General features: G+C 41.5%; 43 protein-coding genes, 1 tRNA gene, 3 pseudogenes and 1 riboswitch. Of the genes and pseudogenes, 34 read left to right on the top strand and 13 right to left on the bottom strand.

Annotated features, from left to right (window positions below):
* The first annotated feature begins 46 nt into the window (after positions 1-46).
* Entirely contained in the window at positions 47-1,969 is a 1,923-nt protein-coding gene (mutL, locus tag BFI01S_RS10725) for a DNA mismatch repair endonuclease MutL (protein WP_061792620.1), read from the top strand.
* Between the two features lie 193 nt (positions 1,970-2,162).
* Here mutL and mreBH read toward each other — a convergent pair whose 3' ends face one another.
* Positions 2,163-3,170, bottom strand: a complete 1,008-nt coding sequence (gene mreBH, locus BFI01S_RS10720) for a rod-share determining protein MreBH (RefSeq protein ID WP_061792619.1) — start codon at positions 3,168-3,170, stop codon at positions 2,163-2,165.
* Positions 3,171-3,445: 275 nt separating this feature from the next.
* Between mreBH and miaA the strand changes: the two genes are divergently transcribed.
* The 4 genes from miaA to BFI01S_RS10700 all read left to right on the top strand — a co-directional run bounded on the left by miaA (position 3,446) and on the right by BFI01S_RS10700 (position 6,307).
* Positions 3,446-4,408: a tRNA (adenosine(37)-N6)-dimethylallyltransferase MiaA gene (gene miaA / locus BFI01S_RS10715; RefSeq protein WP_061792618.1), complete on the top strand. Its 963-nt coding sequence runs from the start codon at positions 3,446-3,448 to the stop codon at positions 4,406-4,408.
* A 27-nt stretch (positions 4,409-4,435) separates the two neighbouring features.
* The gene (gene hfq, locus BFI01S_RS10710) at positions 4,436-4,669 is read left to right on the top strand and encodes an RNA chaperone Hfq (RefSeq protein ID WP_009330585.1); all 234 of its coding nucleotides are present in this window, start codon (positions 4,436-4,438) and stop codon (positions 4,667-4,669) included.
* A gap of 381 nt (positions 4,670-5,050) precedes the next feature.
* Positions 5,051-6,001, top strand: a complete 951-nt coding sequence (gene spoVK / locus BFI01S_RS10705; RefSeq protein WP_061792617.1) for a stage V sporulation protein K — start codon at positions 5,051-5,053, stop codon at positions 5,999-6,001.
* Positions 6,002-6,073: 72 nt separating this feature from the next.
* Complete coding sequence (locus BFI01S_RS10700) at positions 6,074-6,307, top strand: glutaredoxin family protein (protein WP_061792616.1); 234 nt, start codon at positions 6,074-6,076, stop codon at positions 6,305-6,307.
* 20 nt (positions 6,308-6,327) lie between these two features.
* On the opposite strand, the gene BFI01S_RS10695 is transcribed toward BFI01S_RS10700, so the two are convergent.
* Positions 6,328-6,942, bottom strand: coding sequence for a trimeric intracellular cation channel family protein (locus BFI01S_RS10695; protein WP_061792615.1), 615 nt, complete (start codon positions 6,940-6,942; stop codon positions 6,328-6,330).
* Between the two features lie 238 nt (positions 6,943-7,180).
* On the opposite strand from BFI01S_RS10695, the gene hflX reads away from it, so the two are divergent.
* The 4 genes from hflX to glnA all read left to right on the top strand — a co-directional run bounded on the left by hflX (position 7,181) and on the right by glnA (position 11,754).
* Positions 7,181-8,437, top strand: a complete 1,257-nt coding sequence (gene hflX / locus BFI01S_RS10690) for a GTPase HflX (RefSeq protein WP_061792614.1) — start codon at positions 7,181-7,183, stop codon at positions 8,435-8,437.
* Positions 8,438-8,450: 13 nt separating this feature from the next.
* Positions 8,451-9,722: a methionine gamma-lyase family protein gene (locus BFI01S_RS10685; protein ID WP_061792613.1), complete on the top strand. Its 1,272-nt coding sequence runs from the start codon at positions 8,451-8,453 to the stop codon at positions 9,720-9,722.
* Between the two features lie 187 nt (positions 9,723-9,909).
* Positions 9,910-10,317 carry a MerR family transcriptional regulator gene (locus BFI01S_RS10680; RefSeq protein WP_061792612.1) on the top strand — a complete coding sequence of 136 codons (408 nt, stop codon included), beginning with the start codon at positions 9,910-9,912 and terminating at the stop codon, positions 10,315-10,317.
* A gap of 102 nt (positions 10,318-10,419) precedes the next feature.
* The gene (gene glnA, locus BFI01S_RS10675) at positions 10,420-11,754 is read left to right on the top strand and encodes a type I glutamate--ammonia ligase (RefSeq protein ID WP_061792611.1); all 1,335 of its coding nucleotides are present in this window, start codon (positions 10,420-10,422) and stop codon (positions 11,752-11,754) included.
* Positions 11,755-11,869: 115 nt separating this feature from the next.
* On the opposite strand, the gene BFI01S_RS10670 is transcribed toward glnA, so the two are convergent.
* Together BFI01S_RS10670 and lexA are read right to left on the bottom strand one after the other, a co-directional pair.
* Positions 11,870-12,154, bottom strand: a complete 285-nt coding sequence (locus tag BFI01S_RS10670; protein WP_061792610.1) for a DUF4257 domain-containing protein — start codon at positions 12,152-12,154, stop codon at positions 11,870-11,872.
* Between the two features lie 283 nt (positions 12,155-12,437).
* Positions 12,438-13,061, bottom strand: coding sequence for a transcriptional repressor LexA (gene lexA / locus BFI01S_RS10665; protein WP_061792609.1), 624 nt, complete (start codon positions 13,059-13,061; stop codon positions 12,438-12,440).
* A 157-nt stretch (positions 13,062-13,218) separates the two neighbouring features.
* Between lexA and yneA the strand changes: the two genes are divergently transcribed.
* The 9 genes and pseudogenes from yneA (at position 13,219) to BFI01S_RS10620 (ending at position 21,823) form a co-directional block, all read left to right on the top strand.
* A complete protein-coding gene (gene yneA / locus BFI01S_RS10660; RefSeq protein WP_061792608.1) occupies positions 13,219-13,545 on the top strand; it encodes a cell division suppressor protein YneA in 327 nt (108 codons plus the stop codon).
* Positions 13,546-13,554: 9 nt separating this feature from the next.
* Positions 13,555-14,202, top strand: coding sequence for a YneB family resolvase-like protein (locus tag BFI01S_RS10655; RefSeq protein ID WP_061792607.1), 648 nt, complete (start codon positions 13,555-13,557; stop codon positions 14,200-14,202).
* A 144-nt stretch (positions 14,203-14,346) separates the two neighbouring features.
* Positions 14,347-14,580, top strand: coding sequence for a DUF896 domain-containing protein (locus tag BFI01S_RS10650; RefSeq protein WP_035330672.1), 234 nt, complete (start codon positions 14,347-14,349; stop codon positions 14,578-14,580).
* 223 nt (positions 14,581-14,803) lie between these two features.
* Positions 14,804-16,810, top strand: coding sequence for a transketolase (tkt, locus tag BFI01S_RS10645; RefSeq protein WP_061792606.1), 2,007 nt, complete (start codon positions 14,804-14,806; stop codon positions 16,808-16,810).
* Positions 16,811-17,107: 297 nt separating this feature from the next.
* Positions 17,108-17,545 carry a sporulation inhibitor of replication protein SirA gene (gene sirA / locus BFI01S_RS10640; protein WP_061792605.1) on the top strand — a complete coding sequence of 146 codons (438 nt, stop codon included), beginning with the start codon at positions 17,108-17,110 and terminating at the stop codon, positions 17,543-17,545.
* An 86-nt stretch (positions 17,546-17,631) separates the two neighbouring features.
* Positions 17,632-17,847 carry a YneF family protein gene (locus BFI01S_RS10635; RefSeq protein WP_009330559.1) on the top strand — a complete coding sequence of 72 codons (216 nt, stop codon included), beginning with the start codon at positions 17,632-17,634 and terminating at the stop codon, positions 17,845-17,847.
* Between the two features lie 97 nt (positions 17,848-17,944).
* Positions 17,945-18,280 (top strand): annotated as a pseudogene (locus BFI01S_RS10630) (DUF6376 family protein); the annotation flags it as partial.
* The gene (locus BFI01S_RS10625; protein ID WP_061792604.1) at positions 18,277-20,025 is read left to right on the top strand and encodes an ABC transporter transmembrane domain-containing protein; all 1,749 of its coding nucleotides are present in this window, start codon (positions 18,277-18,279) and stop codon (positions 20,023-20,025) included. The pseudogene BFI01S_RS10630 and the gene BFI01S_RS10625, both read left to right, overlap by 4 nt.
* Before the next feature lie 4 nt (positions 20,026-20,029).
* On the top strand, positions 20,030-21,823 hold the full coding sequence (locus BFI01S_RS10620) for an ABC transporter ATP-binding protein (protein WP_061792603.1): 1,794 nt from the start codon (positions 20,030-20,032) through the stop codon (positions 21,821-21,823).
* A 43-nt stretch (positions 21,824-21,866) separates the two neighbouring features.
* Here the strand turns inward: BFI01S_RS10620 and BFI01S_RS10615 are convergent, their stop codons facing one another.
* Complete coding sequence (locus tag BFI01S_RS10615; RefSeq protein WP_048009069.1) at positions 21,867-22,037, bottom strand: aspartyl-phosphate phosphatase Spo0E family protein; 171 nt, start codon at positions 22,035-22,037, stop codon at positions 21,867-21,869.
* Positions 22,038-22,354: 317 nt separating this feature from the next.
* Between BFI01S_RS10615 and BFI01S_RS10610 the strand changes: the two genes are divergently transcribed.
* The 3 genes from BFI01S_RS10610 (at position 22,355) to BFI01S_RS10600 (ending at position 24,344) form a co-directional block, all read left to right on the top strand.
* A complete protein-coding gene (locus BFI01S_RS10610) occupies positions 22,355-23,062 on the top strand; it encodes a cytochrome c biogenesis CcdA family protein (protein ID WP_061792602.1) in 708 nt (235 codons plus the stop codon).
* Between the two features lie 278 nt (positions 23,063-23,340).
* Positions 23,341-23,700 carry a response regulator gene (locus tag BFI01S_RS10605; RefSeq protein WP_061792601.1) on the top strand — a complete coding sequence of 120 codons (360 nt, stop codon included), beginning with the start codon at positions 23,341-23,343 and terminating at the stop codon, positions 23,698-23,700.
* Positions 23,701-23,855: 155 nt separating this feature from the next.
* Positions 23,856-24,344, top strand: coding sequence for a CcdC family protein (locus tag BFI01S_RS10600; RefSeq protein WP_061792600.1), 489 nt, complete (start codon positions 23,856-23,858; stop codon positions 24,342-24,344).
* Positions 24,345-24,393: 49 nt separating this feature from the next.
* Here the strand turns inward: BFI01S_RS10600 and BFI01S_RS10595 are convergent, their stop codons facing one another.
* Positions 24,394-24,888, bottom strand: coding sequence for a DinB family protein (locus tag BFI01S_RS10595; protein ID WP_061792599.1), 495 nt, complete (start codon positions 24,886-24,888; stop codon positions 24,394-24,396).
* A 112-nt stretch (positions 24,889-25,000) separates the two neighbouring features.
* Positions 25,001-25,426: a DUF2621 domain-containing protein gene (locus BFI01S_RS10590; protein ID WP_061792598.1), complete on the bottom strand. Its 426-nt coding sequence runs from the start codon at positions 25,424-25,426 to the stop codon at positions 25,001-25,003.
* Positions 25,427-25,550: 124 nt separating this feature from the next.
* Between BFI01S_RS10590 and BFI01S_RS23025 the strand changes: the two genes are divergently transcribed.
* A tRNA-Sec gene (locus BFI01S_RS23025) sits at positions 25,551-25,647 on the top strand.
* Positions 25,648-25,825: 178 nt separating this feature from the next.
* Positions 25,826-26,320, top strand: a complete 495-nt coding sequence (locus BFI01S_RS10585; protein ID WP_061792597.1) for a YehS family protein — start codon at positions 25,826-25,828, stop codon at positions 26,318-26,320.
* A gap of 194 nt (positions 26,321-26,514) precedes the next feature.
* Here BFI01S_RS10585 and BFI01S_RS10580 read toward each other — a convergent pair whose 3' ends face one another.
* The gene (locus BFI01S_RS10580) at positions 26,515-26,844 is read right to left on the bottom strand and encodes a hypothetical protein (protein ID WP_061792596.1); all 330 of its coding nucleotides are present in this window, start codon (positions 26,842-26,844) and stop codon (positions 26,515-26,517) included.
* 649 nt (positions 26,845-27,493) lie between these two features.
* Complete coding sequence (locus BFI01S_RS10575; RefSeq protein WP_061792595.1) at positions 27,494-28,462, bottom strand: helix-turn-helix transcriptional regulator; 969 nt, start codon at positions 28,460-28,462, stop codon at positions 27,494-27,496.
* A gap of 95 nt (positions 28,463-28,557) precedes the next feature.
* On the opposite strand from BFI01S_RS10575, the gene BFI01S_RS10570 reads away from it, so the two are divergent.
* Both BFI01S_RS10570 and BFI01S_RS10565 read left to right on the top strand, forming a co-directional pair.
* On the top strand, positions 28,558-29,469 hold the full coding sequence (locus BFI01S_RS10570; protein ID WP_061792594.1) for an SDR family oxidoreductase: 912 nt from the start codon (positions 28,558-28,560) through the stop codon (positions 29,467-29,469).
* 164 nt (positions 29,470-29,633) lie between these two features.
* Positions 29,634-31,682 carry a DUF4179 domain-containing protein gene (locus BFI01S_RS10565; RefSeq protein WP_061792593.1) on the top strand — a complete coding sequence of 683 codons (2,049 nt, stop codon included), beginning with the start codon at positions 29,634-29,636 and terminating at the stop codon, positions 31,680-31,682.
* Between the two features lie 23 nt (positions 31,683-31,705).
* Here the strand turns inward: BFI01S_RS10565 and BFI01S_RS10560 are convergent, their stop codons facing one another.
* On the bottom strand, positions 31,706-32,401 hold the full coding sequence (locus BFI01S_RS10560; protein WP_061792592.1) for a FadR/GntR family transcriptional regulator: 696 nt from the start codon (positions 32,399-32,401) through the stop codon (positions 31,706-31,708).
* Positions 32,402-32,599: 198 nt separating this feature from the next.
* Here BFI01S_RS10560 and BFI01S_RS10555 point away from each other — a divergent pair, with 198 nt between their 5' ends.
* The 6 genes from BFI01S_RS10555 (at position 32,600) to add (ending at position 38,925) form a co-directional block, all read left to right on the top strand.
* Entirely contained in the window at positions 32,600-33,991 is a 1,392-nt protein-coding gene (locus tag BFI01S_RS10555) for an FAD-binding oxidoreductase (RefSeq protein ID WP_061792591.1), read from the top strand.
* A gap of 4 nt (positions 33,992-33,995) precedes the next feature.
* Complete coding sequence (locus BFI01S_RS10550; protein ID WP_061792590.1) at positions 33,996-34,970, top strand: bile acid:sodium symporter family protein; 975 nt, start codon at positions 33,996-33,998, stop codon at positions 34,968-34,970.
* Positions 34,971-35,209: 239 nt separating this feature from the next.
* Complete coding sequence (locus BFI01S_RS10545) at positions 35,210-35,974, top strand: NUDIX domain-containing protein (protein ID WP_061792589.1); 765 nt, start codon at positions 35,210-35,212, stop codon at positions 35,972-35,974.
* A gap of 30 nt (positions 35,975-36,004) precedes the next feature.
* A complete protein-coding gene (gene pnuC / locus BFI01S_RS10540; protein ID WP_061792588.1) occupies positions 36,005-36,700 on the top strand; it encodes a nicotinamide riboside transporter PnuC in 696 nt (231 codons plus the stop codon).
* Positions 36,701-37,723, top strand: a complete 1,023-nt coding sequence (gene nadR / locus BFI01S_RS10535; RefSeq protein WP_061792587.1) for a multifunctional transcriptional regulator/nicotinamide-nucleotide adenylyltransferase/ribosylnicotinamide kinase NadR — start codon at positions 36,701-36,703, stop codon at positions 37,721-37,723.
* A gap of 45 nt (positions 37,724-37,768) precedes the next feature.
* A riboswitch (purine riboswitch) is annotated at positions 37,769-37,868 on the top strand.
* 55 nt (positions 37,869-37,923) lie between these two features.
* A complete protein-coding gene (gene add / locus BFI01S_RS10530) occupies positions 37,924-38,925 on the top strand; it encodes an adenosine deaminase (protein WP_061792586.1) in 1,002 nt (333 codons plus the stop codon).
* A 98-nt stretch (positions 38,926-39,023) separates the two neighbouring features.
* Here add and BFI01S_RS22460 read toward each other — a convergent pair.
* A pseudogene (locus BFI01S_RS22460) lies at positions 39,024-39,167 on the bottom strand (GNAT family N-acetyltransferase); the annotation flags it as partial.
* Between the two features lie 228 nt (positions 39,168-39,395).
* On the opposite strand from BFI01S_RS22460, the gene BFI01S_RS10520 reads away from it, so the two are divergent.
* The 3 genes from BFI01S_RS10520 (at position 39,396) to BFI01S_RS10510 (ending at position 40,966) form a co-directional block, all read left to right on the top strand.
* On the top strand, positions 39,396-39,926 hold the full coding sequence (locus BFI01S_RS10520) for a cell wall hydrolase (protein ID WP_061792584.1): 531 nt from the start codon (positions 39,396-39,398) through the stop codon (positions 39,924-39,926).
* 123 nt (positions 39,927-40,049) lie between these two features.
* Positions 40,050-40,541: an AraC family transcriptional regulator gene (locus tag BFI01S_RS10515; RefSeq protein ID WP_061792583.1), complete on the top strand. Its 492-nt coding sequence runs from the start codon at positions 40,050-40,052 to the stop codon at positions 40,539-40,541.
* Positions 40,542-40,696: 155 nt separating this feature from the next.
* Complete coding sequence (locus BFI01S_RS10510; protein ID WP_235831156.1) at positions 40,697-40,966, top strand: DUF3986 family protein; 270 nt, start codon at positions 40,697-40,699, stop codon at positions 40,964-40,966.
* An 89-nt stretch (positions 40,967-41,055) separates the two neighbouring features.
* Here BFI01S_RS10510 and BFI01S_RS10505 read toward each other — a convergent pair whose 3' ends face one another.
* Positions 41,056-41,343 carry a hypothetical protein gene (locus BFI01S_RS10505; protein WP_061792582.1) on the bottom strand — a complete coding sequence of 96 codons (288 nt, stop codon included), beginning with the start codon at positions 41,341-41,343 and terminating at the stop codon, positions 41,056-41,058.
* A gap of 13 nt (positions 41,344-41,356) precedes the next feature.
* Positions 41,357-42,133 (bottom strand): annotated as a pseudogene (locus BFI01S_RS10500) (hypothetical protein); the annotation flags it as partial.

Raw genomic sequence — 42,133 nt, 5'->3', positions numbered from 1 at the left:
GGAACTGCACAGAAAATTAAAGAATTAATAAACAGGGGGTGACGAGATGGGGAAAATCATTCAGCTTGATGATACGCTTTCTAATAAAATTGCTGCCGGCGAGGTGGTGGAGCGGCCAGCATCGGTGGTAAAAGAATTGATGGAGAATTCGATTGATGCCGGAAGCACGATTATTGAAATTGAAGCGGAAGAAGCCGGCCTGGCCAAAATCCGCATTATCGATAATGGCGATGGCATTGAGGAAGATGATGTCCTGAATGCCTTTCATCGCCATGCCACCAGTAAAATTAAAGACGAAAATGACCTTTTCCGCATCCGCACGCTCGGATTCCGCGGCGAGGCATTGCCAAGTATTGCGTCGGTATCGAGGATTGAAATGAAAACCTCAACTGGGGATTACGGCACACGTGTTGTCATAGAAGGCGGAAAAGTGGAAGTGATGGAAAAGGCACCCGGCAGAAAAGGGACTGACCTGACCGTGACGGATTTATTTTTCAACACGCCGGCAAGGCTTAAGTATATGAAGACGATTCACACAGAACTTGGCAATATTACAGATGTGGTTAACAGGCTGGCGCTCGCCCATCCGGAGGTCGCCATCCGCCTGATCCATAATGAGCGAAAGCTCCTGCAGACGAACGGAAACGGGGATGTCCGGCAGGTGCTTGCAGCTATTTATGGGCTCAATATTGTGAAGAAGATGGTTCGGATTGAAGCAAGCTCACTTGATTTTAAAATCAGCGGATATGCAGCAATGCCGGAGATTACAAGAGCATCAAGAAACTACATTTCTACCATGATCAACGGCCGCTTCATCAAGAATTATTCTTTGGCCAAAGCCATTCAGGAGGGGTATCATACTCTGCTGCCAATCGGCCGCTACCCGATTGTGCTCCTGAACATTGAAATGGATCCGCTCCTTGTCGATGTGAACGTCCATCCGTCGAAAATTGAGGTACGCTTAAGCAAGGAACATGAATTGAATGAGCTTGTATCAGGTGCTTTGAAGGCTGCATTTAAAAAAGAGGAACTGATCCCATCCGGATTTACACAGCCGAAGACCATGAAGCCTAAGTCAGAACAGACGGCTCTTGAACTGGATCATTTGCCTGAGCATCGGGAGCATGTGCCTTCTTTTGTTCGTGAAGCGAGGGAGGATGCTATCCGGCAGTACCCGAATGGGGCAGTTCTGCAATGCTCGCAAAGTTTTCCTGCTGAACCGCAAGCAGCAAAAGCTCCCGACTTGCAGGATACACCTTCCTTGGATTTTAGCCCTTCATCAAAGGAATTGCCTCAAGGGGATCAGCACATATTCCAGCCCGAAGAGCCGAGAGCTGCAGGACTGGAACAATTTTTCGCTGAGACTGCCACAGTTGAGGAGCCATCACGGGTGCCCCCCCTTTATCCGATCGGGCAAATGCATGGGACGTATATTTTTGCCCAGAATGACCGGGGCCTTTACATCATTGATCAGCACGCCGCACAGGAGCGGATTAAGTATGAGTATTTCAGGGAGAAGGTCGGCCAGGTTGAAAGCGAATTGCAGGAGATGCTCATTCCGCTCACCTTTGAATACTCAACAGATGACTATATCAAAATCGATGAATACAAAGTCGAGCTTGAAAAAGTGGGGGTATTTCTTGAGCCGTTCGGACATAACAGCTTTATCGTCCGTTCCCACCCGCAATGGTTGCCAAAAGGCGAAGAACAGGAAATTATTGAGGATATGATTGAACAGCTCTTAGCCATGAAGAGAGTTGATATTAAAAAACTGCGTGAGGAAGCTGCCATTATGATGAGCTGTAAAGCTTCCATTAAAGCGAATCACCATCTCCGCAATGATGAAATCCAGGCGCTGCTTGATGAATTGCGGAGGTCTTCCGATCCGTTCACATGCCCGCATGGACGGCCGATCATCATACATTACTCCACTTATGAGATGGAGAAAATGTTTAAGAGGGTAATGTAGAAAAGAACGACGCTGAACCAGAGTGGTTCGGCGTTTTTTTATTCATAGACGGCGATAATTTTATTATGTAAACTAAGTGGTGTTTGGCCCATAATTTTTTCTTTTTTCGCTCATAAAACTTTATTTCGCTCAAAATGTCAATATACAAAACAAAAAAGCATCCATTTCGCAGAATGGATGCTTTTCTTATAGCTTATCTCACTGCCGTATGCAGCTTATCAATAAATTGCAGGGCTTTTCCTGTTCCAACCGCTACAGATTCAAGCGGGCTAGGTGCAAGGTGTACAGGGACTACAATTTCCTGTGAAAGCCATTCCTGCATGCCGTTTAAAAGGGCACCTCCGCCGGAAAGAATCACACCTCGGTCTACGATGTCTCCGCTGAGTTCAGCCGGGCTGTCCTCTAATGTTGCGCGGATTGCTTCAAGAATGTGAAGCAATGATTCTTTGATTGCATCACGGATTTCATAGGAAGTTAGAGTAATCGTCTTGGGCAGGCCGGTAACAAGGTCGCGGCCGCGCACTTCCATTGTCAGTTCTTCATGGTCAACCAGCGCGTAGCCGATTTCCATTTTAATATGTTCGGCTGTTCTCTCTCCGATCAGAACGTTGTATTCTTTACGTACATATTGAATAATATCATCGTCAAGTCTGTCGCCGCCAATCCGGATGGAATTGCAGGCTACCACTCCGCCGAAAGAGATTATGGCTACTTCTGTTGAGCCGCCGCCAATGTCAACAACCACGTTCGCGACAGGCTCATCGACAGGCATTCCTGAACCAATTGCTGCTGCCACAGGCTCTTCGATCAGATGTACTTTCTTCGCCCCCGCATTGCGGACAGCATCATGGATAGCTCTTCTTTCAACACTTGTCGAACCAGATGGCGTACAAACAACGACATTCGGCTTTCTGATCGCGAATCCGACTTTTTTCGATGCTTTTCGCATAACCTGGCGAAGCATTTCAGTGGTCGTGTCATAATCCGCGATAACCCCGTCTTTTAGTGGACGGATGGCAACGATGCGGCCTGGTGTTTTCCCAATCATTTCTTTTGCTTCTTTACCAACAGCTAACACTTTTTTCGTTTCTGTATCAATTGCTACTACAGACGGTTCGTTTAAGATAATGCCTTTTGTTTTGCTGTATACAAGTATATTAGCAGTCCCTAAGTCAATTCCAATTTCAGATGTATTTATCATCAATCATTCACCCAATTTCAAATTTATATTGTCACGATATAACCTTCTAATAAATTAACATGATTTTGGGGGTTAGCCTTGATTTGTTATGGAATCGTTAATAAAATGTAATTTTATAAGAAAATTTTAGGGGAATTGTCGAATAGAATGGGCAAAACTTGTTCATAATGCATAAATGTTCTGTTTTTGTAAAAAGAATGGTAAGATGATACCTGAAAAATTTTCCTGCTTTATGTTAGGATAATAAATAGAATGGCAGTAAAGGCAGTGAACAGATGATTGAAAAAGAAAAGCTGGCAGTGCTGATTGGCCCTACAGCTGTTGGAAAAACGAAATTAAGCATTCTGCTGGCGAAAAGATTTAATGCCGAGATTATCAGCGGAGATTCTATGCAAATATATAAAAGCATGGATATCGGCACTGCAAAAATCAAAGAGGAAGAGATGGAAGGGATACCGCATCATCTAATTGACATCAAAAATCCTGAAGATCCCTTTTCGGCAGCTGAATTTCAGGAACTGGTCCGAAGCAAAATCACAGAAATAACTTCAAGAGGCAAACTTCCAATGATAGTTGGAGGCACGGGATTGTATATTCAATCCGTTATTTATGATTATCAATTCTCTGATGCGCCTTCAAATGAAGAATTCAGAAAAACATTGGAGGAACGCGCCGAAAGGGAAGGCAACGATGCCCTTTTTAAGGAGCTTTTGGCCATAGACCCTGAAAGTGCAGAAAAAATTCACCCCAATAACATTCGAAGAGTGGTCAGGGCATTGGAAATTTACCATTGCACAGGGAAACCGATGTCTCAGTATCAGGAGAATCAGGATCCAGAACTTCTTTATGATACGGCACTGATTGGGTTGACCATGGATCGGGATACCTTATATGAACGCATCAATTTCCGAGTTGAGATCATGATGAAGGAAGGCTTGCTTGAAGAGGTGAGATCCCTGTATGATCAGGGATTAAAGGATTGCCAGTCCATACAGGCCATCGGGTATAAAGAGCTGTATGAATACTTTAATGGGCGTGTTTCATTGGAGGATGCTGTAGAAAATCTGAAACAAAATTCAAGAAGATATGCAAAAAGGCAGCTGACATGGTTTCGAAACAAGATGAATGTGGAATGGTTTGATATGTCCGATTCAGTCGATCCTCATGAGTTTGAAAAAAAATTCGCTGAAATTTCTGCTCATATTGAAGGAAAGCTGAAAATAAAATCGAATACATAATGATAGAGATAAAAGAGGAGGATTATAATGAAATCAGCAATCAATATTCAAGATCAGGTACTTAACCAGTTACGTAAGGACAATATTAATTGTACTGTATTTTTGTTGAATGGATTCCAGATAAGAGGCCAAATCAAAGGCTTTGATAATTTTACAGTATTATTCGAATCAGAAGGGAAACAGCAGCTTGTTTATAAGCATGCCATTTCTACCTTCGTTCCACAGCGCAATGTTCAGCTGGATATGGAAAACCAGCAATAATATAAAACCCGAAGAAAAGCCCGCTTTGACTGAAGCGGGCTATTTTCTTATGCAAAGACAAATATTTTTAATGAAATGGATAATGGGTGAATACATATAGATATGAGAATTTATTGTGGATATGAAGGGAAGTTGATTGGTGGGCTTTTTCCCCGTGAACTGGTAGAATGCAGCCAGTTATCCGCACCCTCTTAAGCGGAGAAAAACCCGTTATTTCTCGGGAAACCGCATGAACCGACACTCCCGCATTGATTCTTGTTGAAAAGAGCGGGACATTGTCGCATTTTAGCCTAGTAACCGTATTCTCGGGAATCATATAGGCTTTTGTCACAACGATTACTTCTATGCGTATACTGTGCTAAGAATGTGAGGTGATAGCTTTTGGACCAGCCGATTCGCCTGAAAAATAACGGACAGATCAGCATTGTGCTCAATTCACAAAAGCGTAAAACATACACAAAAGAGCTTCCCGAATCCCAAGCGGCTCCAAAAGTCATTCCGGCTGAGCATACAGCTCTCAAAGAAATTGAAGAAGAACTTGGCGCTCTTGTGGGAATGGAAGAAATGAAGAAAATGATCAAGGAGATTTATGCCTGGATTTATGTGAATAAAAAACGGGAAGAAGCCGGTCTCAAAGCTGGGAAGCAAGCATTGCATATGATGTTTAAAGGCAATCCCGGCACAGGTAAAACAACGGTTGCCCGATTAATAGGCAAGCTTTTTCAAAAAATGAATGTGCTGTCAAAAGGACATCTGATTGAAGCAGAGCGGGCCGACCTTGTCGGTGAATACATTGGCCATACCGCACAAAAGACGAGGGATTTGGTCAAAAAAGCGATTGGCGGGATTCTTTTTATCGACGAAGCGTACTCATTAGGGAGAGGTGGAGAAAAAGACTTTGGCAAGGAAGCCATTGACACCCTCGTCAAGCATATGGAAGACCGGCAGCATGACTTTATCCTGATTCTGGCAGGCTATTCCAGAGAAATGAATCATTTCCTGACGCTGAACCCGGGTCTTCATTCCCGTTTTCCCCTTGTTGTGGACTTCCCTGATTACTCGATAGAGCAGCTGATGGAAATTGGGCAGAGGATGCTTAAGGAAAGGGAGTATACTTTAAGTCACGAATCCGAAAAGAAGCTGAGGGAGCACTTGCACTTCGTAAAAACCAATCTCAGCCCCAATAGCTTTTCAAACGGGCGCTACATCAGAAACATCCTTGAAAAATCAATCAGAGCTCAGGCCATGCGCCTGTTAATGCAAAACAGCTATGATAAACATGATCTGATGACTATCAGGAGCAATGATTTGGTGTTTGAAGAAGCTGATTAAGGGGATATTGAAATAAAATAGGCAGTGTCAATGAACATTGGCATTGTCTTTTTACTCGAGGAGGAATGTATAATGAATGAAATTACAGTTTATACTACGAATACTTGTCCGTATTGTACGATGGTGAAGAACTTCCTTGAACAGCAGGGGCTGGAGTATAAAGAGGTTAATGTCCAGAATGATCAGAGAGAGGCACAAAAACTGGTTGAAACCACAGGCCAAATGGGAGTGCCTCAAATTAATGTGAATGGAAAATGGGTCATTGGTTTTGATCCAAATACAATCATGGCGAATGTAAAGCAATAATATAGAGAGGCCTGACCGGCTTAAGCCGATGCTTTTGTCCCCAGCCTCTTAACGGGAAGCTTCCAATTATATGTGTAAGATAAAACCCTCAGAGCGGTAATGATGATAAACAAAGTGTAAAGTTCAAACGGTGCTTCGGCGATTCCAAGTCCGACTCCAAAACCGCAAAGGATAGCCCAGACCGCATAGATTTCAGACCGCAATACAAGCGGTTTTCTCCTTGCAAGCAGGTCACGGATTATGCCGCCTCCGCTTCCTGTCAGTACAGCAGCCACAATCACAGCGCTTAATGGATGGTTCATTTCCGTTGCGTACAGTGCTCCTTGGATGGCAAACGCGGATAATCCGATTGCGTCTGTGAAATTGCCCCATTTTTGCCAGTGTTTGAGCAGGTTGTTCGGGAACAGCATTACTGCTGTGATGGATAAAAGGGCAATCTGAAAAAATAAACCCTGTTCCCAAAGGGCAGAGACAGGAACACCTATCAGCAGGTTTCGGATGGCCCCGCCGCCAAAAGCGGTAACAATCCCAAGAATGTATACACCTAAAATATCATATTCTTCTTCCATCGCCACAATTGCTCCGCTGACAGCGAAAGCAACAGTGCCGATCATACTTAAAACTTCCCATGTCATATGCCATTTCTCCTCATGATGCAGATCTATAAATCTTTTTTTATTTAATTTAATTAAAATCGTAAATTCTTTCCAAACAATATGATTTTAACACGGGAAAAAAGAAATACAACCATTTTTTTATTCAATTCATATGGACGGTGCAAAAGCCTATGAATAGCTGTGAAAATTAGTATTTGAATATGATTTTTGTTATGATGTTATCAATTAAAATAAGCAAATGAAAGAGGGATGCTGGTTGGAACATAAACCAGATTATGAAAAAGTCATTCTTGTCGGCTGCCATACTGATGAAGATGACCAGCGGTTTGAATATTCAATGGAAGAATTGGAATCGCTGACTGAAACGGCAAACGGAAAAGTTTTAGCTTCGATTACTCAAAAAAGGGAACGGGTTCATCCGTCTACATATATAGGAAAAGGGAAAGTGGAGGAACTGGGTGCACTTCAGGAAGAAATGGAAGCAGATATTATCATTTTTAACGATGAGCTCTCACCAAGCCAGGTTCGAAACCTATCTGCAGATTTGGATGCACGAATCATTGACCGCACACAGCTGATTTTAGATATCTTTGCGCAGAGGGCGCGCTCTAAAGAAGGGAAGCTGCAGGTCGAATTGGCACAGCTGCAGTATCTGCTGCCGCGCCTGTCAGGCCAGGGTGTCCAGCTTTCAAGACTGGGCGGAGGAATCGGCACGAGGGGGCCGGGTGAGACCAAGCTAGAATCAGACCGCCGCCATATCCGCCGCCGCATTGATGATATTAAGACCCAGCTTTCTGTCATTGTGCAGCACCGTGACAGATACCGTGAACGGAGGAAGAAAAACAAAGCATTCCAAATAGCGCTTGTCGGCTATACAAATGCAGGGAAATCCACGATTTTTAACAGATTGTCGGAAGCGGATTCCTATGAAGAAAACCAGCTGTTTGCCACACTTGACCCGATGACCCGCAAGCTGATTTTGCCAAGCGGATTTATCACACTTGTGACAGATACAGTCGGATTTATTCAGGATTTGCCGACTACGCTCATTGCAGCCTTCCGTTCCACTCTGGAAGAAGTAAAGGAAGCAGATCTTCTTCTTCATGTGGTCGATATGTCCAATCCGGATTATTACCAGCATGAGCAGACAGTCAATAAACTGATAGAAGATTTGGAAAATGATAAAATACCGCAGCTGACAGTATATAATAAGAGAGATTTAAGGCATCCTGATTTTGTCCCGACTGCCAGGACAGAAACGATTCAGATCAGTGCCTTTGAAGAAGATGACCGTAATGAGCTGAAACGCAAAATTGAGCAGATGATCCTGGGAATGATGAAGCATTACCATGTGGAGGTGCCTTCGACAGAAGGGAAACTGCTGTCACAGCTCAAGAATGAAACCATCCTGAGGGAATTGACTTTTAATGAAGACAAAGAACTCTACGTTTGCAAGGGCTATTACCTCGAAGACCATCAGATTTCAGGGCCTTTAATGAAATATACCGTATAGTTAGGAGAACATCATGTTTCAACAGTTATCACAAGGGGAAAAGCTCCAGCCAATTGTAAAAGAAGTGGAGCAGCAAATTTCAGAAGTATTAAAGAACATTGATGAGCGGATTGATGAGAATCAATTCCGTGTATTAAAGAGCTTTCAAAATTTCAAAGTCAGCGATTCTCATTTCATTCCATCAACCGGTTACGGTTACGATGATATCGGCAGGGATACACTGGAGGAAATATATGCAGAAGTATTCGGCGGGGAAGCCGGATTGGTGCGTCCTCAGATTATTTCGGGCACCCATGCCATTTCCATTGCACTCTTTGGCGTATTGCGGCCGGGTGATGAATTGATGTACATAACAGGCAAGCCCTATGACACATTGGAAGAAATCGTTGGAATCCGGGGAACAGGCAGCGGCTCGCTTAAAGAGTTCGGCATTGGATACAATAGCATCCCGCTGAATGAAGATGGAAGCATCAATTACCCTGAGGTTGAAAAAGCCATCAGGCCGAACACAAAAATGATTGGCATTCAGCGTTCTAAAGGATACGCAACAAGACCATCTTTTACAATTGAACAAATTGAAGAAATGATTCAGTTTGTAAAAAAAGTTAAACCGGATGCGATTGTTTTTGTTGACAATTGTTATGGGGAGTTTGTAGAGGACTTGGAGCCTTGTCATGTTGGGGCAGATTTGATGGCCGGGTCGCTGATCAAGAACCCTGGTGGGGGGATCGCCAAGACTGGCGGTTATATTGTCGGGAAAAAAGAATGGGTGGAAGCCTGTTCCTACCGAATGACTTCCCCGGGAATTGGTGCAGAAGCGGGTGCGTCCCTTTACAGCCTCCAGGAAATGTATCAGGGCTTTTTCCTTGCTCCACACGTTGTCGGCCAGGCGGTGAAAGGGGCAGTTTTTACAGCAGCATTGCTTGAGCGGCTTGGAATGAACTCCAATCCACAATGGGACAGTAAAAGAACTGATTTAATCCAATCTGTCCAATTCGATGAAAAAGAAAAAATGGTGGCATTTTGCCAGGCGATTCAATTTGCATCTCCTGTTAATTCCCATGTAACTGCCTATCCTGCTTATATGCCAGGATATGAAGACGATGTTATCATGGCAGCGGGTACTTTTATTCAGGGTGCAAGCATTGAATTGACCGCAGACGGACCAATCAGGCCTCCATACGTTGCCTATGTGCAGGGCGGCCTTACCTATTCACATGTGAAAATGGCTGTATGCATCGCATTGAACCATTTGCTGGAAAAGGGTTTAATCCAAATAAATTAGGTAAATATAAGAGGGACAGCTAAATAGTTAGTTGTCTCTTTCTTTTGCTTTACAGAGAATTATATGAAAATATGAAAGGCAAATTTTTTTTGAAAAAATTATGTTATAAAATCTAACATAGTGTTGACAGATTATCTGACATTACATATAATAAATTCAAGAAGTAATCGAAAAGGGGGAGAAATAGTTGACTGGAAGCGAAATTCGACGTTCCATGCCGCTTTTCCCAATTGGTACTGTCATGCAGCTGACTGATCTTACTGCCAGGCAGATTCGTTACTATGAAGAACACCAATTGATTTCTCCAGCTAGAACTGACGGAAATAGAAGGCTTTTTTCCTTAAACGACATCGATGTCCTTCTGGAAATTAAAGATTTAATTGATCAAGGCGTGAATATGGCCGGGATCAAGCAGCTCTTTTTCGTTAAAGAACAGCAAGCGCTAACTGAAACCATGAATAAACAAGCAGAAAAAGCGAGACGCGATCTATCGGATGAAGAAATCCGGAAACTTCTTCGCAAAGAAATTGTGCAGGCAGGGCGTTTTAATCGATCTTCATCCCGGCAGGGCAACATCCACCGCTTTTTCCATTAAGAAAGCTGTTTTTAAGCTCGTTGATAATGTCTTGGATTTCCGAGCGCGCATTAACAGAGCAAAAAATAAAACACTCATGAAAATTTAAGGGAGGAACTACCAGTGGCAAAGTTTACTAAAGAAGATATTAAACGTATTGCAGAAGAGGAAAATGTGAAATTTGTACGTTTGCAGTTTACGGATATCCTGGGGACAATTAAGAATGTGGAAATTCCAATCAGCCAGCTTGAAAAAGCGCTTGATAACAAAATGATGTTTGATGGATCTTCAATCGAAGGTTTCGTTCGCATTGAAGAGTCAGACATGAATTTATATCCAGACCTTGATACTTGGGTAGTATTTCCTTGGACTGCGGAAAAAGGCAAAGTGGCACGTCTGATTTGTGATATCTATAATCCGGATGGAACTCCATTCCTTGGCGATCCGCGCAGCAATCTAAAACGCATCCTTAAGGAAATGGAAGATCTTGGTTACACTGATTTTAACTTAGGACCTGAACCGGAATTCTTCCTTTTTAAGCTTGACCATGCAGGAGAACCGACTCTGGAACTGAACGACAATGGCGGATACTTCGACCTTGCTCCAACTGATCTTGGCGAAAACTGCCGACGTGATATTGTACTTGAGCTTGAAGAAATGGGCTTTGAAATTGAAGCTTCCCACCATGAGGTTGCACCTGGACAGCACGAAATCGATTTCAAATATGCGGATGCATTAACAGCTTGTGACCAAATCCAGACGTTCAAGCTGGTTGTTAAAACAATTGCCCGCAAGCACGGCTTGCATGCGACATTCATGCCGAAGCCATTATTCGGTGTCAGCGGATCCGGAATGCATTGCAATGTTTCACTATTCAAAGATGGCAAAAATGCATTCTTCAATGAAACCGGCGATCTTCAACTAAGTGATGATGCCCGCCACTTTATTGCTGGTATCGTGAACCATGCAACTGCATTTACAGCTGTGACAAACCCTATAGTTAACTCATACAAGCGTCTGGTTCCTGGCTATGAAGCACCTTGCTATGTTGCCTGGTCTGCTCAAAACCGTTCACCCCTCATCCGTATCCCTGCTTCCCGCGGAATAAGTACACGTGTTGAGGTGCGGAGCGTTGACCCTGCTGCAAACCCATACCTTGCTATGGCCGTATTATTAAAAGCTGGCCTGGACGGAATCAAAAATAAAATGACTCCTCTTGCTCCAGTGGACCGCAATATCTATGTCATGACAAAAGAAGAGCGTGAGGAAGAGGGAATCAAGGATCTGCCTCCTACATTGGCAGCAGCGCTTGAAGAGCTAAAGAGAGATGAGGTAATTGTATCTGCTCTTGGCGACCACATTTTCGAACATTTCATTGAAGCGAAAGAAATCGAGTGGGATATGTTCCGTACGCAAGTGCATCCATGGGAGCGCGAGCAGTACCTGAGCATGTACTAAGAAAATATGACAAACCCCTGGCCGATAGAGCCAGGGGTTTTTATCATAAAAAATACAAAAACCCCGTTCTTCAAATGAACGAGGTTTTAACTAATTTCTATCTCTCTGCATCTCTCTATTCTTTGTGCCTTATTTTTAAGAAATCGAGACATGTCAGCAGTGCATCTCCTCCAAATCCTGCAATCACCGCCAGGAGAACTACCTTTAAGGCAGAGTCAGGATCTGAAGATACGACCAAAAAAACAGCCGCTATAGCCCCCATGATTACCTCTTCAAAGACCCCCAGATAGATGAATTTTTTTGTCCTTCTGGGTTTAACCATTTTGCCTTCTTTCCGAATATGTCCAACGACACCAACCAGTCCACCAATCAACAAAGCGAAGGTAATGTTCAAAAACATTTTTTCTTCACACTCCTAAAGTCGAGATTTTGGACAAGCGACCTTAGGTTGATTCTCGGTGTATTACCATTATATAGAAAGCGGCTATAAAATAATATGCATAAAAATACCGAATTTTCTGAATAATAATTTAGTCATACATGACTGTAACCTTATGCTAAAAGAAAAGTATCAGTTACTTTCGTAGGATTTAACTGATAGTATCAGGTAATAGGAACTGAAAACTTTCTTAAAATTGGAAAAAACAAAAAGCAGGCAGAGACGCCTGCTTTTTACCAATCTATTAATGCATGTGACGATATACGCCTATAACCTTGCCAAGAATAGAAACATTTCGGAGGATAATCGGTTCCATTGTTGAGTTTTCCGGCTGCAGACGGATAAAGTCTTTTTCTTTAAAGAATCTCTTGACCGTTGCTTCATCTTCCTCTGTCATGGCAACCACGATATCCCCATTATTGGCAGTGCTCTGCTGTTTGACGATTACATAATCTCCATCAAGGATTCCTGCTTCAATCATACTTTCGCCCATGATCTCAAGCATGAATACATGCTCGTCAGCAGGTGCCATTCTTTCCGGAAGAGGGAAATATTCTTCAACATTTTCAATTGCCGTTATCGGCTGCCCTGCTGTTACTTTACCGACGATCGGAACATTGACTGCATTGACCTTGGGAATGTTAGAAGCCTCGTCCAAATCTAAAATTTCAATGGCACGTGGTTTAGTAGGATCTCTGCGAATCAGCCCTTTGCTTTCAAGCCTGGCGAGATGACCATGAACGGTCGAGCTTGAAGCCAGGCCGACTGCTTCCCCGATTTCCCTTACAGAAGGGGGATAACCCCTCAATTTAACTTCTTCTTTTATAAACTCCAATATATCTTGCTGCCTTTTTGATAATTTCACCATCTTTACGCACCTCGTATGTGTTTTTGTTGTCTCAATTATAGCATCAATTACCATATGATACAAACATAAGTTCGAATTTTTATTGACACGAAACAAATGTTCGGTCTATAATAAAAACAACAAAAGCGAACATATATTCTTTTAGAGGTGGTATATCATGCTGAACAAATTGTGGAAATCATATTCTTATGCTATTATTCTATTCGTTTTAAGCCTGGCAGCATCGTTAATAATGCTAATAGAAACACCTGATACGGAAAAGTTTGTGAAAGTCACTGTTGCAGAAGGTGATTCTTTATGGAAGATTGCTGAAAATTTTTCTGCTGAGCATTCTCTGTCTACAGATCAATTTATTATTTGGGTAGAACGAAATAATGGGATAGCGGCAGGAAGGATTTTTCCGGGTGATGAAATTGTCATTCCAGTAAAAGCGCTGGATGATCAGTCATATAAAGAGCTTGCCAGTTCAAACCTTAAAGAATAAGGAGAAGTTATGAAAGCAATTATATACTGCAGAGTTAGTACAACAAAGGATACCCAGGAAACGTCCCTTTCAAGACAGGAAGAAGAGCTGGTGAACCTGGCGGGAAAGCATGACTTTGAAGTAGTCCAAATCATCCGCGAACAGGCCAGCGGATACGATCTTGAAAGAGACGGTATATTGGAGCTTTTAGACTTAATTAAAAAAAAGGATATTAAGGTTGTCCTCATCCAGGATGAAACCAGGCTGGGGAGGGGGAATGCCAAGATTGCGATTCTCCATTGCATCTTAAAAGAAGAAGTCCAGTTATTTAGCATCTCGAATAACGGCAAGCTGCAGCTTTCGGAATCAGATTCGATGGTCCTCAGCATCGTAGGGATGGTAGAGGAGTATCAGAGAAAGCTGCATAACATCAAAATCAGACGCGGCATGCAGCGGGCTGTTGATAAAGGATACAGGCCCGAGAAAAACCTAAGTAATCAGGGAGCAAATGGCGGCAGGGAAAGAATAGAGGTGCCGATAGAAGAAATTGTCCGGCTGAGGAAAAACGAGTTAACATTTGCTGAAATTGCAGCTACGCTTAGAGGATTTGGCTATAAGATTTCCAAAGCAACTGTCCATAGAAGGTATAAAGAACATATTGATTCACTTGCTGAGTAGAGCACTTTTCTTGTCAAAAGTGCTCATTTTTAGTATGATGGCATTTGAGTTTCAGTATTGTTCCGTATCTGAAGCTGCTGTATAATAAAAACTTCCATCACAATTATTTAAAGGTAAACTTTTGATATAAAGGAGTTTTAATAAATGCTGCCTAAACAAAAACTTGCCCGAATTAATGAACTGGCAAAGAAGGCCAAGGAATCCGGACTAACAGAAGCAGAAGCGAAAGAACAGACGTCTTTGCGCAAAGAGTATTTGGAGACTTTCCGCTCTGGTATGTTAAACACGCTTAAAGGCGTTACAATCGTTGACCCGAAAGGGAACGATGTAACTCCGAAAAAGCTGAAAGATTTCCAAAATAAAAACCGCCTTCACTAATAATATAATTGCAAGGGATACACTGTGCTGTATTCCTTCTTTTAATAGAGGAGATGGCATTACTGATCTATCTCCGCTTTTTTACATATGCCGGGTCTTTTTGTGTCAATATAGTAACAAACCGGCTTTTTTTGTCCTTTACCTAACCCTATTGGTTGTGAAAAAAAGGGACACCCGATAATATTAAAAGAGTGAAGAATTACTACTCGAAAGGATGTATTGAATGTTTAATCACACAGATGAACTATCCATCAGTTCCATTCGTACTTTATCAATTGACGCCATTGAAAAGGCGAACTCAGGCCATCCGGGCATGCCAATGGGAGCTGCGCCAATGGCTTATACGCTTTGGACACGCTTCATGAACCATAATCCGAAAAATCCGGAATGGTTCAACCGTGACCGTTTCGTCCTTTCTGCCGGACATGGCTCTATGCTTTTATACAGTCTTCTTCATCTTTCCGGCTATGATGTTTCCATGAATGACATTAAAGAATTCAGACAGTGGGGAAGCAAGACGCCAGGCCACCCTGAATTCGGCCATACTCCTGGTGTTGACGCAACAACAGGCCCATTAGGACAAGGTATTGCAATGGCTGTTGGTATGGCAATGGCTGAACGCCACCTGGCTGCAACATACAACAAAGACAACTTCAATGTTGTTGACCACTATACATATAGCATCTGCGGTGACGGAGACCTTATGGAAGGCGTTTCGGCTGAAGCTGCTTCCCTTGCTGGCCACTTAAAGCTTGGAAGACTGGTTGTTCTGTATGATTCAAATGATATCTCACTTGATGGAGACCTTGATAAGTCTTTCTCTGAAAGTGTTGAACAGCGCTTCAAGTCATACGGCTGGCAGTATATCCGCGTAGAAGACGGCAATGATCTTCACGAAATCGCAAAAGCAATTGAAGAAGCGAAGCAGGATGAAAACCGACCAACAATGATTGAAGTCAAAACAGTCATTGGCTACGGTTCTCCAAACAAATCAGGTAAATCTGATGTTCATGGCGCTCCACTAGGTGCTGATGAATTGAAATTAACGAAAGAAGCCTATAAGTGGACTTTCGAAGAAGATTTCCATGTTCCTCAGGAAGTATATGATCACTTCAAGCAGCAGGTTGTGGAAAGCGGCTCTAAGAAGCAGCAGGAATGGGAAGACCTTTTTGCACAGTATAAAGAAGCACATCCTGAGTTAGGAAAACAGCTGGAGCAAGCAATCAATGGCGAGCTTTCAGAAGGCTGGGATAAAGACATCCCTGTTTATGAAGAAGGAAAGAGCCTTGCAAGCCGTGCTTCTTCCGGAGAAGTGCTAAATGCAATCGCACAAAACCTGCCTTCTTTCTTTGGCGGATCTGCAGACCTTGCAGGCTCTAACAAAACAATGATTAAAGGTACTGGCGACTTTACAGCTGAGTCATTTGACGGCCGCAACATCTGGTTTGGTGTACGTGAATTTGCGATGGGTGCTGCACTTAATGGTATGGCCCTTCACGGCGGATTAAAAGTATTCGGCGGAACATTCTTCGTGTTCTCTGATTACCTGCGCCCGGCAATCCGTCTGGCTGCACTTATGAACCTGCCTGTAACGTATGTATTCACACATGACAGTATCGCTGTCGGTGAAGACGGACCTACACATGAGCCTGTAGAACAGCTTGCTGCATTGCGTGCAATGCCAAACCTATCTGTTGTCCGCCCTGCTGACGGAAATGAAACAGCAGCTGCATGGAAAACAGCAATTGAATCAACAAACAAGCCAACTGCATTAGTATTGACCCGTCAAAACCTTCCTACTTTAAAAGGAACGGATTCAGCGGCATACGATGGCGTACAAAAAGGTGCTTATGTTGTTTCGCCAGCTTCCAACAGCAACGCGGATGTATTATTGCTTGCTGCAGGATCTGAGGTTAGTCTGGCAGTTGAAGCACAAAAAGCGCTTGAAGGCGAAGGCATCCATGCATCTGTAGTGAGCATGCCTGCCTGGGACCGCTTTGAAGCTCAATCAAAAGAGTACAAAGAGAGCGTAATTCCTAAGACAGTCAAGAAACGTCTTGCCATTGAAATGGGATCTTCACTTGGCTGGCACCGATATGCAGGAGATGAAGGCGATGTTCTTGCCATCGATACCTTCGGCGCATCTGCACCAGGTGAAAGAATTATGGAAGAATACGGATTCACCGTAGACAACGTTGTAGCACGTGTTAAAGCCTTGCTGCAGGGATAATGATATTTTGGAAGGGAGAGCCTAGAGGCTCTTCCTTTTTTTATGCCATTAAAGACAGTGAGTATTTCAGCCGTCATCAAAAAACAAGATTACCATTAATCAAATCGGGGAATATGCAATAGTGAATATTTGTAAAAGAGTCAAACAGCAGATGTTCTTCCACCAAGAATCCTCATAATCAACTGAATTCTTCGATTTCGACAAAATTAGTGAAAGTTTTTAACATCTTCAGACACATTCCTTATATTCGTTTACTTATAATTGAAAGAAATGGATTGTCCCGGAAGGAGGGGCCAGATGAGAGCTTATCAATTGTATTTAATAGAAGATGAATTTGCGTCCCATTATTTTGGCAGGGAGCGGATGTTTTTTCAGTTGTTTGAAGAGTATGAGCGTTCGTCAGGTGAAATGAAGTCTATTCTATCGAAGCAAATTGATTTTGTGACTAAGCCAATCCCGGGTTTGAAAGTGCATCAATATATCCACCAGCAGCTCCAGAGAAAAAAGGACTTTATCATAGAAAAAAGTGCATACTATATAGAGATGAGCAAAAGAAGCAGGGCGAAGCTTGAAGTATTTGAACGGAGCCTGGTTTTAGAAGCGGCCGGCAGCTATGAGGCAGAAACGGTTTTTTTCGAAGTGCTGCGAAAAAGCGAGTCTTCGTTTCTGGCTGTTGACCTTCAGCATAAGCGGTATGGCTGGCTAAAACCGATAAAAGAGAGAAAATTCGTCTAAAATAAGAGAAAAACTGAAGCAAATATTGTATAATAACCTTTGGTCTAGTACACTGTATGATAGACAACATGAAGGAGGAAGTTAGTATGGGTATGTACATTCTAGTTGGTGTACTGGCGCTTTTAGCCGGTGTAGCACTAGGATTTTTCATTGCTCGAAAATATATGATGAGCTACCTGGAGAAAAATCCGCCAATTAATGAACAAATGCTTAAAATGATGATGATGCAAATGGGCATGAAGCCATCTCAAAAGAAGATCAATCAAATGATGAATGCCATGAACAAGCAGACTGGCAAGTAATCAGGGACAAGCATCCCATCAGAAACCACTTTTCTGTTACAATACCAGGAAGGTGGTTTTTTTATATCAAAAATGAAATCTTCTCAAGGCGGCAGCGGATCCGGCATTAAAGCAGGAACTTGAAGACAGATTGACAACACTTAAGCAGGAAGTTGAAGAGTTTATCGCCCTTCAGGAGATCCCGAAGCTGGCTGAAGATGTTCATCAGGATCTGGTTACACAGAATGAAGCGCTTCTGGCTGAGATCAATAAAGTATTGGAGAACGGCAGCCTAGCACTTGATCAGCTGGAGAACTCAGAGCTGTTCACTACGATTAATGAGGCAACAAGCCTGATAAACCGCATAGAAGCATTAGGGCAAAAAATCTTCCTTATTTTCTCAATATTTGATAAACTATTAAAGCTATTATGGATTTCGGAGGATGGGGTATGAAGGTTTTTTTGGATTTGATGTGGTTTTTTAAGCAGGAGAAAAAGGCTTATGTAAACGGGGTAATTCTGCTGTTATTTGTGGCAATGCTGCAGCTGGTCCCTCCAAAGGTAGTTGGGATTGTTGTCGACTCGATTAAAAATGGCGATCTGACTGCACAAGCATTAATCATGTGGGTTGGACTTCTGATTGTTGTTGCCCTCATGATGTATGTGCTTCGCTATTATTGGCGCATTATGATTTTCGGTTCAGCCGTTAAGCTTTCCAAACTCCTGCGCAACAGGCTTTATCTGCATTTTACGAATATGTCGCAGGCCTTTTACCAGAAAAAGCGTGTAGGGGATTTGATGGCACATGCGACCAATGATCTGCAGGCCATTCAGCAGACCGCGGGGGCTGGGGTCCTAACCTTTGTCGATTCACTGGCGACAGGCGGCTTCGTTATCATCGCCATGGCGGCAACTATCAGCTGGAAGCTGACGCTGATCTGTTTGATCCCGATGCCCTTCATGGCACTTCTCACGAGCTGGTATGGAACACTTCTTCATAAACGGTTCCACAAGGCACAGGAGGCTTTTTCTTCACTGAATGACAAAACTCAGGAAAGTGTTTCAGGAATTAAAGTGATTAAAACATTCGGCCAGGAAAAAGAAGATATTGAAGATTTCCGCAGGCAGTCTGAAGAGGTAGTGCAAAAAAACATTTCTGTTGCACGTGTTGATTCTTTGTTTGATCCGACGATCAGCATTATTGTAGGGATCTCTTTCTTCCTATCTATTGCATTTGGATCAAGATATGTGATTGCAGGAGAGCTGACAATCGGGCAGCTGGTTTCATTTACAACTTATTTGGGTCTCCTGATTTGGCCAATGCTCGCATTTGGCTGGCTGTTCAACATTGTCGAGAGAGGCCGCGCCTCTTATGATCGAGTTTCTGCTCTTCTTGCAGAAGAAATCGATATTAAGGATGATGAGGCTGGCATCAATGAAGTTCCAAGCGGTGATATTGAGTACAGGATTGAGACGTTCGCCTATCCGGGTGAACAGGAAGCGCTGCTTAAGGATATTTATTTTAGGCTGGAAAGAGGAGAGACTCTCGGGATAGCAGGCAAAACGGGTGCGGGCAAAACCACACTTCTGAAGCTATTGTTCCGGGAGTTTGAAGGCTATAAAGGAGAAATTCTGTTTGCAGGACATCCAATCAGCCGCTATAAAATCGGAAAGCTGAGAGAAGCAATTGGCTATGTCCCGCAGGAACACTTCCTGTTCTCGGCCACTGTTGCTGAAAATATAGCTTTCACGAGGCCGGATGCAGACTTTGAAGATATATATGCGGCAGCCAAACTGGCCAATATTCATGATGATATTCTTGAATTTACAGAAGGTTATAAGACTGTTGTAGGCGAGAGAGGAGTCTCCCTTTCCGGAGGGCAGAAGCAGCGTATTTCCATTGCACGAGCACTTATGATGAATCCGGAAGTATTGATTTTGGATGACTCCCTTTCTGCTGTTGATGCCAGAACAGAGGAAGCGATTCTTACTTCATTGCGGGCTGAGCGGGCTGGCAAAACAACGATTATTACAGCTCATCGGCTGAGCGCTATTCAGCATGCGAATCTCATATTGGTGCTGGATGAAGGAAGGATTGTTCAGAGGGGAACACATGATGAACTAATGGCTGAAGAAGGCTGGTATAAGAATATGCATCTGCGCCAGCAGCTGGAAGAGCTTGTGGAGCATGGGGGATAAGACAATGGAAAAGACACCGATTATGAAGGGAAAAGAGCAGCGGAAGGTCCTTTTTCGGCTGCTTTCCTATACAAAACCGCATAAGAAAACAATCACACTTGCCTTCAGTCTGCTTCTGTTAACTACGATTGGAGACATACTGGGGCCGATTCTTGTCAAAATTTTTATCGATGATTATTTAACACCGGGCAATCTGGTTTTCGAGCCGTTATTGGTCCTTGGTGCAGCATATCTGGGCATTCAGATCATGAATGTGCTGGTATCCTATTTTCAGCTGCTGAAATTCCAGGAAATTGCGCTTAAAATCATTCAGCAGCTGCGTGTGGATGTCTTTTCAAAAGTTCAGTCACTGGGCTTGAAATACTTCGATAAAACGCCTGCCGGAAGCATTGTATCCAGGGTTACCAATGATACAGAGGCGATTAAAGATATGTTTGTCAGTGTCCTGGTTACCTTCATTCAGGGCGCCTTCCTTTTGACAGGGATCTTTGTGGCGATGTTTATCCTGAATGTGAAGCTGGCTCTATTCTGCCTGGTGATTCTCCCGATTCTTTTTATAATCATTCGTACGTACCGTAAATACAGTTCGGTTTTTTATAAGGACTTAAGAGAAAGGCTGAGCCAGCTGAATGCAAAACTGAGTGAATCCCTGCAGGGAATGTCCATCATCCAAGTATTCAGGCAGGAAAAAAGGCTGCGGAAGGAATTTGGCGATATCAATGAGCAGCATTACCAAGCAGGAATGCGCAATATCAAAATGGATGGGCTGCTGTTAAGGCCGGCCATTGATCTTGTGTATGTTCTGGCACTTATTATAGTATTGAGCTTCTTTGGCATTTCTTCTTTTAACAGTCCGGTCGAAATAGGTGTGCTGTATGCCTTTGTCAGCTATCTGGACCGCTTTTTTGAGCCTGTGAATCAGATCATGATGAGGCTTTCCATGTATCAGCAGGCAATCATTGCCGCTTCGAGAGCCTTTGCATTGCTGGACGAAAAGGAGGTTGCCCCAGCACAGGAGGACAGCAAGTCTGCTGGAATCCAGGAGGGTGAGATTGAGTTCAGGAACATCAGCTTCTCCTATGACGGCAAACGGGATGTATTGAAAAACATTTCTTTTACAGCCAAGCCGGGTGAAACCGTTGCCCTGGTTGGCCATACCGGCAGCGGCAAGAGCTCAATCATTAATATAATGATGCGATTCTATGAATATGAGCGCGGCGATATTTTCATTGACGGAAAAAGCATTAAGACTTATCCAGCGGAAGAATTGCGGACGAAGATGGGGCTCGTCCTTCAGGATCCTTTCCTATTTTACGGGACGATTAAAGATAACATCAGACTTCATAATGAGGAATTGACAGATGAAGAGATTGAAGCTGCGGCTCAGTTTGTTCAGGCCCATACATTCATAGATAAGCTGGAAGACGGATATGAGCATGCGGTAGTTGAGCGTGGTTCGACTTTTTCCAGCGGGCAAAGACAGCTTATTGCCTTTGCAAGGACGATTGCTGCCAATCCGAAAATTCTTGTGCTGGATGAAGCAACAGCCAATATTGATACAGAAACAGAGGAAGCGATTCAAACCGCACTGGAAAAAATGCGGAAGGGCCGGACGACGATTGCGATTGCTCATCGATTGTCTACGATACAGGATGCAGAATTGATTCTCGTTCTTCATCAGGGGGAAATAGTAGAAAGAGGAACGCACCAGGAATTGCTGGCAAAGCGGGGGTTGTATCATAAAATGTATCTGCTGCAGAATGGAACTCCTGAAAAAGTGGAGGATGCAGCAGGTTAATGGAGTAACAAAAAACAGCCTGCAATTACTGCATGGCTGTTTCTTAATGTGTCTGCACTTTTTTTATGAAGCTACGGTTATATTCATTTAATAGGGCATCCAATTCCTGGCTGTATCGGATTGCTGCGGCAGAGCTTAAGCCGCTTTTCATGGCCACTTGAATTAACTCTGTTCTTTTTTGTTCGATTAATGTAAGCAGTTCCTGTTTACACATGGCCGGATAGTTCCTCTCTGATCATTTCTTATATGTAAGCTAAACTCTGCAAATTTGAATCCATGTCAAAAGCTGAAAGATAATAACAGAATTTGTTAAGATCTATACTAGTATATCGAATTATGGTAATAAATTCAAAAGAAACTTGTTTTAAACTTTAGTAACATTTACATTAAAATTACATGTTTTAGGTTGAAAATTAATATGAATTTTAGTAACAGCTAGTGACACAAAATGTTCACATACTATCCATTATCTTTTCTATATGGGATTTGTTAGAATGAAATTGGAATGAATGAGTATCAGGAGTTGTGACTATGACAGATTTGAATGTATTTATTGCATTAGGGGCAGGGTTTTTAAGCTTTGTTTCACCTTGCTGCCTGCCATTATATCCGGCTTTTTTATCGTATATCACCGGAATGTCTGTAGGGGAGATTAAAGAAGAAAATGCGATGATGCAGAGAAGGAGCATGCTTCATACACTCTTCTTCCTGATCGGATTTTCGGCCATTTTTATCGCAATTGGGTTTGGCACAACCTTGCTTGGTCAGTTCTTTCAGCAATACCAGGATTTAATCAGGCAAATTGGCGCTATCTTTGTATTTATCTTTGGATTATTAATTGTAGGCATTATTAAGCCCGAATTTCTTATGAAAGAAAGGCGGTTTGAATTTAAGAACCGTCCATCAGGCCTTCTAGGATCTGTTCTGATCGGAATGGCATTCGCAGCAGGCTGGACCCCATGCACAGGTCCAATATTAGGGGCGGTGTGGTCATTAGCAGTCACAAATCCTAATTCGGCAATGGTTTACATGATCGCCTATATTCTTGGCTTTGCTATACCGTTCTTTGTTCTTTCCTTCTTCATCGGAAAAATGCAATGGATCAGGCGAAACAGCGCCAAGATTATGAAAATAGGCGGTGTATTGATGATGATCATGGGTGTGGTTTTATTCTTTGACTGGATGACAAAAATCATTATTTTCCTTTCACCGTTATTTGGCGGATTTACTGGTTTCTAAAAGCAGGGGCACATTCAAGTTGGGAATGTGCCCCTTTTTATGTTTTAAGGAAAAAGGGCTATGACTGGTGGTCGAAATTTGTCATATTCTTTCAATTGAAATTTATCTGATAGTTCGATATATTGAAATATGTGTTCTTTGAGAGTGGATTAATGTATCTCCCTAAAGGAATGATTTTTTTAGCCAGATGTTTAATAATAGTTATTATGGGTATTTTTTACTATATATGTAGTATAATAGAAATATAGCTTCCAATGCACTACAAGGGGGAAACAGCGGTGGCGAGAATTTTAATAGTAGATGATGCTAAGTTTATGAGGGTTACCCTGAGCAGCATTCTGAAAAAAGATAACCATGAAATAGTGGGAGAAGGGGAAAACGGAAAGGAAGCCGTGGACCTTTTCGTAAATCTGAAGCCAGATCTGGTGATGATGGACATCACGATGCCCGAAATGAGCGGCCTTGAGGCTGTCAGGGAAATTAAGAGGGACAACCCTCATGCAAAAGTTATCATGTGTTCAGCCATGGGCCAGCAGAAGGTAGTGGTTGAATCCATTGAAGCCGGCGCGAAGGATTTTATCATAAAACCATTTGATGAAGGCCGTGTATTAGAAGCGGTAAATCGGGTATTAAGTTAAGAGCAGACTCAGGGTACCCTGGACATATGGATGTGTCCGGGTATCAGCTGGAGTGGCTTTTTTTTTTGATGAACTTCTATCCTTCTGAGTACCTTAATCAAGCCTATTAAGATATAATATGGTTAGTAATCAAATGAACTAGAGGATGAAATCGAATGGACTTTGTATTAATTTCATCAATCGGTGCCGTATTTATGGCAATCTTCGCGATGTTCATTCGCATGAAGGCTGCAAAAAAGCCGGCTTCCGCTAAGAAAATCATCTTGCCGCCGATTTTTATGAGCACAGGTGCTCTTATGTTTACCGTTCCTTATTTTCGCGTTACTCCAATGGAGTTCCTGGAAGCAGCCACAGTTGGTTTGCTGTTTTCCATCCTTTTAATTAAAACATCCTCCTTTGAAATCAGGGACAGCGAAATTTATCTGAAGCGCTCCAAAGCATTTGCTTTTATACTAATAGGATTGCTTGTAATCCGCATCATTGGAAAAATAGTTCTTAGCTCAACAATCGACTATGGTCAGCTGAGCGGCATGTTCTGGATTCTCGCATTTTCGATGATTGTACCGTGGAGAATTGCGATGTATATGAATTATCGTAAGCTTCATCAGGAGCTGAATGGAACGGGGAATCCCAAAACAACTTAATAGAATGAAAGCCGCCGGTTATTTTGCTCGGCGGCTTTTGCATTGTTAATTAATGGACTCCATTTTTGGGATCCCATAGTCCATACATTTTCCGGATTTCTACGATTTGACCGATGTGATAGGCGTTGTGGATGGTTAAGTTTGAAATTACAGACGACCAGGATTCGATCGGTTCCTTATAGGCGGATGAGAGAAGATTTTCTTCACTGCATTCTTCCAGGGCTTTGATCCACTCAGACAATACGTTTTGAAGAGCTTTTATGGCAGATTGCCAATCCTCTTCAGTAACGGATTCATTGGTGCTGAATGTTTCGTCATTGGCGATATGGGTTTGGGCGAGCGGCAATTCTTTGAATCTTGATAGATAGCGGTCATTCCAGAAGGTAAGATGGGTGACGATCTGCCAGATGGAATTGGCGGTTCCTGACTTGAAAGATGCTTCTTTTGCTGATAATCCTCCGATGGCAGCTGATAACGGGACAAACCAATTGGGCTGGTCGAGGCAGGCGGATAGCTGTTTTAATAAGACTTCTTTTGTAGTCATTGGATTACTCCTTTTTGAATAGAGTTACTCTCCATTTCTATTCAATAAAGGTGGTGAGTATCCTTCTTAAAGGCGGAAAAAATAAAAAACCATTCCGGTGTTCCGAAATGGTTTAGAACAAATGTTCATATGGTGTCATGCTTATCTGTTTCTCTGTCAATTTCTTGCGCAGGAATTTGTGGTCCCGTTTCGGCGTGGCTAGAATATAGCCGCGAATCAGGAGGTCCTGGTCAATTTGATCTGCCTTTTCTTTTACAGCAAGTTCTCCAATTTTACCGGCAATCTTCATTCTTGCTACATCCCTGAAGAGTTCCGGTACCGGACTTACGAGATCCTCCAGCAGATCCTTCTCCCTCTGCTGCCATAGATGCCGCGTTTCATTGACATAATGCTCTTCCCAATCCAGATCCGATTTGCCATCTTCTTTCGGCATGCGCTTTAAAAACTTGCGGAACATAAAAAAGCCGCCAATCGCAAAGAACGAAATCAGAATGACAACCCAGAACAATATAAAATACATAAACCAGCCTTCTAGCATTTTCCTTCACCTACACACATGTTTTCCTGTTCTTATTATAAGCCTTGTCCCGCGAAACGACAAGAAAGCAGGCATAAGTCTTGAAAGCAGCACCATTTGCCCTTATAATAGGAAGAGTCTTTATGGGGCTGATTGGGGTGCTGGTGCCCCCCACGGTCTTCAAAACCGCTTGTGACCTGCGTGCCAGGTCAGCTGGGTTCGATTCCCAGGCGGTCCCGCCAACAATACATATGATTTCCGCATAGTGGGATGCTGTGCGGTTTTTTGTGCCATTCATATATTCTTTTTAGGTAATCAAAGATAATTGTTTCTGTTTTCTATGTATTATGATGCTATTGTGATGATAGACTGAAGATAGTTAAGCAGCAAAGAGCATCAAATTAGGAGGAAATTAAAATCATGGACAATAATGATATATTAATTCGATTGAGATATGCGTTAGAAATCAAAAATAGTGAAATGGCAGAGATCTTTAAACTTGGAGGAGCGGAAGTGTCTGTACCTGAGGTGGTAAGGATCCTCAAAAAGTCTGATGATGAAGAAGAAAGTGACAGTCAAATAAGATTGACGAATAGTATGTTAAATTCATTTTTGAATGGCCTTATTATCTATAAAAGAGGTAAACAGGAGCCAAAACCCGGTCAGACTAATTTGCCGGAACCGTCCATTGAAAATAATACAAACATAAACAATATCCTTTTAAAGAAAATCAAAATCGCCTTGTCCTTAACGACAGAGGACATGATAGATGTATTCAAAAAAGCTGGATTAAACGTATCAAAAGGCGAACTCGGAGCTTTTTTAAGAAAAGAAGGACATAAAAAATATAAAGTTTGCTTAGACAATTTTGCCAGAAACTTCTTAAAAGGACTAACGATCAAGTATAGGGGATAAGGTAAGGCAGGCAATATAATAAAAACCGGGCCAAAGAATGATTATGGCCCGGTTTTGGAATAATGCGAGCCAGTCTGAGAATGATGTGCTAGTCATCTAGAGAAATAGTTATTACGTTAAAGACTGAGGGTGAATTAGGGGATTACCACAAGATTGGGCTTAGAGGAAAGTCCTTATTTCATTTTTTTAAAACATTAGCCAAAATACACTTCCACACTTTTTTCTTTCTGTGCTGTTGCCAAACAGTTTTGGATAAAATGCAGGATCTGTTTTTGGTCCCAAGATGTACAATCACTTTCTACCAGTGAAGCACTAGTATTAAAAAGTTTTTTATATTCATTCAAAGCCTTTTCAAATTGTTGTAACGAGAAAATCGAACTTTTACCTGATCCACTAACTCCAGCATAGAACTGATTTGCATCAAGTAAACCGTACAGCAGTATGGCATTGCTATTCCCCATGCTAAAACGGGCATAAGCTATTTCTTCCCTTGCTTTATTCCAGCCATATATTTCATGACCCATTTAATAATCCTCCTTCAAATTTAAATTGTTTTTTAGGGGTGCTGTGTGTTGTTTACATGGCAAACCACTCCTTTCACATTTATATACTTATAGGAAATTATGATTGAGATAGTAGTATGAGAGATGATTTTGACCAAGGGATTTAAGGATCACTGTTTTAATTGGGAGATTTTGAGTGGAGTTTAAGGAGATTCGAGTAACGATTTTTCGATTGGATTATCTTCAGAGAAAATGATACCACATTTCGCATCATTTAAATTTTGAATTTTAAAAACTTATCAACAATTATGTGAACGCTTTCCTAGGTATATAAAGCAATATTCAAAAGTGTAATTGGCTTTCTTTGCAGGAGCAATGGTGCTGAACCCGTCTGAGATAATTCGTTTAGTTCTGAGAGGTAATGCATCTTTTTTAAAGGCAGTTGCTATTTGTATATATTATTTACTGAGTTGATTGGAGCGGAAGGTGCGAGACTCCCGCGGAAAGCGAGCATCCTGTAGCGGAAATCAACGGGCAACATTAATAGGTGAAAAAACAACAATTTATACGAAAAGAACTTTTTTAAAAAACCGAGCCTCAGAAATAATGGAGGCTCGGTTTTGGGGAATGGGATCCTATTCGCTAGTCATCTAGAGAAATCTTTTCTCTTCTATTCCCCATTTTCCTTATACAAATCAAAAACACCCTCAGCCATCTCCCTCACATTTTTCCTAAGGAAAAAAGGATGTACAATCTTAATCTGATTCCCAAACCCAAGAATATACTCTCGTGCCTCTTTTTCGGTATCAAAGCTAAGGCTTACAGGTATCCATCCATTTTCATTAGGCGAATCCGTGTGGAGTAACTGAACAAATCGGCCAGTAAAATTAATCCGCTGAAGAATGGCTGGTGAAATCTCCACTTCAACCTCAAATTTAGGCAGGCTGCTAATGAATGTCTGCTTTGATTCCTGCCAATAGTCTGCGAGATCAAAGTCATTCGGCCTGCTGAAGTTCTCATTAATCACCACGGCATCAATTATTCTAGATACTCGGTAGGTTTTTATCTTTGCATCAGAAGCAGCTATAAGATACCAAGTGTTCCCTTTGGCGACCAGTCCTAATGGCTCAACTATTCTTTCGCTTGTCTGTTTATCTGCTTTTTCGTATTGAATCTGAAGTTTTTTCTCCTCCCAAACCGCCTGCTGGACGATTCTAAAAGACTTCAATTCCCGTGGTGTTTCCCTCCACGTGCTGGTATCGATATGAATACGGTTGGAAATGTCCGTCACACTTTCTTTTAGTGGGGCAGGAATGGCCGCCAGAAGCTTCTGTCGTGCTTTTTTCCAATCATTGCTGATGCCAAGGTCTGCAAGGTGCTCAAAGGAGGGGGAGAGAAGCAGTGTTTTGATTTCAGCAGCTTTTAATCCGGTCAGATTTGTTCTGTAATTCTCAAGCAGTTTCCAGCCGCCGAATTTTCCTCGTTCAGCCAGGACAGGGATGCCAGCGGCGCTCAAGGCTTCCATATCCCGGTGTATGGTCCGCTCCGTTACCTCTAATTCTTTTGCCAATTCCCTCGAGGTCATTCTTTCGTTATTTTGAAGCAATAGTACGATCGCAATGAGTCTGTCTGCGCGCAATCTGTTCACCCCTGATAAAAAAGTTTTAAATATGACATTAGATGTCAACATTAATGATTATAGTATACATATAACACAAAAGGGGGCAGATCAGAATGACATCATTAAAAGGGAAGGTAGCACTTGTGGCCGGCGGAACACGGGGAGCTGGCCGCGGCATCGCTATGGAACTCGGTGCAGCAGGGGCGACGGTATATGTTACAGGCCGTACAACGCGAAATCAGATATCGGAATATGGACGAAAGGAAACCATTGAAGAAACTGCTGAATTGGTAAATGAGCTGGGCGGAACCGGAATAGCTGTTCAAGTGGATCATCTTATACCAGATCAGGTGCAGTCATTGATTGAAAGAATAGAGAAAGAACAGGGAAGACTGGATATCCTCGTAAATGATATATGGGGGAGCGAAAATTTGATGGAATGGGACATTCCTGTCTGGGAGCATTCCCTCGATAAGGGGATGAGAATGCTTCGTCTGGCGATTGATACTCATATTATCACAAGTCATTATGCCCTTCCGCTTCTGATCAAAAACAAAGGGGGATTAGTAGTCGAAGTAACAGACGGAACCGAAGAGTATAATCAAAATCGCTACCGGGTGTCTCTGTTTTATGACTTGGCCAAAAGCTCAGTCATCCGTATGGCCAAAGCATTGGCCCACGAACTTTCGGCTTATGATTGCACCGCGGTTGCTGTTTCACCCGGTTGGATGCGTTCGGAAATTATGCTCGAGGTGTTTGGAGTCACAGAGGAGAATTGGAAAGATGCCATCGAAAAGGAGCCCCATTTTGTGATCTCTGAAACACCAAGGTATATAGGACGGGCAATTAGTGCCATTGCAAAAGATCCTGATAAAAAACGATTGAACGGCGGATCCTTTTCAAGCGGGGAGCTGGCGAAAATGTATCATTTTCATGATCTGGATGGTTTTCAGCCGGAGGCTTTCAGATATTTGGTTGAGGTCCAGGAGGCAGGGAAGCCTGCCAATGCTGAGGGATATAGATAGCTTTTCATTGGGAAAACTCCTTTGCAGGACTCTGCGAAAGGAGTTTTTTATTTGTTTAAGGGAATATGACTTTCTTATCCAAATTTTGGTGAATAATATCACTTTAAACGTTATAATTAAACCAAGTGAATTAAATAATTAGGTGCATAGAGGGGAGAAAGGTCTTGATCATCCCAGCAAAAAATAACCCCGTTTTACCCTTGACGATAAGTGTAAAAGAAATAGAATCCATTGTTACATGGTTCGATCAGCATCAGCGATCCCTCTATATACTCGGCTGGTCCTATCTGGGGAGCCAACTCAAAATTGAGGAGCTTCTTTATCGTGCCATTTTACAGGTGTATAAGGAGCTGCCAAAGTTTAAGAAAAGCACATCTTTTGAACTGCGGGTTTTATCTATTTTTATACGTATCTGCCGGGAGCTTTCTATTGAAAATAGTTTAAAAGCTTCAGAGGAAAGTGTATTTCATGCATTACAGCAGTTAAATGAGCAGGAAAGAGAAGTGCTGGTCTTAACATATATAAAAGGAATCTCCAGGGAGGAAACAGCCCAGCTTCTCCAAATGTCACTTGAACAAATAAAGGAGCTATTATTTTCGGGATTCCAATTACTAAGAAAAGGATTGGGAAATGGAGATGACTATCAGGGCTGCAATGAATACCAAAAGCTTTACGTAAATTACCTGGAAAGAAAACTGGAACGGCCGCGGAAAATCGATTTTGAAATGCATATCTATCATTGTCATAACTGCCAGGATGATCTGGCATCTCTGCAGGAAACCATATTGAACTTCTCTGAAACCATTGAGACATTCAGCGTACCTGCAGATTTCATGGAAAACGTAAAAGAACGAGTCTCACAAAGGGAACATTTAATTAAGCAGAAGAAGAAGAAACGCAAAAGAATTGGATTTATTACAGGAAGTGTCTTTGTCTTATTCATGTGTACAGGTTTCTTCACCGGGATTTTTTCAAGTATCTATTACTCATTGACTGAAGAAAATCAGGAGTTGCGCATTTTTCTTCAGGAGGATTTAGGTGAAAGGCTTGGGCTGGAAGCTGAAAGCAATGGGATTAAAATAAAGATTAAGAGTGTGATTGCTGATGAGATTCAAACTCTTATTTTTTATGAAATAGAAGATACCAATGATAACAATCAATATATGATTAACATTGATGATGGCATTTTTATTGAGGACGAAATGAAAATTATGGTGGCAAATACCTATCCTATGTATATTCCGCCAGATATGGAGTCAGATCTTAATAAAAAGGAAAAGAACATTTATCATGGGAAAATGAGTCTGAGGCCTGTGAAAGAAAATAAAGCCACCATTCAGCTCAATATAAAAAAGGTTTTGAAATTAAAACAAAACGCCTCAGATTCATATGTGAATATGGTGCCCGAAGAAGGGGATTGGAAATTTGACATTCCTGTTACAAAAAAACCCTCTGTCGAGTATGCATTGAATGAAGAAGTTGAAATTGAGGGGACAGCAGTCTTGATTGACAAATTAATCCTTGCTCCAACAGGGACAATTCTGCAATATGGCCTCAAAAATGAACAGCCGGAAAAGCGGATCGACATGATCAATTTTAAAAATTTGGAAATCAACAATAAAGTAGCTGAAGCTGATTTATACGGGAACTCATACGTGCATGCACAGAATGATTTGAGATGGAGCAAGTTTCAGGCGCATTTTAAACCACTATTTGAAAAAGAAACCGATGAAGTCAAAGTCCGATTCGATAATATTTATTTGTCAATTACAGACAATAAAACGATTGCCCTTAATGTTTCGAAGGAATATCCGCAAACCTTTGAATATGCGGGAAGTACCATTTCCATTGATAAGGTTGAAGTTGGACAGCCTAGCATAGTGATCATAAGTAATCATGAAATTAAGAATCGAGCGTATGAATCACTTAATTTTAATATTGTGACTGAGGAAGAAGATATTTCAATGGAAGGGGATTATAAAGGAGTCATTGTTGATAAAAATGGAAAAGAATACGATATGAATAAAACACCTTTCATTTACGAAGAGCTTGAACAGCCGCGTCATTTCTTTACAGTCCAGAGCTTTAAGATACAAGGGGATAAGGTGGTTCCGAAGAGTCTGGATATATTCGGATATAATACAACTAAATACTTGGATAAAGAAGTAGAGTTAGATACTGAGCTGATCGTAAAAGATGAAGCAGGTACCTGAAGGGGGTGCCTGCTTCTTATTAATTAAATCATTGACTCCACCAGTTCTGCCCTGATTTTCGTAATATGCCCCTCCATCAATTCCTTTGCTTTATCCCCATTTCCAGAAGCAATAGCCAGATAAATTTCCCTATGCTCATTAATAGTATCCCCGTAACGGGACAAATCCTTGAACCGATGATTCTGGGTAGCTCTAATGGTTTCTTCCATATGTCCTTTGAGGGTATGGATCAATTCAATGAAAATCGAATTATGGGTTGCCTCGGCAATTCCGATGTGAAAGTCCAGATCTGCTTTTAACCCTAACTCGGGATCTTGTTTGGACAGCGCCATATTATGTAAAGCAATACGCAGCTTTTCCAGATCTGCCGGGGTGGCTCTATTGGCTGCAAGGAACGAGGATTCGGCTTCCAGTGCACGCCGAAGTTCAAGCATTTCAAATACCAGCGGGTTTTCTGCTTTGACAACTGTGATGATCTCTTCTTTGTTTGATTGGATATCAGAGACTTTAACGTAGCTTCCCCCTCCCTGGCGGATATCAATGAGCCCGTTCAGTTCCAGGGTTCTGAGGGCCTCTCTGATGGTTGTCCGGCTGACATTGAATTGAACTGCCAATTCTCTTTCTGATGGCAGCCGTTCACCTGGTTTAAGATTTCCTCCCAAATAGCATTCTATCAATTTATCTGCTAAAACCAGATAGGTCTTTTTTTTCTCTGCCATTCCCCGTACCCTCTTTCAAAATAGGCCTCTCTTACTTTCCTAAATGTAACAGACCTAAAATCTATTAATCAATACTATAAAAATAATAAAATAAATAATTGAATTCTTCTGATAAGTTAGTATAATTAATTTAACTTGTTGGACCAATTATAACATTGGTTTGACCAAATTCCTCGAATAAGAAAGAAGGAGTATAGGATGGAAACAGCGAGTATGAGCCTTCTGCAGGCTTTAAGAGAGTTTCTTACTGAGCAGCAGGTGACAGAAAATCAGACAGTAAGAGAATTGCATGGCAGGGATGAATCATACCATATGGAGAGTCTTCCTGACCTGGTTGTTTTTCCGGAAACGGCCCAGCAGGTCAGTGAAATTGTGAAGCTGGCAAACAAATATAAAGTTCCAATTGTTCCTTTTGGACTGGGATCCAGTCTTGAGGGGCATGTGATACCGTACGAACATGGAATTACGATTGATTTTTCGCTTATGAATAAAGTTCTGGAAGTACGTGAGAATGACTTTCTTGTTAGGGTACAGCCTGGCGTGACCCGCACGCAGCTCAACAAGGAATTGAAAAAATATGGACTATTTTTCTCTGTGGATCCGGGAGCAGATGCTACGCTTGGCGGAATGGCGGCAACGAATGCCAGCGGAACTACTTCTGTGAAATATGGAGTCATGCGTGATCAGGTGCGTGATCTGGAAGTGGTACTTGCTGATGGGTCGATCATACATACAGGCAATTTAGCTGCTAAATCCTCATCCGGATACCATTTGAATGGTTTATTCGTTGGTTCTGAGGGGACGCTTGGCTGCTTTACGGAACTGACATTAAGAGTATATGGAATTCCGGAGCATGTGACGGCGGCAAGAGCTTCTTTTCCTTCATTAAACGATGCGGTTGAAGCTGTTGTTTCCATTTTACAGGCAGGTGTTCCGATTGCCAGGGTTGAGCTTGTCGATGAACCATCCATGAAGCAGGTGAACCTGTTCAGTGAAACGAACTATAACGAAAGTCCAACACTCTTTTTGGAGTTTCACGGCAATGAAGCCGGTTTGAAGCAGGATGTCGCGTTCACAAGAGAAATAGTCGAAGACCATCACTGTCTCGATATTGAATTTGAAACCGATAATGCAGCAAGAAATCGCTTATGGGAGGCCAGGCATAACCTTGCCTATGCCTATATCCATGGCCATCCCGGAAAGAAAATGATGGTGACGGATGTTTGTTTACCGATTTCAGAACTTTCCGGCGCTATCAGCCATGCGAGGGAAGCGGTCGATACACTGGGACTTCCTGGAGGAATCGTCGGACATGTGGGGGACGGAAATTACCATACCCTCCTGATGATTGATATGAGTAATCCCGAAGAGGTGGCAAAAGCTGAAAAGTTCAATGAACAAATTGTCCTCTATGCTCTCGAACGGGGCGGTACATGTACGGGTGAGCATGGTGTAGGGGTAGGCAAGCAGAAGTATCAGCAAAAAGAACATGGACAGTCGCTTCAGGTTATGGAAAAAATCAAACATGCCCTGGATCCGGATAACCTTTTTAATCCAAATAAAATCTTAAAGACAAAAGAAGGAGCGTGATGATATGAAGGTATTAGAAGCGGTCAGTACCATTGCTGGAAAATATTTTGCCGTATGGGTTATTTTAACATCGGCTATTGCCTTTATGTTTCCAGACCCATTTTTAGGGTTGGGGGGCTATATCACCATCCTTCTCGGTGTCGTCATGTTTGGAATGGGGCTTACACTTAAGGCAGTGGATTTTAAAATCATTTTTACTAAACCGCTGCCTGTGTTAATCGGTGTTTGTGCACAGTTCATCATCATGCCGCTGGTCGCTTTCGGTATTGCGAAACTTTTGAATTTGCCGGCAGAATTGGCAGCAGGCCTAGTGTTGCTCGGATGTGTACCGGGGGGAACCGCCTCTAACGTTATGGTGTATCTGGCCAAGGGAAATGTACCATTGTCCATCGCCATGACTTCCGTTTCAACTCTATTGGCACCGATCATGACACCGCTGCTTCTCTTATTGCTTGCGGGTCAATGGATGCCGGTTGATGCTGTTGCCATGTTTAAGTCTATTGTCCAGGTTATCATTGTTCCAATTGTTCTAGGGCTGGCAATCAAGAAATTTTTCCCTGTGGCTGTGGAAAAGAGCTTAACTGTTTTACCGCTTATTTCGGTAGCGGCGATTATCACGATTGTAGCTGCAGTCGTTTCGGGCAATTCGGCAACCATTGCCGCATCAGGGCTTCTAATCTTTACAGCCGTCATGCTCCACAATGGATTCGGACTCCTGCTTGGCTACTTTGCAGGAAAAGTGCTTGGTCAGGAAGAAGTAAACCGAAGAGCGATTGCCATTGAAGTGGGAATGCAAAACTCAGGTTTAGGTGTTGCACTTGCGACTGCACATTTTGGTCCACTGGCAGCTCTTCCAAGCGTGCTGGCTGCTGCCTGGCATAACATTTCAGGGCCGATTCTGGCAACTTATTGGTCAAAAAAACCTGCTGTTGAAAGTGAAGAAGATACGTCAGTTCGTCCTGCTGAAGTGAAGTTGTAAATAGGAAAAAAGGTGTTTTTTCCCTTCAGTGTATCCGATCATGACTGAGGGGGAAAAGCACCTTTTTCTTTTCAATAAAATTAAGGTATACACGAAAATATCTCGCTTTTTCAGCTGCTCAATTAAATGGGCAGCTTATTTTTGCATATGAATGAAAAACTATCTTGACTAACAGCAAATTATGGAATATATTTTAATAAACAATTAACAATATGTTAATTAAAAAGAGGTGAATCAGTTTGAAGAATCAATTTATTACACCAGACGGTTATACAAGTGATATTGCGGTTTTTACAATCACATCTGAAAAAGTTGGAGAGTATAAACCTCCCAAAAAAGAGCTGAAAATCATGCTGATTAAAAGAAGTGAACTGGACCATGAAGGAAATCCAAACATGGAAGCAGGAAAGTGGGCACTCCCCGGTGGATTTGTACGTCCCTATGAGACAGCGTTTCAGGCAGCAGAGCGAAGGTTAGCCGAGGAAACCGGGGTGGATGGACTGAAAATAAAGCATTTTGGTGTCTACGATTCGCCTGGCCGGGATCAGCGGGGATGGATAATCTCTAATGCACATTATGTTATCGCAAATGAAGCGGCATTAAGGAGCCGGAAAAAAACGTATGATGCATCTGAAATTGAGCTATTTTCACTTGAAGAAGCAGTTGAACTTGATCTTGCATTTGATCATCGGACTATTATCGATGATGCACTTTGGTTTATTAAAAAAGATATGGCGCTGACAACACTGGCCAAGCATTTTCTTCCTGATGAATTTGTGCTTTCTGAACTTCAGGGGGTCTTATTGACGGTGTTGGATGATTCTTCGATCTCGACTGATGCTGCCTTTTTCAGAAAAGCTCCGACATTACCTTTTATTAAAGCGGTATCGGAAAACGGAAAGCATAAGAAATCAAACCGTTATTCCAAGACGCCGGCCCAGCTTTATCGTTTTAATGACTTTCAGCCGATTGTGTCCGTATATAGAAATAAGCTGAAAGGGTAAAAAGCAAGTCATATAAGGGGAGAGATTCACATGGGGATTTTTAAGAACTGGACGCGGTTTGAAATTATATGGCTAATCACATTTACATTGGTCAACATTTATCTTTTCTTTGCCTGGTCAGATTCACTGCTTGGCCTGATTTCATCCATAAGCGGCATGTTATGTGTGGTGCTGGTGGCAAAGGGGAAGATTGCCAACTATTACTTTGGCATCATTCAGACCCTAACTTATGCTTATATTGCTTACGGTTATGGTCTTTATGGAGAAGCCATGCTCAATGCCCTGTTTTATTTTCCGGTTCAATTTATAGGAATTTATCTGTGGAGAAAGCATAAAACAAATCGGGATGTTAATGGGGAAGATGTGAAAGTTAGAAGCCTGACTAAAAAGGGCTGGCTCTATACAGTAGTATCTATTGTTGTACTTACGATTGGATATGGTTTTTTTCTTAAATATTTAGAAGGCAATTTTGTCTGGACGGACTCAGCTACAAACGTTCTTTCTATTACTGCTCAAATATTGATGCTGAAGAGATTTGCAGAGCAATGGCTCCTATGGATTTCCGTTAATGTATTATCCATTATCCTTTGGGCGGGTGCTCTCATCACACAGGACGGCAATGACTTTTCAATGTTAGTCATGTGGACGGCTTTCCTGGTCAACAGTATTTATGGCTATTTTAACTGGCGGAAATTATATGTGATACAGAATAAGGAGAGGGTTTAAATGACAGTCGGGTTTATTGGAGGAAAGTTTTTTCCCCTGCATCTTGGCCATGTCTATGCCATCGTTCAGGCCTCATCCATCGTTGACGAACTGTACGTTGTGCTGTCCCATAGCGAAGTGCGTGACAGGCAATTGTGCGAGCATTCTAAAATGGCTTATATTCCGCCACATATCCGTTTGCGCTGGCTCAGTCAATTAACTAAAGATATGCCGCATGTTAAGGTCATTTCCATTAAAGACGATCAGGGGAATGAAGATTACAATTGGGCTGAGGGTGCCAGGGATATAAAAAAGGCAATTGGAAAGCGCATTGATTATGTATTTAGTTCAGAATATGAATATAACGATATTTTTAATGAACTTTATCCAGAGGCCAAACACGAATTGATTGATCCCAATCGGGGACATGTGAATATTTCGGCAACAGCAATCCGTAATGAAGGCGTATTTCTTTATTGGGAGTACATCCCTGACTTTGTTAAACCTTATTTCGTTAAAAAGGTTGTAGTGGTGGGAACTGAAAGCTGCGGGAAATCTGCCTTGACCAGAAATCTTGCTAAAATCTACAACACTTCCTATGTTGAGGAATATGGCCGAACCGTATGTGAAGAATTAGGCGGCTGCGATGGGATTATGGTTAAGGAAGATTACCACAAAATTGCCTATGGCCATAAGCTTGAAGAAATCAAGGCGATTGAAAAAGCGAACAAGGTTGTTTTTATCGACACGGAGGCAATCGTGACTCAATTTTACTCCAACTTATACAACAATGAGCATCAGACAGTGCTGGATGAAATAGCAAGTCTGCAGGATTATGACCTGTGGCTATACCTTGAACCTGATGTGAAATGGGTGGATGATGGACTTCGGGTTCATGGAGAGAATGAGGTAAGACTTCAAAACAACGAGGCCTTAAAAGCACTGCTGAGAAAGCATAATATTGATTATAAAATCCTGAGCGGCGATTACAAGAATCGGCTTCAGGGGGCTATAGGGCATATTGAAGAGCTGTTAAAAAATTGAGTAAGTGATTGACAAAAAAGATAATATTATTTATCCTTTTAAAAAACCTAATGAAATACTTTCATTCGTATAACTCCAATAATATGGTTTGGAGGTCTCTACCAGGAACCAATAATTCCTGATTACGAAGAAGATACATGTTCTGTATTTTCTTCGTGATCAGGAATTTTTTTTTGTGAAAAAAACTAGGAGGTCCAAAAATGAATTTTACAATTATGCCTAAAATTGAACTTCACTGCCATTTGGACGGGAGTGTCAGACCAGAAACCATCATTGATATCGCAAAGAGAGAAGGCATCAGCCTGCTTTCTTTTGATAAAGAAAAAATCAAAGAAGAACTAATTGCCCCGTTGGATTGCGAATCCCTGGATGAATATTTAAAAAGATTCTCCATTCCTAACTTGGTCATGCAGTCAAAAGAAAATTTGAAAAGAATATCCTATGAGCTTTTTGAAGATGCAGCAAAGGAAAACGTGAAATACATGGAGGTCCGCTTTGCCCCTCTGCTTCATACTCGAAAGGGATTATCCGTAGAAGAAATCATCCAAAGTGTGATTGAAGGGATGAGAGAAGCTGAAGAAGAATTTGATATTAATGGAAATGTCATTTTGTCATGCATGAGAACGATGAGTGTGGCAAGTGCATTTGAGGTAGTCGAAAAGGGAAAGGAATTCCTTGGAAGAGGGGTTGTCGCCATTGATTTATGTGCTTCCGAGGAGGAAGGGTTCTGCGAAAAATTCATTGAACCGATCGCGCTGGCCAGAGAATATGGCTATAAAGTCACCATCCACGCCGGTGAAACGGGAATCGGTCAAAATGTGCTGGAGGCAGTTGAATGGCTGGGGGCTGAAAGAATTGGACACGGTGTATTTATTAAAGACTGTGAAGAGGCTTATAGGCTTGTAAAGGAAAAACAGGTAGTGCTTGAAATGTGCCCAACCAGCAATGTTCAAACAAAAGCTGTTAACCAATTCAGTGATCATCCAATTTACGACTTCCATCGGGATGGAATAAAAGTAACGGTTAATACGGACAACAGAACGGTATCTGATACAACAATGGCAAAGGAATGTGATATTGTTTCGAAGGAATTCGCTATGAGTGCTGAGGATTATAAACAAATTTACACAAATAGTGTGAAAGCTTCTTTTGCGGATGAAGGGACAAAGGAAAAACTCATGGAATATTTAATGGATATCTAACAAAGAAGGTGTCTGCCCTATTCTAAATTTTTAATGGTTGAGGGGAGACACCTCGAAATATACCTCAAGAATTCATTTTTTGGATGCATACAATTTAAGCTCTTAGCATCCTCAAGCGTACGTACACCTTTATCGCCAATATAACGAATCCATGAAGGTTCGTTTAAAAGTTCGAGAATGAATGCTGCATCATCTGGTGTTAACTTGCGAAGAATTAATCGATCTGTTTCAAGCACTTTCAATTATTTTAACACCTCATTCATTTTCCAGGCTGTTAACCATTTTTTTAATTATTTATTTTTCAAGGCATACTATAATATACATCTTAAAATAATAATAGAGCAAATTGAATTTTCATATTTCTTTACTGGTAATTCTCCCATTGATTCACTAATGAGTTCTTACTGTAAACCTGTTAGCCTTGTAGATGGCCTGTTTTTGCCTAAAAACTACAAACAGGAGGTTTACAAATGAAAAATTTAGTAACATTTGTTGCTGCCATTTCACTTATTATGGGTTCATATAGCATGTTTCCTGCTGATCATTTTGATGCTGAGACAGTGGATCAGAAAGCTGCAGAAACATTAACATATAAAAAAGTTGAGGTTGACGTGAAAGAGTCATCATCAACTGATAATCGCTTCATCAAAGAGGAAGAAAAAAAGCTGCTTGCACGTCTTGTACAGGCTGAAGCAAAAGGGGAGCCGTTTGAAGGGAAAGTTGCGGTTGCTGACGTGGTTCTGAATCGTGTCGAGCACGAACAATTCCCGGATACAGTCAAAGATGTTATTTATCAGAAGAATGCTTTCGAACCTGTTCAAAATGGTTCAATCAATGAACAGGCAAGTAATGAAGCAGTTAAGGCCGTTGAGACAGCTCTTATTGACAAGGAGCAAAACGAAGAGTTCCTATATTTTTATAACCCTGAAACAGCCACAAGCCAGTGGATCTTTTCACGTGAAGTTGTGAAAAAAATAGGCAACCATGCATTTGCTATATAAGGCGCGTACAGCATAAAAGCTGCGCGCTTTTTTGTTGGAGAAAAAATGAAATTGGAGAAGGAATATTAAGAAAGATAGAGAAAACAACTCAAGGGAAATAATTCAATAAGGGGGATGCTTAAAATGGAGATCATTGTTAAGAAATTGCCTGAAACAGAAGTAGCGTATATCAGGCGCACCGGAAGTTATTTTGAGCCGCAGGATCATTGGGGAAGATTGATTGGATGGGCAAACAATCATGGATTATATCCTCCGCAGGAATCTTTCATTGGCATATCATTGGATAATCCTGATCTGGTGGAGAGCAAGGATTGCCGCCACGATGCCTGTGTTACTATTCCTGAAGGCTTTAATAAAGAGGAGCATCAGGAAATAATGTTTAAAAAAATTGATGCAGGGGATTACGCTCTCTATCCATTCTATGATACCCCTGATAAATTGCATAATGCCTATCAGTACATGTTTGGAGAATGGCTGCCAAATAGTAGATATGAGCCGGATTACGTTAGACATAACCTTGAATTTAATATGAATAATCCTGCTGAAGATGCAGAAGGGAAATGCAAGGTGGATTTATATGTACCAGTCAGAAAAAGAATTTCTGATGCAGAGTAGCACCTCAATAATCTTACATAAAATTCTACATTTATTAGCAGATGTAAATGGCTTCCAGTGAATATTAAGCACATCTTTAAAAGAAAAATATAAATAATTGAATTGTTGCATGTTGGGATTTTCAGACTTGAAATTTAAGGTGGGGGTGCTTGAAAGTGTTATATGATGATAGATACCATATGCACTTAGGGTATTATGAAAAAGGGTTTGATCTAGAAACTGTTGCTCTTAAAAGACAATCACAAGCAACCTGGGACGTCTTTTTTGATTTCCATTTTTATGGACTAAAAAAAACTATTCATGAAAACGATATATCTCTAAAAGGCTTTGGTACAAGAATTTTTTCAGTTGAAATTGAAGAACTAGATTTTAATGATGGTTCTAAGAATTTTGAACAATGGTTAACAATACAAGGAATATTATAAGACTTCATATCTAAAGACAGATTAAATTTAAAAATTTAAAAATAAGGGAAGCCTCTCTAAAAAGACTTCCCTTATATTATCAAATTTGTCTAAAATACAGTAGAAATTTCGATTTTATTTTGTTTAAATAAATCGGCCAGAGAAGTGCCGTCTATTTTCGTTAATTCTAATAGGGAGATATGATCTTCACTAAAATTTTCACTTACCATTGTTTGACCACTCCATATAGCTCTTCCTTCTGGCGATTTAGATATAAAAAATTCTTTATCCATATAAGTAAATTCAATTTCTCTTCCTTGTTCCAAATACATTAACAGTTGTTGATAGCTAATACTCCCACCCGCAGGAACGTCATCAAAGTTTTTTTGTCCATTCATTTATATCACCTTCCTAATGCCCGCTTCTCACTCCGTTTTTCCAGGTGTGTCTATGTGGGAATTTAAAATTTCCAGCATGACGGTAATCAATATCTAAGTCAGCCTTTCCATTTTTATCATAATATCTTCTCTGCTTTACACCTTTACTATCTTTTAAATCCTTTGAAGATAAAGCCTTCCCTGTTGTAGGTAAGGACGATTTTGTTGAGGTCGATTGCGTTGAGTGATTTGATGTCTTAGAACCATCTTTCTTTGCCTTTTCATATGCTTTTTCTGCAAAATATGCAGCAACTTTATTATAAAGCCATGAACCTGCTGCAATTGTAGCACCACCTATTACAAGAGCTCCAGTTACAGTTATTGCTACTTGTCCTATTCCAGGAATAACATATATACCTGCTGCTGCACCAATTGCTAATGTTTGAAATTCACTCTCTTGTGGATTACCATATGGATAATAAGTAGTACCAATTGTATCAGGATGATATGGATTTTGATATTCGGCAGGAATATAAATTATCTCATCTTTGGAATAGTATCCTAGCTCTAATAATTCTGCTGGTATTTCTTCAAAACTATCATATTCAAATTCCCATCCTGCCACTTCTTCCACATTCGAAGAAAGGTCATGACTTTCATTAGCTAAAGCCGGGTTGATAATAGAAAAACATAACAATACAACCATTAGTAAAGAAATACTACGTTTGAACATTTTCATAAATTCTCCTTTTTTCCATAATATAGAATAATAATACTTTGTTAGAAAAATATAATAAAGAATTGAAAAATC

The organism is Cytobacillus firmus NBRC 15306, assembly GCF_001591465.1.
Lineage (GTDB): Bacteria > Bacillota > Bacilli > Bacillales > Cytobacillaceae > Cytobacillus > Cytobacillus firmus.
This window is presented reverse-complemented; position numbering and strand designations above follow the sequence as displayed.

What these genes read in the sequence shown, in the direction of transcription:
- BFI01S_RS10590 (WP_061792598.1), bottom strand. Translation starts at nt 25,426, where the DNA reads ATGCTAGAAGGCTGGTTTATGTATTTTATATTGTTCTGGGTTGTCATT.
- BFI01S_RS10615 (WP_048009069.1), bottom strand. Translation starts at nt 22,037, where the DNA reads ATGTGTAAACAGGAACTGCTTACATTAATCGAACAAAAAAGAACAGAG.
- mutL (WP_061792620.1), top strand. Translation starts at nt 47, where the DNA reads ATGGGGAAAATCATTCAGCTTGATGATACGCTTTCTAATAAAATTGCT.
- BFI01S_RS10595 (WP_061792599.1), bottom strand. Translation starts at nt 24,888, where the DNA reads ATGACTACAAAAGAAGTCTTATTAAAACAGCTATCCGCCTGCCTCGAC.
- BFI01S_RS10700 (WP_061792616.1), top strand. Translation starts at nt 6,074, where the DNA reads ATGAATGAAATTACAGTTTATACTACGAATACTTGTCCGTATTGTACG.
- BFI01S_RS10560 (WP_061792592.1), bottom strand. Translation starts at nt 32,401, where the DNA reads ATGGCAGAGAAAAAAAAGACCTATCTGGTTTTAGCAGATAAATTGATA.
- BFI01S_RS10635 (WP_009330559.1), top strand. Translation starts at nt 17,632, where the DNA reads ATGGGTATGTACATTCTAGTTGGTGTACTGGCGCTTTTAGCCGGTGTA.
- tkt (WP_061792606.1), top strand. Translation starts at nt 14,804, where the DNA reads ATGTTTAATCACACAGATGAACTATCCATCAGTTCCATTCGTACTTTA.
- mreBH (WP_061792619.1), bottom strand. Translation starts at nt 3,170, where the DNA reads ATGATAAATACATCTGAAATTGGAATTGACTTAGGGACTGCTAATATA.
- add (WP_061792586.1), top strand. Translation starts at nt 37,924, where the DNA reads ATGAATTTTACAATTATGCCTAAAATTGAACTTCACTGCCATTTGGAC.
- BFI01S_RS10585 (WP_061792597.1), top strand. Translation starts at nt 25,826, where the DNA reads ATGGACAATAATGATATATTAATTCGATTGAGATATGCGTTAGAAATC.
- BFI01S_RS10600 (WP_061792600.1), top strand. Translation starts at nt 23,856, where the DNA reads ATGGACTTTGTATTAATTTCATCAATCGGTGCCGTATTTATGGCAATC.
- BFI01S_RS10505 (WP_061792582.1), bottom strand. Translation starts at nt 41,343, where the DNA reads ATGAATGGACAAAAAAACTTTGATGACGTTCCTGCGGGTGGGAGTATT.
- hfq (WP_009330585.1), top strand. Translation starts at nt 4,436, where the DNA reads ATGAAATCAGCAATCAATATTCAAGATCAGGTACTTAACCAGTTACGT.
- BFI01S_RS10655 (WP_061792607.1), top strand. Translation starts at nt 13,555, where the DNA reads ATGAAAGCAATTATATACTGCAGAGTTAGTACAACAAAGGATACCCAG.
- BFI01S_RS10515 (WP_061792583.1), top strand. Translation starts at nt 40,050, where the DNA reads ATGGAGATCATTGTTAAGAAATTGCCTGAAACAGAAGTAGCGTATATC.
- BFI01S_RS10580 (WP_061792596.1), bottom strand. Translation starts at nt 26,844, where the DNA reads ATGGGTCATGAAATATATGGCTGGAATAAAGCAAGGGAAGAAATAGCT.
- BFI01S_RS10620 (WP_061792603.1), top strand. Translation starts at nt 20,030, where the DNA reads ATGGAAAAGACACCGATTATGAAGGGAAAAGAGCAGCGGAAGGTCCTT.
- BFI01S_RS10520 (WP_061792584.1), top strand. Translation starts at nt 39,396, where the DNA reads ATGAAAAATTTAGTAACATTTGTTGCTGCCATTTCACTTATTATGGGT.
- BFI01S_RS10610 (WP_061792602.1), top strand. Translation starts at nt 22,355, where the DNA reads ATGACAGATTTGAATGTATTTATTGCATTAGGGGCAGGGTTTTTAAGC.
- BFI01S_RS10670 (WP_061792610.1), bottom strand. Translation starts at nt 12,154, where the DNA reads ATGTTTTTGAACATTACCTTCGCTTTGTTGATTGGTGGACTGGTTGGT.
- miaA (WP_061792618.1), top strand. Translation starts at nt 3,446, where the DNA reads ATGATTGAAAAAGAAAAGCTGGCAGTGCTGATTGGCCCTACAGCTGTT.
- BFI01S_RS10555 (WP_061792591.1), top strand. Translation starts at nt 32,600, where the DNA reads ATGGAAACAGCGAGTATGAGCCTTCTGCAGGCTTTAAGAGAGTTTCTT.
- lexA (WP_061792609.1), bottom strand. Translation starts at nt 13,061, where the DNA reads ATGGTGAAATTATCAAAAAGGCAGCAAGATATATTGGAGTTTATAAAA.
- BFI01S_RS10570 (WP_061792594.1), top strand. Translation starts at nt 28,558, where the DNA reads ATGACATCATTAAAAGGGAAGGTAGCACTTGTGGCCGGCGGAACACGG.
- BFI01S_RS10685 (WP_061792613.1), top strand. Translation starts at nt 8,451, where the DNA reads ATGTTTCAACAGTTATCACAAGGGGAAAAGCTCCAGCCAATTGTAAAA.
- pnuC (WP_061792588.1), top strand. Translation starts at nt 36,005, where the DNA reads ATGGGGATTTTTAAGAACTGGACGCGGTTTGAAATTATATGGCTAATC.
- sirA (WP_061792605.1), top strand. Translation starts at nt 17,108, where the DNA reads ATGAGAGCTTATCAATTGTATTTAATAGAAGATGAATTTGCGTCCCAT.
- BFI01S_RS10550 (WP_061792590.1), top strand. Translation starts at nt 33,996, where the DNA reads ATGAAGGTATTAGAAGCGGTCAGTACCATTGCTGGAAAATATTTTGCC.
- yneA (WP_061792608.1), top strand. Translation starts at nt 13,219, where the DNA reads ATGCTGAACAAATTGTGGAAATCATATTCTTATGCTATTATTCTATTC.
- nadR (WP_061792587.1), top strand. Translation starts at nt 36,701, where the DNA reads ATGACAGTCGGGTTTATTGGAGGAAAGTTTTTTCCCCTGCATCTTGGC.
- BFI01S_RS10695 (WP_061792615.1), bottom strand. Translation starts at nt 6,942, where the DNA reads ATGACATGGGAAGTTTTAAGTATGATCGGCACTGTTGCTTTCGCTGTC.
- BFI01S_RS10625 (WP_061792604.1), top strand. Translation starts at nt 18,277, where the DNA reads ATGAAGGTTTTTTTGGATTTGATGTGGTTTTTTAAGCAGGAGAAAAAG.
- BFI01S_RS10650 (WP_035330672.1), top strand. Translation starts at nt 14,347, where the DNA reads ATGCTGCCTAAACAAAAACTTGCCCGAATTAATGAACTGGCAAAGAAG.